51 protein-coding genes (1 of these 51 cut by a window edge) are annotated in these 57,671 nt (G+C 56.4%); 27 read left to right on the plus strand and 24 right to left on the minus strand.

Annotation, left to right across the window (positions count from 1 at the left end; all coding sequences use genetic code 11):
* The first annotated feature begins 78 nt into the window (after positions 1-78).
* Positions 79-891: a lytic murein transglycosylase gene (locus AAIH70_RS22680; RefSeq protein ID WP_245519311.1), complete on the plus strand. Its 813-nt coding sequence runs from the start codon at positions 79-81 to the stop codon at positions 889-891.
* 27 nt (positions 892-918) lie between these two features.
* On the opposite strand, the gene AAIH70_RS22685 is transcribed toward AAIH70_RS22680, so the two are convergent.
* Positions 919-1,557 carry a carbonic anhydrase gene (locus AAIH70_RS22685; RefSeq protein ID WP_132278623.1) on the minus strand — a complete coding sequence of 213 codons (639 nt, stop codon included), beginning with the start codon at positions 1,555-1,557 and terminating at the stop codon, positions 919-921.
* Positions 1,558-1,609: 52 nt separating this feature from the next.
* The gene (gene pdxY / locus AAIH70_RS22690; protein WP_132278621.1) at positions 1,610-2,482 is read right to left on the minus strand and encodes a pyridoxal kinase PdxY; all 873 of its coding nucleotides are present in this window, start codon (positions 2,480-2,482) and stop codon (positions 1,610-1,612) included.
* Between the two features lie 171 nt (positions 2,483-2,653).
* Here pdxY and AAIH70_RS22695 point away from each other — a divergent pair, with 171 nt between their 5' ends.
* Both AAIH70_RS22695 and AAIH70_RS22700 read left to right on the plus strand, forming a co-directional pair.
* A complete protein-coding gene (locus tag AAIH70_RS22695; RefSeq protein WP_430035749.1) occupies positions 2,654-7,390 on the plus strand; it encodes an NAD-glutamate dehydrogenase in 4,737 nt (1,578 codons plus the stop codon).
* Between the two features lie 10 nt (positions 7,391-7,400).
* Entirely contained in the window at positions 7,401-8,813 is a 1,413-nt protein-coding gene (locus tag AAIH70_RS22700) for an MFS transporter (protein ID WP_245519310.1), read from the plus strand.
* A gap of 9 nt (positions 8,814-8,822) precedes the next feature.
* Here AAIH70_RS22700 and purH read toward each other — a convergent pair whose 3' ends face one another.
* The 4 genes from purH to htpX all read right to left on the minus strand — a co-directional run bounded on the left by purH (position 8,823) and on the right by htpX (position 14,650).
* Positions 8,823-10,439 (minus strand): bifunctional phosphoribosylaminoimidazolecarboxamide formyltransferase/IMP cyclohydrolase, encoded by a 1,617-nt coding sequence (purH, locus tag AAIH70_RS22705; RefSeq protein ID WP_132278617.1) that lies wholly within the window; start codon positions 10,437-10,439, stop codon positions 8,823-8,825.
* A gap of 86 nt (positions 10,440-10,525) precedes the next feature.
* Positions 10,526-12,121: a heparinase II/III family protein gene (locus AAIH70_RS22710; RefSeq protein WP_132278882.1), complete on the minus strand. Its 1,596-nt coding sequence runs from the start codon at positions 12,119-12,121 to the stop codon at positions 10,526-10,528.
* A 190-nt stretch (positions 12,122-12,311) separates the two neighbouring features.
* Positions 12,312-13,697, minus strand: coding sequence for an RsmB/NOP family class I SAM-dependent RNA methyltransferase (locus AAIH70_RS22715; RefSeq protein WP_430035751.1), 1,386 nt, complete (start codon positions 13,695-13,697; stop codon positions 12,312-12,314).
* A complete protein-coding gene (gene htpX, locus AAIH70_RS22720; protein WP_132278613.1) occupies positions 13,694-14,650 on the minus strand; it encodes a zinc metalloprotease HtpX in 957 nt (318 codons plus the stop codon). The genes AAIH70_RS22715 and htpX overlap by 4 nt, the downstream gene beginning before the upstream one ends.
* Before the next feature lie 108 nt (positions 14,651-14,758).
* Here htpX and AAIH70_RS22725 point away from each other — a divergent pair, with 108 nt between their 5' ends.
* The gene (locus tag AAIH70_RS22725) at positions 14,759-14,977 is read left to right on the plus strand and encodes a DUF1674 domain-containing protein (RefSeq protein WP_132278611.1); all 219 of its coding nucleotides are present in this window, start codon (positions 14,759-14,761) and stop codon (positions 14,975-14,977) included.
* A gap of 249 nt (positions 14,978-15,226) precedes the next feature.
* Complete coding sequence (locus AAIH70_RS22730) at positions 15,227-15,469, plus strand: hypothetical protein (protein WP_430035786.1); 243 nt, start codon at positions 15,227-15,229, stop codon at positions 15,467-15,469.
* Between the two features lie 70 nt (positions 15,470-15,539).
* Here the strand turns inward: AAIH70_RS22730 and acs are convergent, their stop codons facing one another.
* Positions 15,540-17,495, minus strand: a complete 1,956-nt coding sequence (gene acs / locus AAIH70_RS22735) for an acetate--CoA ligase (protein WP_132278607.1) — start codon at positions 17,493-17,495, stop codon at positions 15,540-15,542.
* 251 nt (positions 17,496-17,746) lie between these two features.
* On the opposite strand from acs, the gene AAIH70_RS22740 reads away from it, so the two are divergent.
* Positions 17,747-18,454 (plus strand): DUF1013 domain-containing protein, encoded by a 708-nt coding sequence (locus tag AAIH70_RS22740; protein ID WP_112730583.1) that lies wholly within the window; start codon positions 17,747-17,749, stop codon positions 18,452-18,454.
* A 105-nt stretch (positions 18,455-18,559) separates the two neighbouring features.
* On the opposite strand, the gene minE is transcribed toward AAIH70_RS22740, so the two are convergent.
* The 5 genes from minE to AAIH70_RS22765 form a co-directional block, all read right to left on the minus strand.
* The gene (gene minE, locus AAIH70_RS22745; RefSeq protein ID WP_132278605.1) at positions 18,560-18,820 is read right to left on the minus strand and encodes a cell division topological specificity factor MinE; all 261 of its coding nucleotides are present in this window, start codon (positions 18,818-18,820) and stop codon (positions 18,560-18,562) included.
* Positions 18,817-19,632 carry a septum site-determining protein MinD gene (gene minD / locus AAIH70_RS22750; protein ID WP_132278603.1) on the minus strand — a complete coding sequence of 272 codons (816 nt, stop codon included), beginning with the start codon at positions 19,630-19,632 and terminating at the stop codon, positions 18,817-18,819. Before minD ends, minE begins: the two co-directional genes overlap by 4 nt.
* Before the next feature lie 31 nt (positions 19,633-19,663).
* Positions 19,664-20,410, minus strand: a complete 747-nt coding sequence (minC, locus tag AAIH70_RS22755) for a septum site-determining protein MinC (protein ID WP_132278601.1) — start codon at positions 20,408-20,410, stop codon at positions 19,664-19,666.
* A gap of 114 nt (positions 20,411-20,524) precedes the next feature.
* Positions 20,525-22,462 carry an AMP-binding protein gene (locus AAIH70_RS22760; protein ID WP_132278600.1) on the minus strand — a complete coding sequence of 646 codons (1,938 nt, stop codon included), beginning with the start codon at positions 22,460-22,462 and terminating at the stop codon, positions 20,525-20,527.
* An 88-nt stretch (positions 22,463-22,550) separates the two neighbouring features.
* Positions 22,551-23,210 carry a YggS family pyridoxal phosphate-dependent enzyme gene (locus AAIH70_RS22765; protein WP_132278599.1) on the minus strand — a complete coding sequence of 220 codons (660 nt, stop codon included), beginning with the start codon at positions 23,208-23,210 and terminating at the stop codon, positions 22,551-22,553.
* A gap of 163 nt (positions 23,211-23,373) precedes the next feature.
* Between AAIH70_RS22765 and leuS the strand changes: the two genes are divergently transcribed.
* From leuS to holA, 3 genes are read left to right on the plus strand one after another with little or no spacing between them, the layout of a single operon-like run.
* Positions 23,374-26,007, plus strand: a complete 2,634-nt coding sequence (gene leuS, locus AAIH70_RS22770; protein ID WP_132278598.1) for a leucine--tRNA ligase — start codon at positions 23,374-23,376, stop codon at positions 26,005-26,007.
* A complete protein-coding gene (gene lptE / locus AAIH70_RS22775; protein ID WP_245519308.1) occupies positions 26,000-26,533 on the plus strand; it encodes an LPS assembly lipoprotein LptE in 534 nt (177 codons plus the stop codon). Before leuS ends, lptE begins: the two co-directional genes overlap by 8 nt.
* A 12-nt stretch (positions 26,534-26,545) precedes the next feature.
* A complete protein-coding gene (gene holA, locus AAIH70_RS22780) occupies positions 26,546-27,601 on the plus strand; it encodes a DNA polymerase III subunit delta (RefSeq protein WP_430035757.1) in 1,056 nt (351 codons plus the stop codon).
* 18 nt (positions 27,602-27,619) lie between these two features.
* Here holA and AAIH70_RS22785 read toward each other — a convergent pair whose 3' ends face one another.
* The 8 genes from AAIH70_RS22785 to hemE all read right to left on the minus strand — a co-directional run bounded on the left by AAIH70_RS22785 (position 27,620) and on the right by hemE (position 36,237).
* Positions 27,620-28,501, minus strand: a complete 882-nt coding sequence (locus AAIH70_RS22785; protein WP_132278595.1) for a ParB/RepB/Spo0J family partition protein — start codon at positions 28,499-28,501, stop codon at positions 27,620-27,622.
* A 23-nt stretch (positions 28,502-28,524) separates the two neighbouring features.
* A complete protein-coding gene (locus tag AAIH70_RS22790; protein WP_132278594.1) occupies positions 28,525-29,316 on the minus strand; it encodes a ParA family protein in 792 nt (263 codons plus the stop codon).
* A gap of 16 nt (positions 29,317-29,332) precedes the next feature.
* Positions 29,333-29,953, minus strand: a complete 621-nt coding sequence (rsmG, locus tag AAIH70_RS22795) for a 16S rRNA (guanine(527)-N(7))-methyltransferase RsmG (protein WP_430035760.1) — start codon at positions 29,951-29,953, stop codon at positions 29,333-29,335.
* The gene (mnmG, locus tag AAIH70_RS22800; protein WP_207908308.1) at positions 29,953-31,824 is read right to left on the minus strand and encodes a tRNA uridine-5-carboxymethylaminomethyl(34) synthesis enzyme MnmG; all 1,872 of its coding nucleotides are present in this window, start codon (positions 31,822-31,824) and stop codon (positions 29,953-29,955) included. Before mnmG ends, rsmG begins: the two co-directional genes overlap by 1 nt.
* Before the next feature lie 47 nt (positions 31,825-31,871).
* Positions 31,872-33,176, minus strand: coding sequence for a tRNA uridine-5-carboxymethylaminomethyl(34) synthesis GTPase MnmE (gene mnmE / locus AAIH70_RS22805; protein WP_132278591.1), 1,305 nt, complete (start codon positions 33,174-33,176; stop codon positions 31,872-31,874).
* A 40-nt stretch (positions 33,177-33,216) separates the two neighbouring features.
* On the minus strand, positions 33,217-34,482 hold the full coding sequence (gene rho / locus AAIH70_RS22810) for a transcription termination factor Rho (protein ID WP_132278589.1): 1,266 nt from the start codon (positions 34,480-34,482) through the stop codon (positions 33,217-33,219).
* Positions 34,483-34,660: 178 nt separating this feature from the next.
* Positions 34,661-35,206, minus strand: a complete 546-nt coding sequence (hemJ, locus tag AAIH70_RS22815) for a protoporphyrinogen oxidase HemJ (protein WP_132278587.1) — start codon at positions 35,204-35,206, stop codon at positions 34,661-34,663.
* Positions 35,206-36,237, minus strand: coding sequence for a uroporphyrinogen decarboxylase (gene hemE / locus AAIH70_RS22820; protein WP_132278585.1), 1,032 nt, complete (start codon positions 36,235-36,237; stop codon positions 35,206-35,208). The genes hemJ and hemE overlap by 1 nt, the downstream gene beginning before the upstream one ends.
* 400 nt (positions 36,238-36,637) lie before the next feature.
* Between hemE and AAIH70_RS22825 the strand changes: the two genes are divergently transcribed.
* The 5 genes from AAIH70_RS22825 to dnaQ all read left to right on the plus strand — a co-directional run bounded on the left by AAIH70_RS22825 (position 36,638) and on the right by dnaQ (position 40,325).
* Positions 36,638-37,459 carry a pyruvate, water dikinase regulatory protein gene (locus tag AAIH70_RS22825; protein ID WP_132278583.1) on the plus strand — a complete coding sequence of 274 codons (822 nt, stop codon included), beginning with the start codon at positions 36,638-36,640 and terminating at the stop codon, positions 37,457-37,459.
* Between the two features lie 129 nt (positions 37,460-37,588).
* Positions 37,589-38,179: a Maf-like protein gene (locus AAIH70_RS22830; protein ID WP_281033633.1), complete on the plus strand. Its 591-nt coding sequence runs from the start codon at positions 37,589-37,591 to the stop codon at positions 38,177-38,179.
* Positions 38,172-39,023 carry a shikimate dehydrogenase gene (locus tag AAIH70_RS22835; RefSeq protein WP_132278579.1) on the plus strand — a complete coding sequence of 284 codons (852 nt, stop codon included), beginning with the start codon at positions 38,172-38,174 and terminating at the stop codon, positions 39,021-39,023. The genes AAIH70_RS22830 and AAIH70_RS22835 overlap by 8 nt, the downstream gene beginning before the upstream one ends.
* Complete coding sequence (gene coaE, locus AAIH70_RS22840; RefSeq protein ID WP_132278577.1) at positions 39,023-39,631, plus strand: dephospho-CoA kinase; 609 nt, start codon at positions 39,023-39,025, stop codon at positions 39,629-39,631. The genes AAIH70_RS22835 and coaE overlap by 1 nt, the downstream gene beginning before the upstream one ends.
* Positions 39,624-40,325, plus strand: a complete 702-nt coding sequence (dnaQ, locus tag AAIH70_RS22845; protein ID WP_132278575.1) for a DNA polymerase III subunit epsilon — start codon at positions 39,624-39,626, stop codon at positions 40,323-40,325. Before coaE ends, dnaQ begins: the two co-directional genes overlap by 8 nt.
* A gap of 50 nt (positions 40,326-40,375) precedes the next feature.
* On the opposite strand, the gene secB is transcribed toward dnaQ, so the two are convergent.
* Positions 40,376-40,855 (minus strand): protein-export chaperone SecB, encoded by a 480-nt coding sequence (gene secB / locus AAIH70_RS22850; protein WP_430035764.1) that lies wholly within the window; start codon positions 40,853-40,855, stop codon positions 40,376-40,378.
* Between the two features lie 86 nt (positions 40,856-40,941).
* Positions 40,942-41,463 carry an FxsA family protein gene (locus AAIH70_RS22855; protein ID WP_132278571.1) on the minus strand — a complete coding sequence of 174 codons (522 nt, stop codon included), beginning with the start codon at positions 41,461-41,463 and terminating at the stop codon, positions 40,942-40,944.
* A gap of 119 nt (positions 41,464-41,582) precedes the next feature.
* Between AAIH70_RS22855 and AAIH70_RS22860 the strand changes: the two genes are divergently transcribed.
* From AAIH70_RS22860 to AAIH70_RS22920, 13 genes are all read left to right on the plus strand, one after another.
* Positions 41,583-42,281, plus strand: a complete 699-nt coding sequence (locus tag AAIH70_RS22860; RefSeq protein WP_132278569.1) for a Tim44/TimA family putative adaptor protein — start codon at positions 41,583-41,585, stop codon at positions 42,279-42,281.
* Positions 42,278-43,393 carry a murein transglycosylase A gene (gene mltA, locus AAIH70_RS22865; RefSeq protein WP_132278567.1) on the plus strand — a complete coding sequence of 372 codons (1,116 nt, stop codon included), beginning with the start codon at positions 42,278-42,280 and terminating at the stop codon, positions 43,391-43,393. Before AAIH70_RS22860 ends, mltA begins: the two co-directional genes overlap by 4 nt.
* Positions 43,390-43,953, plus strand: a complete 564-nt coding sequence (locus AAIH70_RS22870) for a Smr/MutS family protein (protein ID WP_132278565.1) — start codon at positions 43,390-43,392, stop codon at positions 43,951-43,953. Before mltA ends, AAIH70_RS22870 begins: the two co-directional genes overlap by 4 nt.
* A gap of 2 nt (positions 43,954-43,955) precedes the next feature.
* Complete coding sequence (locus AAIH70_RS22875) at positions 43,956-44,321, plus strand: helix-turn-helix domain-containing protein (RefSeq protein WP_132278563.1); 366 nt, start codon at positions 43,956-43,958, stop codon at positions 44,319-44,321.
* Positions 44,322-44,457: 136 nt separating this feature from the next.
* Positions 44,458-46,893 carry a DNA topoisomerase (ATP-hydrolyzing) subunit B gene (gene gyrB, locus AAIH70_RS22880; RefSeq protein ID WP_132278561.1) on the plus strand — a complete coding sequence of 812 codons (2,436 nt, stop codon included), beginning with the start codon at positions 44,458-44,460 and terminating at the stop codon, positions 46,891-46,893.
* A 224-nt stretch (positions 46,894-47,117) separates the two neighbouring features.
* Positions 47,118-48,398: a polyhydroxyalkanoate depolymerase gene (locus AAIH70_RS22885; protein ID WP_132278559.1), complete on the plus strand. Its 1,281-nt coding sequence runs from the start codon at positions 47,118-47,120 to the stop codon at positions 48,396-48,398.
* A gap of 125 nt (positions 48,399-48,523) precedes the next feature.
* Positions 48,524-48,946 carry a DUF2852 domain-containing protein gene (locus AAIH70_RS22890; RefSeq protein ID WP_132278557.1) on the plus strand — a complete coding sequence of 141 codons (423 nt, stop codon included), beginning with the start codon at positions 48,524-48,526 and terminating at the stop codon, positions 48,944-48,946.
* 83 nt (positions 48,947-49,029) lie between these two features.
* Entirely contained in the window at positions 49,030-49,791 is a 762-nt protein-coding gene (locus AAIH70_RS22895) for a M48 family metallopeptidase (RefSeq protein WP_132278555.1), read from the plus strand.
* A 67-nt stretch (positions 49,792-49,858) separates the two neighbouring features.
* A complete protein-coding gene (locus AAIH70_RS22900; RefSeq protein ID WP_132278553.1) occupies positions 49,859-50,530 on the plus strand; it encodes a phosphoribosylanthranilate isomerase in 672 nt (223 codons plus the stop codon).
* A gap of 3 nt (positions 50,531-50,533) precedes the next feature.
* Positions 50,534-51,754 (plus strand): tryptophan synthase subunit beta, encoded by a 1,221-nt coding sequence (gene trpB / locus AAIH70_RS22905; protein WP_132278551.1) that lies wholly within the window; start codon positions 50,534-50,536, stop codon positions 51,752-51,754.
* A 1-nt stretch (position 51,755) separates the two neighbouring features.
* A complete protein-coding gene (gene trpA / locus AAIH70_RS22910) occupies positions 51,756-52,595 on the plus strand; it encodes a tryptophan synthase subunit alpha (RefSeq protein ID WP_132278549.1) in 840 nt (279 codons plus the stop codon).
* A 42-nt stretch (positions 52,596-52,637) separates the two neighbouring features.
* Positions 52,638-53,522 carry an acetyl-CoA carboxylase, carboxyltransferase subunit beta gene (gene accD / locus AAIH70_RS22915; RefSeq protein WP_132278547.1) on the plus strand — a complete coding sequence of 295 codons (885 nt, stop codon included), beginning with the start codon at positions 52,638-52,640 and terminating at the stop codon, positions 53,520-53,522.
* Between the two features lie 30 nt (positions 53,523-53,552).
* On the plus strand, positions 53,553-54,905 hold the full coding sequence (locus AAIH70_RS22920) for a bifunctional folylpolyglutamate synthase/dihydrofolate synthase (protein ID WP_245519307.1): 1,353 nt from the start codon (positions 53,553-53,555) through the stop codon (positions 54,903-54,905).
* Between the two features lie 53 nt (positions 54,906-54,958).
* Here the strand turns inward: AAIH70_RS22920 and trxA are convergent, their stop codons facing one another.
* Both trxA and addA read right to left on the minus strand, forming a co-directional pair.
* Entirely contained in the window at positions 54,959-55,279 is a 321-nt protein-coding gene (trxA, locus tag AAIH70_RS22925; protein ID WP_132278545.1) for a thioredoxin, read from the minus strand.
* 71 nt (positions 55,280-55,350) lie between these two features.
* A protein-coding gene (gene addA, locus AAIH70_RS22930) for a double-strand break repair helicase AddA (RefSeq protein WP_132278543.1) crosses the window boundary here: on the minus strand, positions 55,351-57,671 show its 3' portion. It continues 1,225 nt past the right edge of the window; 2,321 of the gene's 3,546 nt are visible here — the last part of the coding sequence; its start codon lies beyond the right edge, outside the window; it ends in the stop codon at positions 55,351-55,353.

Here is a 57,671-nt window from a genome sequence, read left to right on the forward strand (position 1 = left end):
TGCCATAAGCTGAATATCGATGGCCCTGCGGCGAATAGACTTATCCGCTGCTCTAACGGAACGATGGACCTGACACGCATGAAAAAGCTTTTCCTCTCCGGAATACTTGCAATCGGCTTCGGTTTTTCCGCGGCACCTGCCCTGGCAGCGGCATGCGGAAACGACAGCAGCGGCTTTGCCAACTGGGTTCAGGATTTCAAGCAGATCGCGCCCTCCAAGGGCATTTCGCCGGCCGTGCTGGATCGCTCATTCGCCAACGTCATCTATAATCGCGACACCATCCGCGCCGACCGCGGTCAGCGCAGCTTCAAGCTTTCTTTCGAAGAATTCATGAAGAAGCGTGGTGGCCAGACGATCATTTCACGTGGCCGCACCATGAAGAACAGCAACGCATCGCTGTTTGCCTCGATCGAGCGCCGTTACGGCGTTCCGGCCGGCCCGCTCCTCGCCATCTGGGGCATGGAAACCGGTTTCGGCAGCTACCTTGGCAATCAGCACACGCTGTCGGCAGTCGCCACGCTCGCCTATGACTGCCGCCGCTCTGAGTTTTTCACTGAACAGCTTTATGCTGCGCTGCAGCTCGTTGCCCGCGGTGACCTGAGCGTCACCGCCAAGGGTGCTGCCCACGGTGAAATCGGCCAGACACAGTTCCTGCCATTGAACGTCATTCGTTTTGGTGCAGATGGTGATGGCGACGGCCATATCGACATGGTTCGCTCACGTGCCGATGCACTGGCATCGACCGCGAACTTCCTGCGCGGCCACGGCTGGCGTGCCGGTGCAGGCTATCAGCCTGGCGAACCGAATTTTGTCGCTATTCAGGGATGGAATGCCGCCTCTGTGTATCAGAAGGCAATTGCCCATATCGGCGCGCAGATCGACGGCAAGTAAGCCGTCGATCCTTATTCGTCACTCATGTCATAGAGTCGGGCGGATGAAATCGCCCGTCTCGTTCATGATCCAGAGTTCGCCGGTCGATATGTCGAACCAGGCGCCATGGATCCTAAGCGCACCTTCATCGTGAAGCTTTTTCACGAACGGAAAACTCATCAGGTTGCTGATCGAATTGCGGATCGAGACGCGCTCCAGCGCTGTCTGCCGCTCAGCCTGCGTCATCAGATCGTTGTTCTGGATCTGCTCGGCAGCGGGTTTCACAAGCTGCATCCATCGGCCGATGAAGTCACCTGCGGATAATGGCTCCATGGCGGGATCAAGTGCCGCCTGTATGCCGCCGCAACGACCATGCCCCATGATGACGATATCGCCGATCTTCAGGACCTGTACCGCATATTCGACGGCTGCGGACGTTGCGTGATACTGGCTGTCAGGCTCGTATGGCGGCACCATGTTGGCGACGTTCCGCACGACGAACAGCTCGCCCGGACCGCAGTCAAAAATGACTTCCGGCGCCGCACGCGAATCGCAACAGGCGATGAGCAGTGTGTGAGGGGTCTGGCCGTGCTCGGCCAGCACGCGATAACGTTCGCTGGCATCTGCGTAACGACCGTTCATGAAGCTGCGGTAGCCCGCAAGCAAAGGTTCGGGAAAAGCGTCCATGACGAGACGCTTATCGTGCACGCTGACGAGAATCAACGGTCACGATATCGCCTTATCGGCGAACGTTCTGCAAAGGGTGGATCAATCGACGCAGCTGGACCATTGCCATAGGGGTGGAAAGGCTTGCGGAATCGGTTTCGAGCGCCAGTTCGTCGCCACCGCGCTTGGCTGTGCGGGCGAGCACTTCATAAACACTGGCGGTTGCCAGTTGCAGCGCTTTCTCTTCATCCATCCCCGAAAGAAGCCGTGCAAGAAAAACAGCCGCAAGCAGATCACCCAGGCCATTCGGCGGGTTTTCGATCAGGCGATGTTCGGCAAGAAGTGCAAGCTTGCCCGTCAGATAGAGATTTCCGGTTCCACCAGCCATCATCGGCACGGCCGAGGTTACCAGCATGCGAGCAGGCCCGAGGGCGACGGCCGCATCCATGATTTCTGCGTTGCTGCCAAGTTCCGCACCCGAAAGCCAGGCCAGCTCGTACCGGTTCGGCGTAGCAAGAGAAGCAAGCGGAATAAGGTCGTCGCGGATCGCCTCGGCAGTGGCCTGCGGAATGTAGAGGCCACCGAGATCCCCCATCACGGGATCGCAGACGTAAAAAACATCAGGATTTTTCTGACGTAAAGCCTGTATGAGACGGGCAACCGCCTTCGGTTGCCCCGGATGACCGAAATAACCGGTCAAAACGGCTTTAACTTCACCGATCCATGGCGCTGCGATCAAATCGTCGATAACCTTGTCGAATTCCTCTTCGGAAAACACGATGCGGGTCGAGCGACCATGTCCCGGATGCCAGGGAAGAACCACAGTCGGCAATGCCCACACAGGAAAACCAAGCGTTTCGAGTGCAAAGACCGCGGCACGGTTGCCCACCGAGCCACGTATGACGTGGCTGGAAATGACGATGACGGCGCTTGGGTTTTCAGACATGAAAAAAGACTTTCGATCGAATGGTTCGTTGATCAGTTTTTCAGCGGTTTATGTCAACAAGTCTTCGTTGATCGGTGGAATAACCGGATAGCAATCGGCTAACATAAGATAACCGTCTGCTTCGGTTTGTCTGCCGCAGACGCCATAAAATGATCTGGGAGAGGAATGCCCATGGAAACGAAGCGCAATCCGAAAAAAGACAAGCAGATCGACGCGGCACGCCGCATCGCAACCAAGAATGCGCTTGATCCGCATCTCCTCTTCAGCCGGGCAAGCAAGGACGACCTTGCGAATTATACGCCCGAAATGCTCGCGCTTTCTGCCGAGCAGGCTCGAAAGGCGCTGGCCGGCTGGGACCACAAGGACGCTCGCGTACAAATCGAGGCGGTGGCCGGAATCGAACCGGCGGGTACTGCAGTGTCCGTGCTGACGATCGTCGATCACAATCAGCCCTTCCTCTACGACTCGGTCATGGGCGAAGTGACCAGCAGCTATCGCGATCTGACTCTTGCCGTTCATCCCATCCTGCATGTCGAAGACGGCAAGGAACCTGTTTTCCACCCCGGCGAGGCGCCGGTCGATTCGGAGCATACCGTCAGCCTGATCCAGCTGCACATCCCGCTGTTGACGCCGGAGCAGGTAAGCGACCTCAAACAGCGCATAGACAAGGTTCTCGGCCAGGTTCACCTCGCGATCCATGATTGGCAGGCCATGCTTGCCCGGCTCGATACGACGATCACCGACCTGACGGCGGTGGCGCGCAAAAAAGCCGAGCGCGATGAGGCACTCGCCTTCCTCGAATGGCTGCGTGACGACAATTTCACCTTCCTCGGCATGCGCGAATACACCTATTCGGGCAGTGGCAAGAATGCCCAGTTCGAGCGCGCCAGCGAACGTGGCCTCGGCATTCTGTCCGATCCGGACGTGCTTGTGTTGCGCCAGGGCAAGAGCGCCGTGATGACCACGCCGGAAATTCTCGAATTCCTCGAGGGACCGGATTTCCTGATTGTCACCAAAGCCAATGTCAAATCCGTCGTCCATCGTCGCGCCTATATGGACTATGTCGGCATCAAGCGCTTCGATGAGGCTGGCAAGGTCATCGGTGAGCTGCGTGTCGTCGGCCTGTTCACGGCAACCGCCTATACCCATTCGGTCAGCGAGATCCCGCTTATTCGCGCTAAAGCCAAACGCATCAAGGAGCATTTCGGCTTCGATCGGCTGAGCCATTCCGGCCGTATGCTCAAGAACACGCTCGAATCCTATCCGCGTGACGATCTTTTCCAGATTCACGCGGATGTGCTGATCAGGTTCTGCGAACAGATCATGGAACTGGCGGAGCGGCCGAGAGTACGGGTTCTGCCACGCATTGACCAGTTCGATCGTTTCGTATCCGTGATCATTTATGTTCCACGTGAAAACTACAATTCTTACGTGCGCGAAAAGGTTGGGGAGTACCTTTCCGCTACATACGAAGGACATGTTTCCGCCTATTATCCGGCTTTCCCCGAAGGCGGCATAGCCCGCGTCCATTTCATCATCGGACGAACAGGCGGCAAGACGCCGCGCATTCCGCAGCCAAAGCTGGAAGCAACCATTCGCGATATCGCGACCCCATGGAGCGAGCGTTTTGCGACATTGGCAGGGCCGCATCAACCCGTGCTGCACACAACCCAGGCCTATCAGGAAGCCTTTACGCCTGAAGACGTGTTTGGCGATCTGGACGACATCAACGCCTGCGCCAATGGTGAGCCGATCCGCATCGAGTTTTATCGAAGCGGTGCCGACGATGAGACAACGCTTTCGCTGAAGCTATTCCACCAGGCCGGCCAGCTTTCGCTGTCACGCCGCGTGCCGCTTCTGGAAAACCTGGGCTTCCAGGTCTTGAGCGAACAGACGTTTGAGCTTGAAGTCGAACAACAGGGCGCAAAAACGCTCGTCGTCGTGCATGACATGGAACTGCGCGTCAATGCCGACAGCAAGATCGACTTCGTCCGTCAGGCGCCGCAGCTCGAGGAAGCATTTCTCGATGCCTATTTCGGCCTGATCGACAATGACAGCTTCAATCGCCTCGTCCTGCTTTGCGGTGTTTCAGCGCGCGAAGTGACGGTTCTGCGGGCCTATGCCCGCTATCTGCGCCAGACCGGCATCGTCTATTCACAGAACCATATCGCCGACACGATGGCGCGATATCCGAAAATCGCCACCGATCTGCTGAAGCTTTTCCACGATGGCTTTGATCCAGAACTGAGCGACAAGAAGCGCCACAAAAAACTGTCCGAGCGCCATGACAAGATCGAAGCAGCGCTTGCCGATGTTCCCAATCTCGACGACGACCGCACGTTTCGTCGTTTCGCCAATGCCATCGATTCGACTCTGAGAACGAACTATTTCCAGCGCGACGAAAACGGCAAGCCCAATGCCATGCTTGCCTTCAAACTTGACCCGAAACAGCTCGACAACCTGCCAGAGCCGCGTCCATTTCGTGAAATGTTCGTCTATGGCACTGAGGTCGAAGGCGTGCACCTTCGTTTCGGCAAGGTTGCCCGCGGCGGTCTGCGCTGGTCTGATCGCGGCGAAGATTATCGAACGGAGGTGTTGGGCCTCGTGAAGGCACAGCAGGTCAAGAATGCCGTCATCGTGCCGGTTGGCGCCAAGGGTGGCTTCTTCCCCAAGAAGCTTCCGGTCGGCGGTAACCGCGACGAAATCTTCAACGCCGGTCGCGCTGCTTATATGACCTATATCCGCACGCTGTTGTCGATCACCGACAATATCGTCGACGGCGAAGTCGTCGCCCCGGCAGATACGGTACGCGTCGATGACGATGATCCCTATTTCGTCGTTGCCGCCGACAAGGGCACAGCCACCTTCTCCGATACGGCCAACGGCCTTGCCCAGGAAGCCGGCTTCTGGCTGGACGACGCCTTTGCCTCGGGCGGCTCGGCCGGTTACGATCACAAGAAGATGGGCATCACCGCGCGCGGCGCCTGGGAAACCGTAAAACGGCATTTCCGCGAGCAGGATATCGACATTCAAACCACGCCTTTCACCGTCGCCGGTGTCGGTGACATGTCGGGTGACGTTTTCGGCAACGGTATGCTGCTGTCACGCGAAATCCGCCTGATCGCGGCCTTCGACCATCGCGACATCTTCATCGATCCCAATCCGGATACGGTAAAAAGCTTTGCCGAGCGCGAACGTATGTTCGCGCTGCCGCGTTCGAGCTGGCAGGACTATGACCGCTCCGTCATGTCCAAGGGTGCGATGATCATTTCGCGGTCGGAAAAGTCGGTGAAGTTGACGCCGGAAGCGGCGGCCGCAATCGACCTTGGCAAAACCACGGCCACACCCTTCGAAATTCTCACGGCAATCCTGAAAAGCCCGGTCGATCTCCTGTGGTTCGGTGGCATCGGCACCTACATCAAGGCAACCTCCGAAACCGATGCTGAAGTGGGAGACCGTGCCAACGACCCGATCCGTGTGACGGCAGGCGAAATCCGCGCCAAGGTGATCGGGGAGGGCGCAAATCTTGGCGTCACCCAGAAGGGACGCATCGCCTATGCCTTGGCTGGCGGTCGCTGCAATTCCGACGCAATAGATAACTCGGCAGGCGTCAATTCTTCCGACGTTGAGGTCAATATCAAGATTGCTCTCAGCCCCGCGATGAAGGAAGGCCGCCTGCCGCGTGAAAAGCGCAATCGCCTGCTCACATCGATGACGGAAGAAGTCGCAGCCCTCGTCCTACGCAACAACTATCTTCAGTCGCTGGCAATCTCGCTTTCCGAACGCAAGGGCTTGCGGGACCGTGAAGTGCTGTCGCGCCTGATGTCGGTTCTCGAATCGCGCGGCCAGTTGAACCGCAAGGTGGAGACCCTGCCCGACGACCCGACCATGGCGGATCGTTATATTGCCGGCAAACCTTTGACCCGGCCGGAAATTGGCGTGCTTCTTTCCTATGCCAAGATTGTCCTGTTCGATGATATTCTCGAAAGCGCGCTGCCGGACGATCCGTTTATGGCGGTCACATTGGCCGACTATTTCCCGGCCGGCATGAAGAAGGCCTACGCCGCCAATATAGCTGGCCATCGTCTACATCGCGAAATCGTGGCGACCTTGCTCGCCAACGAAACGATCAATCGCGGTGGTCCCGGTTTTGTGCAGCAGATGGTCGACATTACCGGCAGCACACCGGCAGATGTCGTCAAGGCAGCCTTCCTGGCACGCGAAAGCTTTGGCCTGCCGCAGCTTTGGCAGGAAATCGATGCTCTCGATAATCAGCTTCCGGGCACGATCCAGAACATGCTCTACGCACGCGTCGAGGATATTTTCGCCGATGCAACCCGCCTGATCCTGCAGACCAAGACTGCCGATGGCCTTCTGGAAACAGCAGGCCGTCGTCTGGCCACAGCGATCAAGGGAATGCGCGCATCCCTGAAGGATCTGCCGGCCGATGCCGAACTGGAAACAGCCGGCATCTCGGAGGAACTTTCGCACAAACTGCGCGCTCTGCCGACACTCGTGTTGGCCCCGGAGATCATGGTCGTTGCCGAACGCACCGGCGAATCCCTGGCGCGCGCAACGGAAGCCTATTTTGCCGTCAGCGAAATCTTCCGTATCGGACGTCTGCTGGACTCCGGCGAACGGGTGACGACCACGGATCATTACGAAAGCCTGGCCCTGACCCGCAGCCTGCAGCAGATCACGGTCGCCCGCCGCGATATCGTTATTGCAGCGCTTTCGACACACGCCCGCGACAAGAAGCCGGTGGAAGCTTGGTATGCAGGTGACCGCCAGCGCGTCAACCGCATCAGCGCCGAGTTGATCGCGCTGAGCGATGGTGCGGATGTGACGCTGGCCAAGGTGACCGTGGCTGCCGGCCTGTTGGGCGATCTCGCCCATCGCAGCGCCTAGTCGCCGGCTAATGGGAACGGCGCCCAACTCGACCAGCAATCCCGCTCCGGAGCCAAGGACATCGCGCCTTGGTATCTGGGGCTGGATGTTGTTCGACTGGGCGGCCCAGCCATTCTTCACGGTGGTAACGACCTTCATCTTCGGGCCATATCTTGTGGCCCGGATGACCGAAGATCCAGTGGCCGCTCAGGCCGCATGGAGCAACATGGCGACCATCTCGGCACTGTTGATCGCCATCCTTTCGCCCGTGCTGGGATCCATTGCCGATCAATCCGGCGCACGAAAGCCATGGATCGCCTTCTTTGCCGTCATAAAGATCGCCAGCCTGGGGATGCTGTGGTTTGCAGCGCCCGGATCGCCGATCATCTGGCCGCTACTTTTCATGGTACTGGCCTCGCTTGCCGCCGAATTTTCGGTGGTCTTCAACGATTCAATGATGCCGCGGCTGGTCAGCGAGAAGGAGGTCGGGCGTATATCCAATATCGCCTGGGGGCTGGGTTATCTCGGTGGCATGCTGGTGCTCATACTGGTCGTGGCGTTTCTGGCCGGCGATCCTCGCAGCGGCTTGACCATCATCGGCATGGAACCGCTGTTTGGTCTCGATCCGTCAACGGGTGACGATGCACGCGTGACAGGCCCACTCTCGGCCATCTGGTATTTTCTCTTCATCCTGCCGATGTTCTTTTTCACCCCGGATGCCGCCAAGGGCCTGCCGCTGCGTCAGGCAGTCGTGTCGGGCTTGAGCGAACTGCGCGGCACGATCGGCGAATTGCGACATCGCCCGAACCTCATGCGCTTTCTGATTGCCCGCATGCTTTATCAGGATGGGGTCAACGGCCTGCTGATCCTCGGTGGCGCCTTTGCTGCCGGGATGTTCGGCTGGGCGACAATCGAGATCGGCATTTATGGCATCATTCTGAACGTCGTCGCGGTTTTCAGCTGTATCGCCGCCGGATGGATCGACCGCTCACTGGGTTCCAGAAAAGTCGTGATCATCAGCCTTGCCCTTTTGCTGGTGGCAACGGCGGGCATCATATCGACCAATCCGGGCAGCGTTCTTTTCGGGCTGCTGCCTCTGTCGATGGAAGATGGTGGCGGCCTGTTCGGCACCGCGGCGGAAAAGGCTTACATCCTGTTCGGAATGCTGATCGGCATTGCCTTCGGGCCAGTTCAGGCGTCGTCGCGCTCCTACATGGCACGCAGCGTGAGCCTATCGGAATCGGGTCGCTATTTCGGCATCTATGCCCTGTCAGGCAGGGCGACGAGTTTTCTCGCCACCCTGTTTTTCTCCATCGCCACCTATGCCACGGGTTCGGCCCATATCGGCATGGCGACGCTCGTCATCTTTCTATCGGCCGGCCTTGCATTGCTGGTCACAACGCCCGATCAGGCCAGAACGCCGGAAGAACCTCCGGCGCAATAAATTCCGACTTTAGTGCCGGAAATGGCGCATGCCGGTGAAGACCATTGCAATACCGTGTTCATCGGCAGCGGCAATCACTTCCGCATCTCGCATCGAGCCACCCGGCTGGATAACCGATGTAGCGCCAGCTGAAATGGCCGAAAGCAGGCCATCCGCGAACGGGAAAAACGCTTCCGATGCAACGGCTGAACCCTTCGTCATCGGCTCAGCCCAACCCATGGTCTTGGCAGCTTCCTCAGCCTTGAGACCGGCAATCCGAGCGGAATCGATGCGGCTCATCTGGCCGGCACCGATGCCGGCTGTCTGGCCCTGCTTCGCGTAAACGATCGCGTTGGATTTGACGTGCTTGGCAACCTTGTAAGCGAATTTCAGATCTTCCAATTCCGTCGGTGTCGGAGCGCGCTTGGTGACAACGCGCAGGTCGATGTCCTCGATCATGCCATTGTCGCGGGTCTGGACAAGTACGCCGCCAGCGACAGTCTTGGCGGTAATCCCGCGCGAGCGGGGATCAGGCAGACCGCCGGTGACGAGCAGGCGAAGGTTCGGCTTTTTGGCAATGATGGCCTTGGCCTCTTCAGACACTTCCGGCGCGATGATGACCTCGGTGAACAGCTTGACGATCTCTTCCGCCGTCTCGCCATCCAGCAACTGGTTAAGCGCGATAATGCCGCCAAAGGCAGAAGTGCTGTCGCAGGCAAGTGCGCGCATATAGGCATCTTTCAGCGTCGGGCCGGTAGCTACACCACACGGGTTGGCGTGCTTGATGATGGCACAAGCCGGGCCGTTATCGGCCGAAAATTCGCCGATCAGCTCAAACGCACCATCGGTGTCGTTGATGTTGTTGTAGGAAAGCTGCTTGCCCTGCAGAAGCGTGGCGGTTGCGACGCCCGGACGGTTTTCGCCGGTGACATAAAAGCCAGCGCTCTGGTGCGGGTTTTCGCCGTAACGCATCTCTTCCTTCAACACGCCACCGATGGTGCGGTAGCGCGGGATTTCGATGTCGAGCGCTTCGGCAAACCAGTTGGAGATAGTCGTGTCATAGGCCGCGGTGCGGGCATAGGCTTTTGCCGCCAGCTTCTGACGGAAGACGTAGGCGGTCTGGCCATCATTGCTGCGCAACGCTTCGATCAATGCCGGATAATCGGACGGATCGGTAACAATGGTCACATAGGCATGGTTCTTGGCAGAAGCGCGGATCATCGCCGGGCCGCCGATATCGATGTTTTCAACCGTGGTCGGGTAATCACCGCCGGCAGCGCGAACTTCTTCGAACGGGTAAAGATTGATGACGGCAAGATCGATGCCATCGATGCCGTGCTCCTTCATCGCCGCCACATGGTCTTCGTCGTCACGGATGGCAAGCAGGCCGCCATGCACGCTTGGATGCAGCGTCTTGACGCGACCATCCATAATTTCCGGAAAGCCGGTCACTTCCGAAACATCGGTGACCGCAAGGCCTGCTGCGGCAATGGCCTTATGCGTTCCACCGGTCGACAGAAGGCGTACACCCTGTTCAACCAGCGCTTGGGCAAGCTCGATGATGCCGGTCTTGTCCGATACCGACAAAAGCGCGGTACGGATTTTCACCTTGTCGGGAGCAGGGATTTTTTTGGACACGACGGCCATCGGGCTTCTCCATCTGGTCGCGCCCGTAGACGATCGGGCGCCTTAAGGCGCCGCGTTAGCACAGGTTTGAGAGAGAAGAAACCGCGCTATTCCGATCGTTTCAGCATCCAGCGGATTTCGGTGATCATCGGAAGCGTAAAGGTAATCGTCAACTGCTCCGTTTCGCGCACACCGGAAACATCGGCAAAAAAGATGTCTTCCTCGATTTCGACCTCAAGCCCGGGCGCCGTGAAAAGCCATGCATCTCCGTCAGGCGCATCCATCAGCACCGTTTCGGCATCGATCCTCGACAGGGAAATCGACGGATGGATATGGAAACGGGCAACGGCAACGAGATCCTTGGTTCCAGTACGCGTTGCGCCATCCGGCATATAAAAGCGATCATGGCCCTTGATCTTGGACCCTTTGACATTCATGCCGATTTCGCGGGAATGCAGGTAACCGAATTGGGCCAGATATCCATCATGCGTGGCGCTCAGCCAGTCATTGCCCTGCGCATCGTCCGAACGATCGCAATGCGTCACCTGAAACGGCTCCATCACGGACAGGCCAAACGGTGTTTTGGACAGTTTTGAGGACGAGGTTTCATTCAAGGTGATAGTGGAATGCGTAGCCGTGGCGCGGGCAAGCATTCTGTAGCTGCGGCCGGCAAATTTCGGCATGCCGGCATTGATGATGTAGCGATGCCGACCCGCCGACATTTCAAAGGCAAGGCAGCCCGCATGCGCCGCATGAGCAGCCTGGGCGGTTTCAGGCGCTCCGGTATCGACGATGACAGTCGTGTCGTCCGCTGCCAGCCGATGGTAGTGGATATGCGGTAGGGCCTTGAACGGTTTACCCGATGTCTCGTCATATCTGAGCACAGACAGGAGTTCCGTCGCAGGCGTTGCACTTGCGCCGTTGAACAGCGCGAGATCACCATCCTGATGACGGAAGAAGCGCAATGCCGGGTACATCCGGTCTATCGTCGGTATGAGCTTCTGCGGCACATCATGGCCAAGATTGATATAGGTCTGGCGCAAAGGCAAAAGATCAAGCAGCAGGTCAAGAACCAGCCGCGGGTTGCGTGATGCGTGGCCACCATCAGCGAGAATCTGACGTTCCAGTTCACGGTCTAGTTTTAGTCCCTGGCGGCGCAGGGCAGAAGGCGAGGACGGCATGGCGATTGCAGCCATGGCAAGTGCTATCTGCAGGCGCAGACGCGTCTCCGTTTCGGGCAAGTAATCGGCTATCTTGCGGAGATATTTGGCCTGGTAGGCGAGGCTCTTCATAAAGCGACGATAAAAGACGCTGTCACTGCCCTGCAGCACGACCGTCGAGTGCGACAGCCAGGCAATCAGCCGCTCGGCCGTGACATGCGGTTCCCAGGCGATACCCGAAATTCTCTTGCCGTGCAGGGCAATCCAGTTGGCCGTGATCGAACGCGCGTTCGCGCAGGCAGTATCGGTTTTTGCTGTCCGGATATGACGCAGCCAGGAGAAGGAATGCAGCCTTTCGGCAAACCCGCGCGACGGCAATTGCAGCGTGAACGGCGATTCCCCATCGGTGACCAGAACACGTCCGGCAAGGGGAAAACGCCCTTCGAGAATTTCCTCGGCAATGTAGGGATCGGTCGCGCGCAAATCGGTAGGCGCGACGATCAATCTGTCCGGTACGCGCAGAGACGGCCGGGTCAGCGGCATGCGCAAGGCCAGCCACGCCAGGCAAAACCTGTAACGAGCCTGCTGCAGGCCGGCGGAAAACGATCCCCGGCGATCTGCCACGCGTGTCGACAATGCAAAACTCCCACGAGCATGATGCGCCAGCCGTTATCCGGCGACGGAATCATCCTCCAAACCTAAAAAAGTATTGTCTTTTATGATGAAGAAACGGTTAGCGCGGAGAAAGCACTGCCGCAAAGAAGCCATCCATGCCGCCGGCAAAGCCGTCCGTTGGCTGAAGAAGCGCCGGAGTGGTGCGGAACTCGCCGAGCGGCGTGATGGCTGCTTCCAATCCGGGCCAAGCGGCTGGATCGACCGGCACGCGGACAATGTTGGGATTATCCGCAAGAACCTTGGCGACCAAGGCTTCGCCCTCGAGAGGATCGAGCGAGCAGTTCGAAAAAACGACAAGCCCGCCCGGCTTCACCAATGTGATCGCATGACGAAGCATACGCTCCTGTAGCACCGCCAGCTTGCCGATATCGTCTGGGCCTTTCGTCCAGAGCACATCAGGATGGCGCCGGGTCGTACCGGTGGACGAGCAGGGCGCATCAAGCAGTACACCGTCAAGCAACTCATCCGGCTTGAAGTCGAAAAGATCGGCCTGCCGCACCTCGACGGACAGCTTCAGGCGATCAAGATTTTCCTGCAATCTGCGCACACGATTGGCGGATTGCTCGATCGCAATCACATCGGCACCAGCTGCAGCAAGCTGAGCCGTCTTGCCTCCGGGCGCGGCACACAGATCCGCGATCCGTTTGCCCTTCAGATCGCCAAAAAGCTTGGCCGGGATCGCAGCAGCAGCGTCCTGCACCCACCAAACACCGTCTGCATATCCTTCAATGCCACCGACCGAACCTTCGAAAGCCGGAAGCCGTATGCTTCCAGTCGGAAGTATCCAGCCATGCAGCTTATCAGCCCAGCCCTCGACATCGGACTTGACGGTGAGATCAATAGCCGGCGGCCACAGCTGGGCCTCGGCAATGCGCATGGCATCTTCAACGCCATAGGCTTTGACAAGCCGTGCGTGGAACCAGGACGGCACCGGCGAAATTTCCGCAGTTCTCGCGAGAATATCGTCCTTCTCCCGCACCATACGACGCAGCACGGCATTCACCAGTTTGGCAAAACGGCGGTTTCGCGGATCGCGATTGGCCTGCTCGACTGCAAGATCAACAACCGCATGAGCGGGCACATCCAGATGCAGGATCTGGGCAGCAGCAACGATAAATACGTGATGGAGCGCACGAGCGCCTTCGGGAAGTGGCGTCTCGAGAAGAGAGTTGATGGCCGCCTCCAGACGCAGAAGATGGCGCAGAGCGGTCGTCAGAATTGCGCGCGTCAATGCACGGTCGGCATCGCTCAGCGCTTTGTAGGCTGCATTGCCCTGATTGAGATCAAGCATCCCATCGAGAGAAATCTTGCGATCAATCACCGCCCCAAGAAACTTGGCGGCGGTCATGCGCACTTCCAGGCCCGGCTTATCGGAAAAGACCGGGCGAGGGGGCCGCTGACCATTTCCTGATGTCGAAGATTTCTTGTTTTTGTTCTCGTTCAAGACCAGGGACCTTTGCGCGGTTCATCAGAGCCGCGGCCCCAGCCGGTATTGGGTACGGAACGTGCGGCGCGCTGGGGTTTAGCAGCCTGAAAGCCGCCAGTCGAGGTGGCACCATCGAAAGAACCGGCCATCTGTTGCAGGGCAGCGATCCGGTTATCGGTATTTGGGTGGGTGGAAAACAGATTGTCCATGCGCTCGCCGGACAACGGATTGATGATGAACATATGCGCGGTCGCCGGATTACGCTCGGCATCGTAATTCGGAATGGAATGTGCCGCGCCGGAAATTTTCGCGAGTGCCGAGGCAAGCCACATCGGATTGCCGCAGATTTCAGCACCTCTGCGATCGGCGGAATATTCGCGGGTGCGGCTGACCGCCATCTGCACCAGCATGGCTGCAAAGGGAGCCACGATCATGGCAACGATAGTGCCGACAATGCCAAGAGGGTTATTGCGATTGCCACTGAAGAACATGCCAAAATTCGCAAGCATGGAAATGGCACCGGCAAACGTCGCGGTGATTGTCATGATGAGCGTGTCGCGGTTCTGGATATGGGCCAGTTCGTGCGCCATCACACCCGCCACTTCCTCCGGTGTGAGACTTTCCACAAGACCGGTAGAGGCAGCAACGGCCGCGTTCTCGGGATTGCGGCCGGTGGCAAAGGCGTTCGGCTGCGGGTTGTCGTAAACGTAGACGCGCGGCATCGGCAGCCCTGCATTGGCCGACAAGTCACGAATCATATGGAAAAATTCCGGGGCGTTACGCTCGTCCACTTCCTGTGCATGGTAGGTGGACAGTACCATCCTGTCCGAATTCCAGTAGGAAAACAGGTTCATGCCGGCTGCGATCACAAGCGCGATCATCATACCGCCCTTGCCGCCGATCAAAAGGCCTACCCCCATGAACAAGGCCGTCATGAAGGCCAGAAGCATGGCGGTGCGCATCATATTCATCGTCATCTCTCCCGTTGCCAGTTAACCGAAGGGTTTTCCAATTGGCTTGAACGGCTTATGATGTGGGAAATTCAGCCTGACATTTCAATGAACCATCCGGTGACGTGAATGCAAACTGCCGACAATGATAATGCCGAATCCATGATAGAGCCAAACGTTACACACAAGCCGCTATCGCCAGCCGCACAACGTGCCCTGCAGGAAGCCGAGGAACGCCGCCAGGCGATTGCTCAGGCGGAAATGCCCGAAGAGTTTGGCGGCCGCGGCGGGGCCGATCCCGCCCGTTTTGGAGATTGGGAAATCAACGGTCGAGCAATCGATTTCTAAGTAAATATTCCTATTGATTTTCGGCATGAATTGGAATTTATTCCTTTTATGTCGAAAATAGTTATCGTCATCTCCGCCTTCCTGTCGGTCTTCATGACCGAAGCGTTGGCACGAGACGAAATCGCGGGACCTGTCGAAGCCGAGATATTGCGGATCATCGATGGCGATACTTTGCTGGTCGAGGCAAGACCCTGGCCGCAGCAACGCATGGAAGTCTATGTTCGCATCCGCGGAATCGATGCACCGGAAATGAAATCGAAATGCCCGCGCATTCGTGAAGCAGGCAGCGAAGCCCGAAAGGCCCTGGAAGGGCTGATGGCGCCATCCGAAAGAGTTCAGCTCATCCACATCTCCGGCGACAAATATTTTGGCCGGATCGTTGCGGACGTCATGTTGCCAGACGGCCGAAGTGCCGCCGACAGCATGCAACGCATGGGCTTGGTTCGGGCATATGATGGCGGCCGCAAGCCAACAGAGGTTTGCAATAGCTGAAAAAATCCGGCGGCGGCCGATTTGAAATTTGCGCAATAAGTAAGGGGCTTTCACCCCTTCCTTTCGCAAGTCAGGCGTCAATCTTGTTCTGACGATTGGCGATCAGATCGTCGACAACCGCCGGATCTGCAAGTGTTGACGTATCGCCAAGAGCGCCAAAATCATCCTCGGCAATCTTGCGCAGGATGCGGCGCATGATCTTGCCGGATCGTGTTTTCGGCAGGCCGGGAGCGAACTGGATCTTGTCCGGGGTGGCGATGGGTCCGATCTCGTTACGGACGTGTTTTACCAGTTCCTGTCGCAGCGTGTCCGTACCCTCATTGCCGGCCATCAGCGTGACATAGCAGTAGATGCCCTGTCCCTTGAGGCCGTGCGGGTAACCAACAACAGCGGCCTCCGACACGAGATTGTGGGAGACCAGAGCTGACTCGACTTCGGCAGTACCAAGACGGTGACCGGAAACGTTGAGAACATCATCGACACGGCCGGTGATCCAGTAATATCCGTCCTCATCACGACGGCAGCCGTCGCCGGTAAAATATTTCCCCTTGTAGGTGGAGAAATAGGTTTGAATGAAGCGTTCGTGATCGCCGTAAACGCTGCGCATCTGACCTGGCCAGCTGTCAATGATGCAGAGATTTCCGTCGGCAGCGCCTTCAAGAACATTGCCTTCATTATCGACGAGCTGCGGCTGGACACCAAAGAATGGTTTTGTCGCAGAACCCGGCTTGAGGTCGGTAACACCGGGCAGAGGCGTTATCATGTGACCGCCTGTTTCGGTTTGCCACCAGGTATCGACCACCGGGCACCGTTTGTCGCCCACCACGTTGTAATACCATTCCCAGGCTTCCGGATTGATCGGCTCGCCGACCGTACCAAGCAGACGCAGGCTGGAGCGTGAGGAGCGGGTGACAAAATCGTCTCCGACACTCATCAGCGAGCGGATCGCTGTCGGTGCGGTATAAAAAATGTTGACCTTGTGCTTGTCGACAATTTCCCAGAAACGCCCGCTGTCAGGGAAATTCGGCACACCTTCGAACATCAGCGTCGTCGCACAGTTCGCCATGGGGCCATAAACCAGATAGGAATGTCCCGTCACCCAGCCGACATCCGCCGTGCACCAGTAGATATCGCCATCCTGGTAGTCGAACGTGTATTCGTGCGTCATCGCCGCGTAGACGAGATAACCACCAGTCGTGTGCAATACGCCTTTCGGCTTGCCGGTGGAGCCGGACGTGTAGAGGATGAAAAGCGGATCTTCCGCCTTCATCTTCACCGGTTCGCAATGCGGTTTAACCGTGGCGATTTCCTGATGATACCAGAGGTCGCGGCCCGGCGCCCAATTGGTCTTGCCGCCGGTCCGGCGCACGACCAGCACCTTATTGACCGTGACATACTGGCGGGCGGCAATGTGAATGGCCTTGTCGGTGTTTTCTTTCAGCGGCACCGGCTTTCCGCCGCGCACGCCCTCGTCACAGGTAATCACGAACGTCGATTCACAATCAATGATGCGGCCGGCCAAGGCTTCCGGCGAAAAACCACCGAAAACCACCGAATGCACAGCGCCGATGCGCGCGCAGGCCAACATCGCGTAAGCGGCTTCCGGGATCATCGGCATATAGATCGTGACCCGATCGCCCTTCTTCACGCCGTGCTTCTTCAGCACGTTCGCCATGCGGCAGACCTGATCATAAAGCTGGTTATAGGTGATCTTTTTGTCGATGTAGGGATTGTCGCCTTCCCAGATGATGGCGGTGCGCTCCCCATGCGTCTTCAGGTGTCTGTCGATGCAGTTATAGGAGACATTGGTCAGGCCATCCTCGAACCACTTGATGGAAACCTTGCCTTTGAAGGAGGTATTCTTGACCTTTGTATAGGGCTTGAACCAGTCGATGCGTCGGCCGTGCTTGCCCCAGAACTTATCCGGATCCTCGATGCTCTCCTCGTACCACTTTTCATATTTTTCCTTGTCGATCAGTGCTTTTGCCCTCGTCGACTTGAGAACCGGATAGATTTTTTCGGACATGAAACTCCTCCCTCATTTGCGAGTCGGCACCTTGCATCTATCAACGTGCGACATTTTGGCATTCATACAAATTGGGGCGGGAGCGGCAATTAGACAAATGGAGATGAGAAGAGAGAATCCGATCGCAACGATCCTGTTTCTGAGAATTGCAATTCTGTCCCAATTCGATTATACGGCGTCTAATTCCCGGAAATGGTGGTTGATACCCACGGCCCGCGACACCGGCGCGGACGGACAGAGGAACTATATCCATGGCTCAACAATTGCTCATGCCAAAGGCGACCGCAGTATGGCTGGTCGACAATACTGCACTTTCCTTTGATCAGATTGCCACCTTCTGCAAACTTCACCCGCTTGAGGTGAAGGCAATTGCTGACGGTGAAGCCGCTCAGGGTATCAAGGGTCTCGACCCCATCTCCACCGGCCAGCTGTCGCGCGATGAAATCGCCCGCGGCGAAGGCGACATCAATTACAAGCTGAAGCTTTCCGAGCCGAAGGTTCGTGTTCCGGAATCCAAGCGCCGTGGCCCGCGTTATACACCGGTTTCCAAGCGTCAGGACCGCCCGAACGCCATCCTTTGGCTGGTTCGCAATCATCCGGAACTCAAGGACACGCAGATTTCGCGTCTCGTCGGCACCACCAAGTCGACGATCGAGCAGATCCGTGATCGCACCCACTGGAACGCAACCAACCTGACGCCGATGGATCCGGTGACGCTTGGCCTCTGCAGCCAGATCGATCTGGACCTTGAAGTCGAACGCGCCGCAAAGAACCGCCCTCTGCCGACAGCTGCCGAACTCGGCGCTTCGCTGCGTCCTGCCAACGAAACCGAAAATCTCGATTTCGGTTATCGCAGCGAGCGCGAAGAAGAGAAGGAAATCGATGCGGATGCCGTATTCGCGAAGCTCAGCTCGCTGAAATCGACCCGCACCGAAGAAGAGGAAGACGACAACTTTTAAGTTGTCTGACCTTTTCAGAATTCTTCCAAAACAAAACCCCGCCGGTACGCCCGGCGGGGTTTTGTTTTTGGTCAGATGAAGCCGATATTATCGGCTTCTCAATAGTCAGGCAGCCTTGAGGGCCGAATTCGTCGGGATTTCGACGTCGATCTCAAGGATCGACATGTTTTCATCCCGGTCCATCTTGACGTGAACGCGGTCGGCATCGAGATCGACATGCTTGGCGATGACGGCCAGAATTTCCTCACGCAGGATCGCTACGAGATCGGAGCCTGAGGAGGCGCGTTCATGAGCCAACAAGACCTGCAAGCGTTCTCTCGCCATTGGCGCCGATTTTTGCTTGCGGAAAAGACCAAAGATACTCATGCGGCCTTCCTTCCAAAAATCTTGCCGAATATACCTCGCTTATCGCCAGGGATGGTGATCGGCAGCTGTTCGCCGCGAAGGCGACGGGCAGCTTCGAAATAAGCCATAGCGGGCGCGCAACGGGCGTCGGCCAAGGTCACTGGAGCACCCATATTGGATGCGCGCAGCACATCGCTGCTCTCGGGGATGATGCCGATCAGCGGGATCGACAGGATTTCAAGAACGTCATCAACCTTCAGCATGTCACCGCGCTCGGCACGAACGGAATCGTAGCGGGTCAGCAGAAGATGCTTTTCCATCCGCTCGCCGCGTTCGGCTTTCAGCGTCTTGGAATCAAGAAGACCGATGATCCGGTCCGAGTCACGGACGGACGAAACTTCCGGGTTGGTGACGACAACCGCCATATCGGCATGACGCATGGCAAGTGTAGCGCCACGTTCGATGCCGGCTGGGCTGTCGCAGATGACCCAGTCGAACACGCGCTTCAGTTCGGTGATGACGCGGTCCACACCCTCAGTGGTCAGATTGTCCTTGTCGCGGGTCTGCGAGGCCGGCAGCAAAAACAGGCTTTCGAGTCGCTTGTCGCGAATCAGTGCCTGCGTGAGCTTGGCTTCGCCCTGGATGACATTGACAAGATCATAAACGACCCGGCGCTCGGCACCCATGACGAGGTCGAGATTCCGCAAGCCGACATCGAAGTCCACCACGACAACCCGTTCGCCGTTCTGCGCCAAGGCTGCGCCGAGCGCGGCGGTAGACGTCGTTTTGCCGACACCTCCCTTGCCGGATGTCACCACGATGACTTTGCCCATCTTAATCTCCTGTTTCCTGCCGTTTTCCAGCTTAGATAATTGTCGCAGCCATGATCGAATCACCATCCAGCCAGAGCTGAACAGGCTGTCCCCGAAGCGCCGGCGACATGTCCTCGATCATTTTGTAAATGCCATCTATAGCCACCAACTCTGCCTCAAGCTTGCGGCAGAAGATTCTGGATGCAGAATTTCCGATGGATCCGGCCATTGCCCGGCCGCGAAGCGCCCCATAGACGTGAATCGAACCACCAGCGATGACCTCGGCACCGGATGCCACCGAGCCGACAATGGTCACATCGCCTTCCGGGAAAATCACAGACTGGCCGGACCGCACCGGTTCATTGATAACCAGCGACTGGGTGACAGGTCGAATCTGCTGCGATTCTGCGTGGTCCGCGTCTTCGGACAGCACGCCTTCAGCTTCCGCAGCCACAGGCTCCCGCTCTTTGACCTCGATATCCGCCGCAGGTTTTCCACCCTTCATGGCCGGTGGCATACCCGGCACCAGCATCGATGGCCGTGCGCCTTCAATGCCCATGATACGGACGTTTCGCTCGGCCAACTGCTCAAAAAGATCCTTCAGTTGGACCTTGTCTATGGCAAGGTCGGTGACATCGAGAACCACCGGACGATCAAGAAAGAAGCCAGCGGATCGAGAGGCAAGATCGTCCAGCCTGACAAGCCAGTCGTCGAGTGGCAGGTCGGGTGATAGAACGAGCGCCAGGAAGGAGCGGCCCTTGATACGGATCGAGCGAGCGTCTGTTAACACTTTGGTCATCTACATTAAAAATTCGTTGTCGATCATTAGCTCCGACATGGTTAACAAATGGTTAACGTCGTCTGTTTTCGCTGCTTTCCGCGGATGATGAAATCGCGGTAAAAATACCGTAAGTCATTGCTTATATGCAATTTTATTGCTTGGGTGAAATGAAAGGGACTTTTGCAGGACGACTGCGACCATATCCAGCGCGGACGGGTCATCAATCGTCGCCGGCATGGTCCAGGTTTCACCATCAGCAATCTTCTGGATCGTGCCACGCAGGATTTTTCCGGAGCGCGTTTTTGGCAATTTCGGCAGGATGAGGGCGGTGCGAAACGACGCAACGGGACCAACACGTTGTCGAACGAGATCGACGACTTCCTGCTGGATGATCGAAGCCGCGCGGTTGGCACCGTTCTTCAAGACGAGAAATCCGTAGGGTACCTGTCCCTTGATGGCATCCGAGACGCCGACAACCGCGCATTCCGCGACATCGGGATGGGTCGCACAAACCTCTTCCAATGCCCCGGTGGAAAGCCGATGCCCTGCACAATTGATGATGTCGTCCGTACGCGCCATGATGAACACATAGCCATCGTCATCGACAAACCCCGCGTCTGCCGTCTTGTAATAGCCGGGAAATTCCTGAAGGCAGGTTTCACGAAAACGGTCATCCGCTTCCCAGAAGGTTGTCAGGCAGCCGGGAGGCAGGGGCAGGCGGATTACCAGATTGCCAAGAATTCCTGGTTCAACGGCTTTGCCTGCATCATCGAGAACCTCCACGGAAAAACCCGGCATCGGAACGGTCGGGGATCCGGGTTTCACGGGAAGCGGCTCAAGCCCGATGGGGTTTGCGACGATTGCCCAACCGGTCTCGGTCTGCCACCAATGATCGATGACCGGGACATGAAGCAATTTTTCCGCCCAGCGTAATGTCTCCGGATCGGCTCGTTCGCCTGCCAGAAAAAGCGCCCGCAAGCTGGACAGGTCTCGGCTGAAAGCGAATGTCCCATCCGGATCATCTCGCCGGATTGCGCGGAATGCCGTTGGAGCCGTGAAGAGCACATTGACACGATAGTGCTCGACCACGCGCCAGAATGTTCCCGCATCCGGTGTACCGACTGGCTTGCCTTCGAAAAGGATAGTTGTGACACCCGCAAGCAGCGGGCCGTAAACGATATAGGAATGGCCAACAACCCAACCGATATCAGAGGCGGTCCAGGAGACATCTCCGGCCCTCAGCCCGTAGATATTACGTATGGACCACTGCAGGGCGACCATGTGGCCACCACTGTCGCGCACGACGCCTTTCGGCTTTCCGGTCGTACCCGATGTGTAGAGAATATAAAGCGGATCAACGGCGGCAACCGCAACGCAGGCTATTTCGGTCTTCTTGCTCTTCTCAACAGTCACAAGCTCGGCAAAATCGAGTTCGTGACGCTCCTCGCTCAGATCAGCGCGCAGCTGTTCGCGTTGCACGACAAGACAATAGGCCGGCTTTGCATCGGCAAGATCGATAGCAGCATCCAGCAACGGCTTATAGGCAACGATCCGCCCAGGCTCGAGACCACAGCTGGCCGCAATGACCACCTTCGCCCGCGCACTGTCCAGACGTGATGCAAGTTCCTGCGCTGCAAATCCCCCGAATACGACCGAATGGATCGCGCCCAGACGAGCACAGGCAAGCATCGAAAAGACTGCCTCAGGGATCATCGGCATGTAGATGACTACGCGATCTCCCTTTTCCACACCGAGATTTTTCAGCACGGCCGCAACGGCGGTGACCTCCAGCAGAAGGTCATCGAATGTATAGATCTGACTTGCGCCGGTCATGGCGCTGTCGAAGATGACGGCAGCCTCTCTCCCTCTTCCGGCAATTACATGCCGATCAATGCAATTGTGGCAGGTATTGGTAACGCCACCATCAAACCATCGTCCATAAACACCTTGATGTGGATCGAACACGCTGTGCGGTGGTTTGAACCAATCTATGTCCTCAGCAGCCTTGGCCCAGAAAACATCTGGCTCTCGCTTCCACTGCTCATAGACATCGGTATAGCGATTGGGCATGCAACTTTCCTCCCCTGCGAACCATGCTCGCAGAGGTATTTTAGAAGCAAGCCATCAAGGGGGAAATCCGACGAAGGGCGAAGATCGCTTAGCGTGCACCAAAGATCGCAGAACCGACACGCACACTGGTCGCGCCGAACTGAATAGCGGTTTCGAAATCACCGGACATGCCCATCGACAGCTTTGTGATACCGTTTTCTTCCGCAAGCTTCCGAAGCAGGGCGAAATATGGGCCGGGATGATCATCCGCCGGTGGGATGCACATCAAACCTTCAATTTCCAGAGACAGGTCTTCGCGGCAATATTTCAGGAAAGCTTCTGTATCCTTCGGCGCAATGCCTGCTTTTTGTGGCTCCACACCAATATTGACCTGAACATAGAGGCGTAGCTTGCGCCCCTGCCTGCTCATCTCTTGCGCAAGAGCTGCGGCAATCTTTTCCCGATCCACTGTTTCGATCACGTCGAACAGCGCAACCGCTTCAGCCGCCTTGTTCGACTGCAGTGGGCCGATAAGATGCAATTCGATATCCGGCGTTTCCTGCTTGAGAACAGGCCACTTGGCCTGGCTTTCCTGAACGCGGTTTTCACCGAATATCCTCTGCCCGACGGCGATTACCGGGCGGATATCCTCAATCTCGAATGTTTTGGAGACTGCCACGAGTTGAACCGTGCCCCCAGTTCGGCCGGCGGTCTTCTCCGCGGTCTTGATACGGCCTTGAACCTCAGCAAGTCTCTGTTCAACAGTCATAGGAATCTCCAGCATGTTTGCCCATCAGCGATTAAACGCCAGAGGACAGGATGCCAAGCCTTACCGGGCTTCCGGCTCGATCAAGGCCCCGGCAAAACTTGACGCTCGGGTAGTTTCGTGGTGAAGGTCAGCCTAAACGCATCATATTCCGGAAATCGATAAAATGGCCACCGAACGTTACAATCCGCGCGACGCCGAGCCTCGCTGGCAGGCACGGTGGAATGAAGCCAAAACCTTTCAGACGGACAATAGCGATCCGCGCGAGAAATATTACGTCCTAGAAATGTTCCCCTATCCGTCGGGACGCATTCACATGGGCCATGTGCGCAACTATGCCATGGGCGACGTGGTAGCACGCTACAAGCGCGCGCGCGGTTATAACGTTCTGCACCCGATGGGTTGGGATGCATTCGGCATGCCGGCGGAAAATGCAGCCCGCGACAACAAGGTTCATCCCAAGGAATGGACCTACCAGAACATCGCCTCGATGAAAAAACAGCTGAAGGCCATGGGCCTTTCGCTCGACTGGTCGCGCGAGTTCGCAACCTGCGATGTCGATTATTATCACCGCCAGCAGATGCTTTTCCTCGACATGATGGAAAAGGGCCTCGTTTACCGCAAGCAGTCCAAGGTCAACTGGGACCCGGTCGACAACACCGTGCTTGCCAACGAACAGGTAATCGACGGTCGCGGTTGGCGGTCAGGCGCGCTGGTCGAACAGCGTGATCTGGTTCAGTGGTTCTTCAAGATCACTGAATTCAGCCAGGACCTGCTGGACGCCCTCGATACGCTGGACCAGTGGCCGGAAAAAGTCCGGCTGATGCAGAAGAACTGGATCGGCCGATCCGAGGGTTTGGCTCTGCGCTGGGAGCTGACGGCTGACAGCAAGGACGCAAGCGGCGCTGCCGACATTGAAGTTTACACTACGCGCCCAGACACCTTGTTCGGCGCTTCCTTCCTGGCGATTGCTGCCGATCATCCGGTCGCCCGCGCAATTGCCGAAAAGAATGCCGACGCACATCACTTCTGTGAAGAATGCCGTCAGGCAGGTACTTCGCTGGCAGCACTGGAAACAGCCGAGAAGAAGGGCTTCGATACCGGCCTCAAGGTCAGGCATCCACTCGACCCGAACTGGGAAGTACCGGTCTATATCGCCAATTTCGTGCTGATGGATTACGGCACAGGCGCCATTTTCGGTTGCCCGTCCGGCGACCAGCGCGACCTGGATTTCGCGCGCAAATACGGCCTGCCGGTCATTCCGGTGGTCATGCCGGCTGGCGGAGACGCCGCAACCTTCGCAGTGGGTAACGAAGCCTATGACGGCGATGGCGTGATGATCAATTCACGCTTCCTAGATGGCATGACGACCGAGGCTGCGTTCGAAGCGGTGGCGACACAATTGTCCGAGCAGCACCTTGGCGGTGCGGCGCAGGCAAGCCGCAAGGTCAATTTCCGTCTGCGCGACTGGGGTATTTCTCGCCAGCGTTACTGGGGCTGCCCGATTCCGGTCATCCATTGCGAGGTCTGCGGCGTTGTGCCGGTACCGAAGAAGAACCTGCCGGTACAGCTGCCCGACGACGTTACCTTCGACCTGCCAGGAAACCCGCTCGACCGTCACCCCACATGGCGTCACGTATCGTGCCCGCAATGCGGACACGATGCGCGCCGTGAAACGGATACGATGGATACATTCGTCGATTCCAGCTGGTATTACACGCGCTTTACCGCGCCTTGGGAAAACGACCCAACCGATCCGAAGATTGCCGATCACTGGCTGCCGGTTGATCAGTATATCGGCGGTATCGAACATGCGATCCTGCATCTTCTCTATTCGCGCTTCTTCACGCGCGCCATGCAGGAGACAGGGCATGTTGGTGTCAGCGAACCGTTCAAGGGGCTTTTCACGCAGGGCATGGTGGTTCACGAAACCTATCGCAAAGGTTCGGGGCCTAACGGCGAATGGGTAGCTCCCGCTGACCTTCGGATCGAGGAGGTTGATGGCACGCGTCGCGCCTATCTCCTCTCCAGCAATGAAGAGATCGCGATCGGCTCGATCGAGAAGATGTCCAAGTCCAAGAAGAATGTCGTGGACCCGGATGACATCATCGCCTCCTATGGCGCAGATACCGCACGCTTTTTCGTGCTTTCGGATTCCCCGCCCGAGCGTGACGTCATCTGGTCGGAAGCCGGTGTAGAAGGCGCTCATCGTTTCTTGCAACGTGTTTGGCGCCTGGTGTCGGAAGCAGCAGAGGTGCTGACCTCTGTCGAGGCGAATCCGGCTAAGGATGGTGAAGCGCTGGCGATTTCGCAGGCAGCCCACAAGACCTTACAGGCTGTGCAGGGAGACTTCGACAAGCTGGCCTTCAACAAGGCCGTCGCGCGTATCTATGAGCTCGTGAATACACTCGCAGGCCCACTCACTGCCGTTGCCGCCGGCGGCAAGGATGCTGCCTATATCGCCGCCATCCGCAACGCCACCGAGATCCTTGTGCAGATCGTCGCCCCCATGACACCCCATCTTTCGGAAGAATGCTGGAAGGTTCTGGGTGGCAAAGATATGGTCGCCGAGGCTGCATGGCCCTCGTTTGATGCCGACCTGGTAGCAGATAACGAGATTCTCCTGCCGGTTCAAATCAATGGCAAGAAGCGTGCGGAATTGACAATCTCGCGCGACGCGGATCAAAGTGCCGTGGAGCAGGCCGTGCTTCAGCTGGAAGCCGTTCAGGCCACGCTCGAAGGGCGGTCCCCGAAGAAGATCATCGTTGTCCCACAGAGGATCGTGAACATTGTTGTCTAACGTCACCAAAGATTTGCTTCGTATCGGCCGCGTCGCCTCAATAGCTGCGGTTCTGGTGGCATTGGCCGGCTGCCAGGTTAAGCCGCTTTACGCCGTCTCTTCTCCCGGCGGCGCTTCGGCGGGACAGAAGCTCGCTTCGATCGGGTTCTCGCAGGCCGACGACCGGATCGAGCAGACTGTTCGCAACGAACTTATTTTCCTCACCTCCGGCGGTGCAGGGGAAAGCAGACAGCCAGAGTACAATCTGACCATGAACGTAACCTCGTTCCGTCAGAATGTTCTGGATGAACAGGTGACCAATAACCTCATTCCGGGTCGCGTGACTTTGACGGCGGATTACACATTGACCCGTGCCAGTGATGGCAAGGTTCTGCGTACAGCGCAACGCAAGTCGACTTCACTGCTCGATATCTCTGCCCAGGAGTTTGCGGAAATGCGTGCCTATCGCGACGCGGAAGATCGCGCAGCGAAACAGCTGGCAGAATTCATCCGGGGCGATATCGCGACCACTCTCGGCCGCCAGTAACGGCGGCCGGCTATGGTCGAAATCAAATCTCACGACTTCGATCGTTTTTCGAAATCCAGCGTCGAGAGCTACAGGATTTTTCTGGTTTATGGGCCGGACCGTGGCTTGGTGTCCGAAAGGGCAGCCATCATAGCCGCGAGGAGTGGGGTTGCGGCCGACGATCCCTTTGCCATGGTCAAGCTCGATTCGAGCGATCTAAGCGGCGATCCGGGCCGTATTGCCGATGAAGTCCACGCCTTCGGTCTGTTTGGCGGCAAGAAGCTGATCTGGGTCAGGGCTGGCGGAACTGAAAAGCCTCTTGTCGATGCGTTGCAGGCCCTGGCAGGCGGAACACCCTCCGATAACATTCTTCTGATCGAAGCCGGCGACGTGAAAAAGGGTAGCGGCGTGCGGAAAGTGGCCGAAAGCGCCAATACCGTAGCATCCATACCGTGTTATGCCGACGACACCCGCGCAATGAATGCCCTCATAGATGATGAACTGAAGGCCGAAGGCCTTGGTATCACGCCCGATGCCCGCGAGAGATTGCTGGAAGCGCTGGGTGGCGACCGCATTGCTTCACGAGGAGAGATCCGAAAACTTGCTCTCTACAGAAAAGGGCAGGGGACGATCGAGGAACAACATGTCATCGACATCATTGGTGATGCCAGCGCCGTATCCACTGACGATGCGGTCGATGCTGTCCTGGAAGGTGACGTGGAACGTCTCAACCTTGCCTTCGCAAAAGTCGTGGCATCCAAGACACCGGTCTTTCTGATTTTGCAATCCTGCCTGCGGCAGTTCCAGATGCTGGATATAATGCGATCGGAAATGGACGAAAAAAACACCCAGCCGGCGCAGGTTATGCAGACGCTGGGTCGGCATATCCATTTTCGCCGTAAACCGATCGTGGAGCGTGCTCTGAGGCGCTGGGCACCGCAAGCGATTGCGCGTGAGTCAGCCCGTATCCAATCGACTATCCTGCAGACCCGCCAACGTCAGGGTCTTGAGGACAGTATTGCATTTCATCTTTTGATGTCGATTACATTGCAATCCGCGCGGCAGGCTTCTGCAGCCGCGCGTCGATAGCTGTACGGGCAAGAGTCCTTACAGGCGCTTTTCCAAAAGCCGGCAGATTTCCTCGAGTTGATCTAGGGTTTTATAGGAAATCCGAACTTGCCCGCCGCTGCCGCGATGGTTGATGGTCACATCAAGCCCCAAGGCATCGGACAATGTTCTCTCCAGCGCCAAGGTATCGGAATCTTTCTGATCCATCTTCGGCATCGAAGCTGGCTGTGTCTGCGCCTTTATATCGTTCTGCGCCAAACGTTCCGCATCACGGACAGACATGCCCTTCGACACGATTGTCCGTGCCAGGCCTGCAGGATCCGACGTCGACACGAGAGCGCGCGCGTGACCGGCGGAGAGGTCTCCTGCGGCAAGCATCTCACGAACTGGATTAGGAAGTTTCAACAATCTCAAGCTGTTAGCAACATGGCTTCGGCTTTTACCGATAATATCGCCCAGATCGTTCTGCGTATAGCCGTGCTCAGCCACCAGCAATTCATAACCCAATGCTTCTTCAAGCGGATTAAGATCTGCGCGTTGCACATTTTCGACGATTGCGATCTCCAACGCAGTACGATCATCCACGTCGCGGACGATGACCGGGATTTCGACCAGGCCAGCCAATTGAGCCGCACGCCAACGTCTTTCGCCGGCTATGATTTCGTAATTTTCACCAATGGTCCGAACAACAACCGGCTGAACAATACCGTGTTGACGAATTGAGCTTGAGAGGTCCTGAAGATCGCTCTCATCAAAATAGCGACGAGGGTTACGCGGGTTGCGGCTGATATGCTCAATGGGAACCAGGCGGTCAGCACTCACGGCTTTTGGAGCCTCGCCCACCGGCGTGGCCTGATCCATCTCCCCAATGAGAGCTGCCAAACCGCGTCCGAGGCGGCGTTTCGAAATATCTTCACTCATATCAAATGCCCTACTACGGCAGATCAGGCCGCTTTGCGGCGGCGTTCACGCTGAATTACCTCGGAAGCCAACTGCAAATAAGCCTGACTACCTGCGCACTTCAAGTCGTAAAGAATGGCCGGCTTACCATAAGAAGGCGCCTCTGAAACCCTGACATTTCGCGGAATCAGAGTGTGATAAACCTTGTCACCAAGATATGTTCGCACATCATTGACAACCTGCTGTGCCAAGTTGTTGCGGATATCAAACATTGTAAGCACGATACCCTGGATATCAAGTGCCGGATTGACCGTCTGCTTGACCTGATTAACGGTCTCAAGCAACTGACTAAGGCCTTCAAGCGCGAAAAACTCGCATTGCAGCGGAACAAGCACCGAATGCGCAGCTGCCATGGCATTGATGGTCAGGAGATTGAACGAAGGCGGGCAATCCAGCAGGATATAGGAGAAGGATTGGGCTCCATCCGTCTGCAGCGCTCTTTTCAAGCGAAAGGCGCGATCGGAGGCTTGACCTATCTCCATTTCCAACCCCAGAAGATCCATCGTCGATGGAACAATAAAGAGGTTGGGAACGGCCGTCGCCACGACGGTTTCGTTTACTGTATGACTGCCCATCATCAGATCAAAAGAAGAAAGCTTTCGATCACGGCGATCTATGCCCAAACCCGTACTGGCATTGCCTTGCGGATCAAGATCAACAATCAGAACCCGTTCACCGATGGCCGCTAGGGCTGTCGCCAGATTGATTGCTGTCGTTGTTTTGCCGACGCCACCTTTTTGGTTAGCGATCGTGATAATTCGATTGAGCTCGCTCATTCTGCTATCCGGATGATCAGTCGACCTTGCGCCGGAGGCCTGCGATTTCTAGAATGATGGAATCTTTTTCAACGGCACTGGGATGTTCTATCAGATCAAAGTTCCAGCGACCATTCGCTTTCACCGTTTCCTGACGGTAATCCCGGCCTTTATGGAAAAAAGCGCGACATTCGGGATTTCTAGTCATCCAGGCCTCAGAAAAAGTCAGCAGAAGATCCAGGTCCGCCAAGGCTCTCGCCGAGATCACATCGACTTCGTCCAAGATTTGCGGCGCATCTTCGATACGCAGGACATGGACACTTCCCGATCCGCCCGTCTCAAGAAGGGCTTGACGCAAAAAAGCTGCCTTCTTTTGATTGCTTTCGACGAGATGTACCCAGCCGCCGCCCAATTCCTTTAGAAAAATCGCGGTGATGATACCGGGGAAGCCGCCACCGGAGCCGAGATCGGCCCATACTTGTGGCTTTGGCGATAGCTGGAAAATCTGCGCACTGTCCGCAACATGACGGCTCCAGAGATCCGGTAGAGTAGAGGGGGCGACGAGATTTATTGATTTCGCCCACTTTCGGAAAAGCTCGCAAAAATGCTCGAGCCTTTGCCATGTTTCACGTGAAACATCTTTGCCGTTAATCTGCATCAAGAGACTCGCTGGACGCGTTGGGTGTCAGTTTTACGTAGCACTGCGAGAAGCAATGCCAAAGCTGCAGGGGTCATGCCATCCACAGCAGCTGCCTGCGCCATATTCTGGGGTCGTTTTCCGGATAGCTTCAGCTTGAGCTCGTTGGATAATCCGCTGAGTGCATTGAAGTCGAAACTTTCGGGAATGACCCGTTGTTCTTCTCGGCGCGTTGCAGTGATACCGGATTCTTGCCGATCCATATACACTGAATATCCCGCCTCGATCTCGAGCGCGTCACAAACCGGAGCTGCTATCTTTTCCAGATCCGGCCAAACTCTTCGCAAATCCGCAATATCAATATCAGGATAGGCTAGAAGTTCATAAGCAGTGCGGCGTTGGCCGTCCTGATTGAGCTTGATATTGTGACGAGCAGCTTCCTGCGGCGTCAGGCTCATGGCCTTCAGTCCGGTCCGAGCCTCATCCAGTTCGCTTTTGAATTTGTCAAAACGATCTCGACGTTGGATTGATGTAATGCCCAGGCTGTTTGCCAACGGCGTCAGGCGCAGATCGGCGTTATCGGCACGCAGCGATAGTCTATATTCAGCCCGTGACGTGAACATTCGATAGGGCTCGGAAATACCCCGCGATGTCAGGTCATCAATCATCACGCCGATATACGCTTCAGTTCTGCTGAAAACTGCAGATGAGCGGCCACCTGCCAGCAAAGCTGCATTGAGGCCTGCTACCAATCCCTGTGCGGCGGCCTCTTCATAACCTGTTGTTCCGTTGATCTGGCCGGCCAGAAACAACCCAGGAAGCTTTTTAACTTCAAGGCTTTGTGTCAATTCGCGCGGATCTACGTGGTCGTATTCGATCGCATATCCCGGCTGCAAGATAGCGACCTTTTCCAAGCCCGGTATCGTGCGGATAAAGGCGTCCTGTACTGACGCAGGCAGGGACGTGGAAATGCCGTTCGGGTAGACGGTGGGATCGTCCAAACCCTCTGGCTCCAGGAAAATCTGATGGCCGTCGCGCTCGCCAAACCTGGTTATCTTGTCCTCGATCGATGGACAATAACGCGGGCCGACACCCTTAATTTCCCCCGAATACATGGCTGAAAGGCCGATGTTCTCGGCGATGATTGCATGGGTTGCTGCGGTCGTCCGAGTGACACCACAAGCTATTTGCGGGTTTTTGATCGAATCCGTCATGAAGGAGAAAGGACTTGGGATTTCGTCAGCCTCCTGCTTGTCGAGGCTTTCCCAATCGATCGTTCTTCCATCCAGTCTCGCAGGCGTGCCCGTCTTGAGACGCCCCAGTGCAAGTCCGAACCTGTTCAGTGTATCTGACAGGCCCAAGGACGGTGCTTCACCCATGCGACCGGCAGGCGTTTTATCCGCACCGATGTGGATCAATCCGCGCAAAAAAGTGCCAGTCGTTAGGACAACGGACTTGGTGGCAAACGTCCTACCGTCCTTGAGTATCACGCCCGAGACAACGTTCTCGATCACCGCCAGGTCGAAAACATCACCTTCAATGACATCAAGATTGGCGTGACTTAAGATTTCGGCCTGCATCGCAGCTCGATAAAGCTTGCGGTCAGCCTGCGTCCTCGGACCGCGAACTGCAGGTCCTTTTTTTCGGTTCAGAAGTCGAAATTGGATGCCGGCAGCGTCGGCCACTCGCCCCATCAATCCGTCCAAAGCATCCACTTCGCGAACAAGATGACCTTTTCCAAGACCGCCAATCGCCGGATTGCATGACATTGCGCCAATCGTCGCGATCTGATGGGTAACAAGAGCCGTCCGAGCACCAGCACGCGCAGCAGCGCTGGCTGCTTCACACCCGGCATGGCCGCCACCGATAACGATGACATCATAGGTCGTCACGCTGCGCTCCATTTATTTCGAAACCGAATCGAATTGTTTCACGTGAATCACTTGCCAATGCAAAATTCCGAGAAAATGATATCCAGCAGATGTTCAACATCTACCTTTCCGGTAATCCGGCCTAGCTCTTCGGCGGCAAGGCGCAGGCACTCCGCCTGCATATCCAGTTGCGAACCCTCTAATGCTTCCGCGATGAAATTGGAAGTATTTTCTAATAGGAGCGCGTGTCGTGTGCGTCCCGGTTTTAAAGAGGCGATAGCCTCCCAACGAGACGTCACACTATTGACGATCGCCGATTTAAGTTCGTCGAGCCCGTCGCCTGTTTTGGTGGAAATCCGTATGACGTCGGCGTCCACCTCAGGCCGCAGGTCGGATTTTGTCCTGATCGTCCAGACCGGAATTGTGTCAGGCAGATCTATTTCCGGCAGTGGCTGATCAGCCTCGCAAAGCAGCAGTATCAGGTCAGCACGTTCAAGAACCAGATGCGCGCGGCGTATCCCTTCTCTTTCAACGACATCCTCGGTTTCACGAATTCCTGCAGTGTCGAAGAAACGAACCAGAAAACCATCCAGGTCCAGGTCAACGTGAAGAACATCGCGCGTTGTGCCCGCAATTTCGGTGACAATGGCAATGTCACGCTTAGCCAAGGCATTTAAAAGACTGGATTTTCCAACATTGGGCGCGCCGACGATAGCGACCTGAAAACCATCCCGTATGATTTCCCCAGACCTTGTGGCTTCGCGTTGGGCGTCGATCTCACCCTTCAGCCGCCTCACATTCATCCACACCGTATCGGAAATCGACCCAGGCACATCATCTTCATCGGCGAAGTCGAGCTCGGCTTCGATAAGAGCGCGTGCCCTTGTCAACTCAAGAGCCCAGCCCTCATAGATCGCTGAGAGACCGCCATCGCTCTGCTCCAAAGCCAGACGGCGCTGCATTTCAGTTTCCGCCCGAAGCAGATCGGACAATCCTTCAGCCTCGACCAAATCGAGCTTTCCATTCTCCAAAGCACGTTTGGAAAACTCACCAGCCTCCGCAAGTCGCAGATTTTCGGACAGCAATTCGGCGTAAAGCGCCGAGACCACAGCGCGACTTCCATGCAGATGCAATTCGACGCAATCCTCGCCTGTGAAGGAATGCGGCCCCGGAAAGGTGATTGCCAAGCCACGGTCGATGACACTGCCGTCTGCTCGCCTGATTGTTCGCAAATACGCGTGCCGAGCCTGGGGGAGGGGTCCCGCCAGCTTTTGCAGTACGGAGATCGATCTCGATCCGCTCAACCGAATAACAGCAAGCCCTGCCGGCAGCGAACCGCTCGACAGGGCAAAAATCGTATCATCGGCCCGCATTATTCAGAACCTCGGACGCGTGATTGAATCCGGCTAAGGATCAGGTGTTCATGGAATCGAAGAAATCGCCGTTGTTCTTCGTCTGCTTGAGCTTGTCGATAAGGAACTCGATCGCATCGGTCGTACCCATCGGAGCCAGAATACGACGTAGAACAAAGATCTTCTGCAGATCCTGACGTGGTACCAACAGGTCTTCCTTACGCGTGCCGGACTTGAGGATATCCATGGCAGGGAAGATACGCTTGTCGGCGACCTTGCGATCAAGAACGATTTCCGAGTTACCGGTGCCCTTGAATTCTTCGAAGATGACTTCGTCCATACGGCTGCCAGTGTCGATCAGCGCCGTCGCGATGATCGTCAGCGAACCGCCTTCTTCGATATTACGGGCAGCACCGAAGAAACGCTTCGGACGCTGCAGTGCGTTGGCATCTACACCACCGGTCAGAACCTTGCCGGAGGAGGGCACCACGGTGTTGTAAGCGCGACCAAGACGAGTGATCGAATCGAGAAGAATGACGACATCTCGGCCATGTTCCACGAGGCGCTTGGCCTTTTCGATGACCATCTCCGCAACCTGAACGTGACGAACGGCCGGCTCGTCGAAGGTCGAGGACACAACCTCGCCCTTCACCGAACGCTGCATGTCCGTCACTTCTTCAGGCCGTTCATCGATAAGAAGAACGATCAGATAGCATTCCGGATGATTGGCCGTGATCGAATGAGCGATGTTCTGGAGAAGAACCGTTTTACCGGTGCGCGGCGGTGCCACGATCAAACCACGCTGGCCTTTGCCGAGCGGTGCGACCAGATCGATAACACGTGCCGAATTATCCTTCGACGTCGGGATGTCGAGTTCCATTTTGAAGCGCTCATTCGGGTAGAGCGGCGTCAGATTGTCGAAATGGACCTTGTGACGGATCTTTTCCGGATCGTCGAAATTGATCGTATTGACCTTGAGAAGCGCAAAATAACGCTCTCCTTCCTTCGGTCCACGGATCGGACCCTCAACGGTATCGCCGGTCTTCAGAGAAAAGCGACGGATCTGAGAAGGCGAAATGTAAATGTCGTCCGGACCCGGCAAATAGTTGGCATTGGCGGACCGCAGAAAACCGAAGCCGTCTTGAAGAACTTCGACCACGCCTTCACCGATGATCTCAACGTCCTGGCTGGCAAGAACCTTCAATATCGCGAACATCAGTTCCTGCTTGCGCATGGTGCTGGCGTTCTCAACCTCCATCGTTTCCGCGAAGGCAAGCAAATCGGTCGGAGATTTGCTCTTGAGTTCTTGAAGCTTCATTTCAGCCATGAAGGAAGGACCATTTCAATTTCGAGGGGAAGCCGTGTCGGTGGAATTCGTTCCTGCGGAGAAAATCCGCAGACTGTGAACCTGCACACATGCACGAGAGAAGAGATGGCCGGGAAAATAGCGATTCCCGCCCCTTACCGCAAGGGGGGGACAAGCGCAAATATTTCTATCCCGGATATCAAAACGGTTTCACGATCACCAGAATCACGATCACAATCATCAAAACCGTCGGGATTTCATTGATCAGACGCCAGTAACGCGCGGTCCTGCGTGGCCCGTCCTGGGCAAACCGCCGCATGCTGCGTCCAAACATCACATGCACGATCGTCAATAAAAATACCATTGCGATTTTGGCATGCAGCCAGCCGCCCTGAAACTCATAAACGGTCCAGGCAAGATACAAACCCAAAATCCAGGACAGCATCATCGCCGGGTTCATGATCACCCGGTAAAGCCGCTGCTCCATCATCTTGAAGGTTTCCGACTGGACGGACCCAACCGGCGCATCGGTATGGTAGATGAAAAGACGCGGCAGATAGAGTAAGCCTGCCATCCAGGAGATGACGGCAATCACATGCAGTGCCTTGATCCACAGAAACAGGTCATCCGGCCGCCAGGAGACGACTGCCAGAAGCAAAAGCACGAAGATGGCGAGCGCTACCGCGGCACGCCGCCTGGCACGTCGACCGGGCTTCTCGTCCGTCTGTAACTCCTGTTCGTTCATCAGCCAAAGCTCCGGACACGCTTCACCAAGGCAGTAACATGATCCGGGTTGGCTTCAGGGGTGATCCCATGGCCGAGATTGAAAATTAGCGGGCCATTGCCGAGGGTCTGAAGGATCCTGTCAATTCCGTCATCCAAAGACTGACCGCCGGCCACCACGCGCATCGGATCGAGATTGCCCTGCACCGGCCCGTCCTTTTGCAGTTCAGCTGCAAAGTTCAGCGGCACGGACCAATCAAGGCCAATGGCGTCGGCGCCGGTTTTCTGGCGATAGGTCTTGAGGTTGAACCCAGCACCCTTGGCGAAAGCGATTATCTTTGCGCCAGGTCGGCGAGCACGGACACCCTCGATGATCCGGGCAACGGGTGCGATGGCGAAAGCGGCAAACTCTTCCTCGCCCAGCACACCGGCCCAGGAGTCGAAAATCTGCACTGCGTCTGCACCGGCGTCCAACTGACCGACAAGGTAATCGACAGAGATATCCGCAAGCTGCATCAGAAGTGAAGCAAAGGCCTTTGGATATCTGTAGGCGAACAGACGGGCAGGCGCCTGATCGGGCGTACCTTTTCCAGCGATCATGTAGGTGGCAACGGTCCAGGGCGCACCGCAGAAGCCGAGAAGCGTTGTCTCGGCTGGAAGATCGCGACGCAGGCGACGGACCGTTTCGAACACCGGTGCAAGATGCGTCATCACATTGGATGCATCCAGCTGGTCGATCCCGTCGGCATCGATCGGATCCATCTGTGGTCCAACACCCTCAAGGAAACGCACATTCCTTTTCAAGGCATCTGGAATGACGAGGATATCGGAAAACAGAATGGAAGCATCGAAGCCATAACGCCGGATTGGCTGCAGGGTCACCTCTGCTGCCAATTCCGGATTATAACAGAGGTCGAGAAAGCTACCGGCTTGCGCGCGTGTCGCTCTGTACTCCGGCAGATAGCGACCTGCCTGCCTCATCAGCCAGATTGGCGGAGGTGAGACGGTTTCCCCGTTTAGGACTTCCAAAATCGTTCGGCGTACGTCCGTCACACAAGTCTCCTAAAACTAAATATCTTATATAAAAGATTCTTCTATTTCTTAGAGTCTGTGAGTAGCAAGGACTAAAGCCTGTACCTTGGTTTTCCACGACATGAGGTTCAGCGTCTGCACGTTTTCATAATTCTGATCGCTTTTCCTACCGAATGTCGAATATCAAAAATATCCTTTTTAATTCAGATATTTAAGTTTATGGATTTTTTCACAACCCTGTGTATAAGCTGTGAATTGCCGATGAACAGCGACGAATTGTCCACTGAATCCCAAACAGGTTCGAAAAGCTTTCCGCTCGACGGTGATTTGTGGATAAATCCGAACTTATCCGGCCGGTCGACGCCAGCTCAGACTGAGGCACAGATCTCTCCCAGACTATCAACAGGGGACCAAGTTTAACGTGGAGAACAGGAAAAACTTCTTCCATCTGCACCTCATTTCTGACTCGACGGGCGACACTCTCGTTTCCGCCGGCCGTGCAGCAGCAGTCCAGTTCACCAACGCGGTGCCGGTTGAACATGTCTATCCATTGATCCGAAACCGGCGACAGCTTCTACCCGTGCTGGAAGAGATCGATGAGACACCCGGGATCGTGATTTACACCGTCATGGATGCGGAACTGGCAACGCTGATAGAGACCCGTTGCCGCGAAATGTCGGTGCCGACAGTCAATCTTCTCGAGCCCGTTATGGCCGTGTTTCAGAATTTTCTCGGCGCGCCCTCCCATCGCCGTGTGGGTGCTCAGCATGTTCTCAATGCTGAATATTTTGCGCGGATCGAGGCTCTGAATTTTGCCATGGATCACGACGACGGGCAGTTGCCCGAAGATTATAATGAAGCGGATGTGGTGATCATCGGCATCAGCAGAACATCGAAGACACCCACGAGCATCTATCTGGCAAATCGTGGTATAAAGGCCGCCAATATTCCTATTGTCCCGGGCGTTGAACTGCCTCCAGCCCTTTTGAGTGCCAGCCGTCCTGTCATCGTCGGGCTGGTTGCGACAACGGATAGGATTTCGCAGGTTCGCGAAAATCGCGAACTCGGAAATTCGATGTCATATGATCACGGTCATTATGTTGATCGCGCCGCAATCAACGAAGAGCTGAAATATGCTCGCGCGCTTTGCACCCGCCACAATTGGCCGATAATCGATGTGACCAGGCGCTCGATAGAGGAGACTGCTGCGGCGATCGTTGCGCTGCGACCGAGGCTGCGCTAAGGCGAATCCGGCGCATGTGCCCGAAAACTGAAGTCAGCTTTCAGTGGCGATATGCACAGTTCCAGAATGCCGATTGTTCCTCCATGCTTCGATGTAGGGCTTCGGACATTGTTTTCAGGATAGCCCGTGATCACGCCCCTTGTTCTTGCATCTTCCAGTCCGTTTCGACGCATGCTTATGAGCAATGCCGGACTAACGTTTGACCACCAGGCCGCGGATATCGACGAGCGAGCAATAGAAGCAGAGCTAATGGATGCCGAACCGGCGAAGGTGGCAACAGTTCTCGCCGAAGCCAAAGCAAGAAATGTCGCACAGTCCCGTCCGGGTAGTCTGGTCATCGGATCGGATCAGACGATGTCGCTTGGTTCCCGCATTTATCATAAGGCGGCCTCTCTTGAAGAGGCCAAAGACAATCTGCAGTCCTTGTCGGGAAAGACCCATCGTCTGAATAGCGCCGTCGTCATCGTCAGAGATGACCGTATTCTATGGGAATATGTGGGTCATGCCGATCTGACAATGCGGCCGCTGTCTTCAGAGTTTGTCGATCATTATCTCGGCCGTGTAGGGCCTGATGTTCTCAAGAGCGTTGGCTCCTATCAGCTGGAGGGAGTTGGAATTCAGTTGTTCTCGAAAATAGACGGCGACTATTTTACCATCGTCGGATTGCCCATGTTGGCCCTGCTCGAAAAGCTGCGTGAACTGGTGGCTATCGATGGTTGATTCACGTGAAACGCAATTGCGCGCCTTCGTTACGGGTTTTCCTATCAGTCATTCCCGTTCGCCCATGATCCACAATCACTGGCTCGGTCGGTTTGGCATCAACGGACATTATGAGGCGCTGGAAATCAGCCCAGGTGATTTTGCTGCATTCATCGGCCATTTGAGAGACGGAAAGATCTACCGTGGTGGCAACGTCACCATTCCTCACAAGGAGGCAGCCTACCAGCTGGCTGACAGGCCTGATGAGCTTGCCGAAGAGCTGGGTGCGGCCAATACGCTCTGGCTGGAGGATGGACTAATCCACGCCACCAACACCGATGGTCATGGGTTCACAGCCAATCTCGACCATCATCGACGGGGCTGGGACAAGGTTGCGACTGCGGTGATACTTGGTGCCGGCGGTGCAAGCCGCTCGGTTATCCAATCGCTTCGCAACCGGGGCATCAAGGAAATCCACGTCGTTAATCGGACCATCGATCGCGCCCGGCAACTTGCCGACCATTTTGGGCCAAGCATCCATGCTCAGCCGATCGATGCGCTAGCCGAGGTTCTCAAAGGCGCGGGCCTTTTCATCAATACGACATCATTGGGCATGGAAGGGTCTGAAGCGATGGCTATCGATTTCAGCTCGCTGGCCGAAGGCGCCCTGGTGACAGACATTGTCTATGTGCCATTAAAAACCAGCTTTCTGGCCCAGGCAGAAGAGCAGGGTTTTTCGACGGTGGATGGATTGGGAATGCTCCTTCACCAAGCCGTCCCCGGTTTTGAAAAATGGTTCGGTGTTCGCCCCGTCGTCGATCAGCAGCTTCGTCAGTTGGTCATAAAAGACATGGAAGGCCATTGATGATCATTGTTGGCCTCACCGGCTCCATTGGAATGGGGAAATCGACAACCGCGAAATTCTTCGCGGAAGAGGGAATACCGGTTAATGATGCGGATGCAGTGGTCCATGATCTTTATCAGTCCGAAGCTGTGAAGCCGGTCGGTCAGGCCTTTCCGGGTACGATCAAGAATGGCATCATCGATAGACAGGAACTCTCGCGGCAATTGGCGGAAAATTCCGATGGTTTCAAGACGCTTGAAGCTATCGTGCATCCACTGGTTCGGCAGCGAGAAGGCCACTTTCTGGATCGTCAGAGACATGCCGGTGCCGGTATCGTGCTTCTCGACATTCCTCTATTGTTCGAAAGCGGTCGGGAAAACGCGGTTGACGTCATCGTCGTGGTGAGCTGTGATCCAAAAATACAGCGCCAGCGCGTACTTGCGCGACCGAACATGACAGAAGAAAAATTCGAGTTGATTTTGTCACGCCAGATACCGGATCTGGAAAAACGCCAAAAAGCTGATTTTGTAATTGATACCGGTGATGGGCTGGATGCTGCCCGCAAGCGGGTAAGCGGTATTATAAAAAGCCTGCGGGCAGGAAAGATGAGCGAGAAAAGCGATGCGTGAGATCATCTTTGATACGGAAACAACGGGTCTGGAATCGAAGACCGATCGCGTTATCGAAATCGGCGGCATCGAACTTGTCGATCATTTTCCGACAGGCCGTACCTTTCACAAGTACATTTCGCCCGGAGATCGCAAAGTCCATCCGGATGCGCTTGCCGTTCATGGACTGACCGATGAATTCCTGAAAGACAAACCGAGCTTCGCCGAAATCGTCGAAGAGCTTCAGGAATTTTTCCACGATGCGAAGTGGATTGCCCATAACGCGAACTTCGATATCGGCTTCATCAATGCCGAGTTCGATCGGCTTGGTCTGGCACCAGTAGTAAGTGAACAGGTTATCGACACCTTGTCCATGGCTCGCCGGAAACATCCGATGGGTCCAAATTCACTCGATGCGCTCTGCCGTCGTTATGGCATCGACAACTCGCACCGTACCAAGCACGGCGCTCTGCTCGACTCCGAGCTTCTGGCCGAAGTTTATATCGAGATGATTGGTGGCCGGCAGACGGCGCTTGGTCTGGTCGATGTCAAACAGAAGGTGGAAGTGGTTCAGGAAGAGGACGACGATGCCGTTCTCGAAATCCCGCCGCGACCGGGCACTCTGCCAGTTCGGCTTTCGCCGGCGGACATGGAAGGCCACCAGAAACTTATTGCGACGATGGGCGATAAGGCGATTTGGAAACAATACCAGTAAGAAAAAAGCCCGGAAAAACCGGGCTTTTTTCATATTCAGATGTGGTTGGCTTAGCTGTCGAGGGCCTGAACCTTCGAGCGGGTCTGCTCTTCGGCAATACGCTGCGAGAACATCTGCGCGAAATCGATAGGGTCGATCATCAGCGGCGGGAAACCGCCATTGCGGGTCACATCAGCGATGATCTGGCGGGCAAACGGGAAGAGCAGGCGCGGGCACTCGATAAAGAGAACCGGTAGCATGTGCTCCTGCGGGAAGCCGGTGATGCGGAAGACGCCGCCATAAACCAACTCGGCTGCGAACACGACCTTGTCGCCTTCCATTGCCTGAGCATTCAGCGTCAAAACGACGTCGAAGTCAGAATCCGACAGCGGGTTGGCGTTGACATTCACGTTGATATTGATCGCCGGCGCCGTATCACGAGCCTGCAGCGACCGCGGTGCGCCCGGGTTTTCAAAGGACAAATCCTTCGTGTACTGCGCAAGGATGCTGAGCGACGGGTTGGAAGCCTGGGTCTCTGTTTCGTTTGCCATTGGAATTCCTCGCGGCTTTGGACTGTGAGGCCGTCTAACATTTCAGTTTCGCGCTTACAACCCTGCGGAACAGAGCGACAGCGCTATCAGTCCTTGCGGTTATCCGGATCGGACCAGGGTGAAGAGGGGTTCGGACCTCGACTGAAATCATTTTCGTCAAGGTCAAGAACGTTCGGTTGGGCTGGACGCTTGGCATTCTCGGCATTTCCCGAGGTGTATGAAGCCGAAGTACCATTTCGCGAAGTGCGCATCACCACCACGCGCTTGCCGATCAGGGACCAGATGAAATGGCGAACGGGTGGAATGAAAAGCAACAACCCGATGATGTCGGTAAAGAAGCCGGGCAATATCAGCAGCACACCGGCAACAACAACCATGGCGCCACTGACCAGCGATCTGCCGGGCAGTTTGCCTTCCTGGCTTTCACGATTGGCTTCCTGAAGCACGCTGATACCCTGGCGCCGCAAAAGAACGGCGCCGATGAGCGAGGTCAGGATGACAAGAGCGAGGGTCGGCCAAAGACCGATTGCATTGCCGACCAACACAAAACCGGCAATTTCGATAAGCGGCAGGCCGAGAAAGATGATCGGCAGAAGAATAAGGGGCATTGCGCCTGGAATCCTGTCTTGTAGGCGGCCCTTATCTCAGGCGCCGCATTTGAATGATCGGCAGTTGCAGACTATATGTGAAAGCTAGACAACAATTTAAATGATCACTGCGGGTGAAGATGGGCGCGAACGATTTCATTACACTGTTTTTTCTGGTGGCCGCCGTGCTGATTTTTTTGCAGCTGCGCAGCGTACTCGGCCGTCGTACAGGCCATGAAAAGCCACCGGTCGATCCGTTTTCGGCGCGCGATGCCGCCAAGCCGGTCTCTGCCGATGATGGCAAGGTCGTAACACTGCCGCGCCGTGATCAGGTTGATGAAGAGCAACGATGGGCAGATGTGGATGCTTTGGCAAAGCCAGGCACGGAACTCAATTCGGCGATTCGTGATCTTATCCAGGCCGATCCGAGCTTCAATCCCAAGGAATTCGTCAAGGGCGCGGGCATGGCCTATGAAATGATCGTGATGGCATTTGCCGATGGCGATCGCAAAACCTTGAAGGGCTTGCTGTCGAAGGAGGTCTTTGAAGGCTTTGATGGGGCGATTTCCCAGCGTGAAGCCCGCGGCGAGGTGGTGAAGTCGAGTTTTGTTGGCATAGACAAGGCTGACATCGTCAACGCGGTGGTAAAGGATTCTGAAGCGCAGATCACCATCCGCATTGTCAGCCATCTGATTTCCGCGACCTATGACACGGCTGGAAGTGTTGTCGATGGTGAAGCCGATACCGTTGCCGAGGTTACCGATATCTGGACCTTTGCACGCGATATTCGCTCACGGGATCCGAACTGGAAGTTGATCGCTACCGAATCCGAACAATGAACACGATAGAATACGCCCTCACGCCCACGACCTATAAAGATATCGTCGGTTGGAACGAGGACGATCCGTCCGCACTGTTTTCCGTAATGCGGGACTGTCTCGACTATCTCGAGAAAGCCAAACCTTATCGAACCGGGTCTTTAGGGCTCTCAACCGACGACCTGCTACCGCTTTTGAAAGCGGCGGCAGGTTTTCAAATTTCTGGGCCGGATGCTACCCGGCTTTTTTTTGAAGAACATTGTCTACCGTTCATGATCCGGCGCTCAGATGAAAAGTCCGGTTTCGTGACCGGATTTTTCGAGCCGGAAATCGATGTCTCGGATCAGCCTGACGAAACATACCGCTATCCATTTTATCGTCGTCCCGCAGATCTGATCGATATCGACGATGGCAACCGCACGCTTTCACTCGATCCTTCCTATGCTTTCGCCAGGTTGCGCGATGGCGTAATCGACCCCTATCCGGATCGGGGAGAGATAGACCGTGGATATCTTCAAGGGCAGGGTTTGGAGATCGCCTGGGCGAAGTCGAAGATCGATGTCTTCTTCACGCATGTACAGGGTGCCGCACGACTGCGTTATCCCGATGGCTGTATCGGGCGCATTACTTATGCCGCCAAGGCGGGCCACCCATTTTCCGCAATCGGACGCCTGCTGATTGATCGTGGAGAGATCGATCCGACAACCGTATCCATGCAGACCATCCGTGATTGGTTGAGCGAGAATCCGGCTAAGGTCGATGAGGTGCTCTGGCATAACCGGTCCTACATATTCTTTCGTGAGGCGGCTGTGGCGGGTCTTGATCAGGGGCCAATCGCTGCCGCCAAGGTTCCTCTGGTGGCAGGTCGCTCGTTGGCGGTTGATCGCCTTATTCACACGTTCGGCTTTCCCTTCTTCATCCGCTCGACGAGCTTGACGCATCTCGATGGTGGAAAGCCTTTTGCGCGCACAATGCTGGCACTCGATACCGGCTCGGCGATTGTGGGGCCTGCCCGCGGCGATATTTTCACGGGTTCCGGTTATGATGCCGGTGAGCAGGCCGGCATCATCAAGCATCCGGCAGATTTCTACATTCTTCTCCCCAAAGCTGCAGCCGCAAGGTTTGCGCCATGAAGGGCGATCGCAAGCTGACGACCGAAGACAGGATCCTGTGGGGCAAGGTTGCACGCTCTGCAAAACCCATGGCCGGCCGTCTTGAAGATCTGCTGAAATTTGAAGCTCTTTTCGAACAACCCGATGAGGCGATGTCCGGAAAAAAATCGACTGCCGAACCGAATGGCAGGAATGCCGTACAGATTGACCCAGTGCCAAAGACCCTGCAGCCAGATCGAAAGATTCACCATCCGCTCGAAAAACCGGTCAAGCGCAAGCTTGCAAGAGGTCATCTGGCGCTGGAGGCACGCATCGATCTGCATGGTCTTATCCAGAGTGATGCACATGGCATCCTTCTGGATTTCCTGTTGCGGGCGCATGACCGCGGTTTGAGGCATGTGCTGGTAATCACAGGCAAGGGCAGTTCCTTCGGCAGTGAAGGCGCGTTGAAGCGGGCCGTACCCTTTTGGTTTTCGAAGCCAGAGTTTCGATTTCTCATCTCGTCTTACGAACCGGCAGCCCGGCAGCATGGCGGCGAGGGCGCCCTTTATGTTCGGTTGAGCCGTCGAGCAGGTAGTTGAACATGACACCATTCGGTCATGCATTGCGGGAATTGCGCTTACGCAAAGGCGTCCGACAGTCCGATATGGCGGCAGCGATCGGCGTGTCGGCTGCCTATTTGTCCGCATTGGAGCACGGCCACAGAGGAAAGCCGAGTTTCGATTTTCTCCAGCGCGTCGCCGGCTATTTCAACATCATCTGGGATGAAGCCGAAGAGCTGTTCATGCTGGCGCAAGCATCTGATCCGCGGGTCGTTGTCGATACCCGTGATCTGCCGCCGGAATATACCGCGTTTGCCAATCGTCTGGCCAAGGAGATTCGCTCTTTGTCACCAGACATGCTAGAGCAACTGACGAAGGTTCTTGAAAGTGGTAGCCCTTCTGGCTGAGCGCCACATAATCCCGGGTTAAATGCGCGAAAAATGCCTCAGCGCTTTGGAAATCTGCCCGGATTTCTTATATTCAGTGGCACGAAATACGGTGATTCGCCAGATCGCCGAACCACGTTAATTGGAAAGATCATTGATGAGCGAAACACCCGTCAACGACAGCGGCGCGAGTTCTGAATACGGCGCGGATTCGATCAAGGTCCTGAAGGGACTGGATGCGGTTCGCAAGCGCCCAGGCATGTATATCGGCGATACGGATGACGGGTCCGGCCTGCATCACATGGTCTATGAGGTCGTTGACAACGCCATCGATGAAGCACTTGCCGGTCATGCCGATATCGTAACCGTCACGCTGAATGCTGATGGCTCGGTTACCGTCACCGACAACGGACGCGGTATTCCCACCGACATCCATACTGGTGAGGGCGTTTCGGCGGCTGAAGTCATCATGACCCAGCTTCACGCAGGTGGAAAGTTCGACCAGAATTCCTACAAGGTTTCTGGCGGTCTGCACGGCGTTGGCGTCTCGGTTGTCAATGCGCTTTCGGTTTGGCTGAAACTGCGCATCCGCCGTAATGGCAAGCTGCACGAAATCGGCTTTACCCACGGGGTGGCCGACGCACCGCTGAAGGTCATCGGCGAGTACGAGGGCAGGTCGGGTACTGAGGTGACGTTCCTTGCCAGTACCGAAACCTTCACGATGACGGAATTCGATTACGGCACGCTCGAACATCGCCTTCGCGAATTGGCGTTTCTGAATTCGGGCGTACGAATCCGGCTAACCGACAAGCGGAAGTCTGACATCCGCGAAGAAGAGATGGTCTATGACGGTGGTCTTGAGGCCTTTGTCCGTTATCTCGACCGCTCCAAAAAGCCTCTCGTTGACAAGCCGGTCGCAATCCGTGGCGAGAAGGACGGCATTACCGTCGAAGTCGCCATGTGGTGGAACGACAGCTACCATGAAAACGTGCTCTGCTTCACCAACAACATCCCGCAGCGCGATGGCGGCACTCATATGGCTGGTTTCCGTGGCGCGCTGACGCGTCAGGTCACCTCCTATGCGGATACATCCGGTATCACCAAGAAGGAAAAGGTTACCCTTCAGGGTGAAGATTGCCGCGAAGGTCTGACTGCTGTTCTTTCGGTAAAAGTGCCGGACCCGAAATTCTCGTCGCAGACAAAGGACAAGCTTGTCTCGTCCGAAGTGCGTCCGGTGGTCGAGAGCCTCGTCAATGAAGCGCTCAGCACCTGGTTCGAAGAGCATCCGGCAGATGCGAGGATCCTGGTCGGTAAGGTCGTTGAAGCGGCTGTTGCACGCGAAGCTGCCCGCAAGGCACGCGAATTGACCCGTCGTAAAGGCGCTCTCGATATCGCATCATTGCCGGGTAAGCTGGCAGATTGTTCGGAACGTGATCCGGCCAAGTCCGAAGTTTTTCTCGTCGAGGGCGACTCTGCTGGTGGTTCGGCCAAGCAGGGGCGTTCGCGTGAAAATCAGGCGATCCTTCCGCTGCGCGGCAAGATCCTCAATGTCGAGCGCGCGCGCTTCGACAAGATGTTGTCCAGCCAGGAAATCGGTACGCTGATCACGGCGCTCGGCACGTCCATCGGCAAAGACGAGTTCAACGCCGATAAGCTGCGTTACCACAAAATCATCATCATGACGGACGCTGACGTCGACGGCGCCCATATTCGTACTCTGCTGCTGACCTTCTTCTTCCGGCAGATGCCGGAACTGATCGAGCGCGGCCATATCTATATCGCTCAGCCGCCACTTTATAAGGTCAGCCGTGGCAAGTCCGTTCAGTATCTGAAGGACGAGAAGGCGCTGGAAGAATATCTGATCAGCATGGGCCTTGAAGAGGCACGGTTGACGCTGGAATCCGGCGAAGTACGCGCCGGTGCCGATTTGCGCGAGGTCATTCAGGATGCTCTGCGGCTGCGGTCGCTCGTTGATGGCCTTCATTCGCGTTACAGCCGCTCGATCATCGAGCAGGCGGCTATTGCCGGCGCTCTCAACCCGGAACTCACCGATAATCGCGAACGTGCTCAGAAAACGGCTGACGAAGTCGCAAGGCGTCTCGATGTTATTGCCGAGGAAACGGAACGCGGCTGGACCGGTCATGTGACCAGCGAGGGCGGTCTTCGTTTCGAGCGCATGGTTCGCGGCGTCAAGGAAGTCGCTTTCCTCGATAATGCTCTGATCGGGTCGGCCGATGCCCGTCACATTGACCAGATGACACAGCGACTTCACGACATCTACGCAGCGCCACCGGTTCTCGCCCGAAAAGACGGGACCCTTGATGTGTCCGGCCCACGCGCTCTGCTTGATGCGATTTTCGCATCCGGCCGCAAGGGTCTTTCCATGCAGCGCTACAAGGGCCTTGGCGAAATGAACGCCGAGCAGCTTTGGGAAACAACACTCGACCCCAACGTCCGCTCGCTGCTTCAGGTAAAGGTGCCTGATGCAACCGACGCCGACGGTTTGTTCTCGCGCCTGATGGGTGATGAAGTCGAGCCGCGCCGCGAGTTTATCCAGGAAAACGCGCTCAGCGTCGCAAACCTCGATATCTAAAAGTTAAAAAAGTGTGTTTCACGTGAATCTTTCCTGTGGGTGATTCACGTGAAACACTTTGTTAACCGACAAAATTTCTCGTCTCAGTCCCAGTCGGACGGGATATCTGTCCACCGCCATGACGATAGGCACATTCGTGAAAACCTGCTAAAGCAGGCACAAATGCATCGTCCATGTTCGCGAGACAGACAGCTTCTCTGCGACTTGCCAGAGGCGGCGTCAGAATGTTTTACCAACTTTACGAAATGAACCACGCGGCGCTTGCGCCACTGCGAGCAACGACCGAGGCGATGCGGCTGCTTTATAGCGATCCGCTCAATCCGATGTCGCAGACCGCGATGGGGCGGACCATGGCGGCCGGCTTGGAAGTGTTCGAGCGTATAACGCGCCGATACTCAAGGCCGATATTTGATTTGCCACAGACGATCGTGGACGGCGCCGCAGTCGACGTCATCGAAGAAAACGTATGGTCCAGGCCGTTCTGCAATCTTGTGCATTTCCGTCGCGATGTGAAACCCGGCAGGCCAGATGATCCCAAGATCCTGCTCGTCGCACCGATGTCTGGCCACTATGCCACTTTGCTGCGTGGAACGGTCGAGGCATTGCTGCCGCATGCCGACGTCTACATCACCGATTGGATCGATGCCCGTATGGTGCCTGTGACGGAAGGCACCTTTGATCTGGATGATTATATCGATTACGTGATCGAGATGCTGCATACCCTTGGTCCGAAGACCAATGTGGTGGCTGTGTGCCAGCCTTCCGTTCCAGTCCTCGCCGCCGTCGCCGTGATGGAAGCCGCAAATGATCCTTTTGCGCCGGCCTCGATGACACTCATGGGCGGGCCGATTGATACCCGCATCAATCCGACGGCGGTCAATGCCATGGCTCAGGATCGGCCGCTCAGCTGGTTCAAGGACAATGTGGTGATGAATGTGCCGTGGCCGCAACCCGGTTGCATGCGCCCGGTCTATCCCGGCTTCCTGCAACTGTCCGGGTTCATGTCCATGAACCTCGACCGCCATCTCACGGCGCACAAGGAATTCTTCGAGCATCTGGTAAAGAATGACGGTGAGTCTGCAGAAAAGCACCGAGAGTTTTATGACGAATATCTGGCGGTGATGGATCTGACCGCAGAGTTCTATCTGCAGACAGTCGATACCGTCTTCATCCGCCACGCTCTCCCGAAGGGTGAGATGATGCATCGTGACACGCCTGTCGACACCAAAGCGATCCGCAATGTCGCGTTGCTCACCGTTGAAGGCGAGAATGATGATATTTCGGGACTGGGTCAGACGGAAGCCAGCCACACGATTTGCCCAGGTATTCCGGACGCAAAGCGCATGCACTACGTGCAGCCTGATGTTGGTCACTATGGTGTCTTCAACGGATCGCGTTTTCGCAAGGAAATCGCACCACGGATCATCGCCTTCGCGCGCGAGCATTCCCTGGCTGGAGAAGCCAAAACCAGCGGAAAGCGTGCAGCCCGCCGCAAGCCGGTGTGAATTGCGCGGGTCTTTTCAAACGCTTCAACGATTGGCCAGACATTCGTCTTGAACGGACTTACGGCATTTCCCAAATCGAATCCAAGCCGGCATCGTGCCGGCGGGATTAGGAGGAATACCGAAACATGACGCAGTCAGCACTGATCCGCCCGGACTGGACGCCGGCAACCATCGCGTTGATGGTTCTCGGTTTCATCGTATTCTGGCCTTTGGGCCTCGCCATGCTCGCCTATATTCTGTTTGGCGACAAACTCGGCATCTACAAACGCTCTGCCAGCGAAAAGGTAGATGGCATGTGCGCCGGTTTCCGCCGCGCGCAAGGTCGTTATGAGCAACATTTTTCGACCGGTAATGTCGCTTTCGACGACTGGCGCCGCGCCGAACTTGAACGGATCGAGGAACAGCGCCGCAAGCTGGACGAGACGCGCAGCGAGTTCGACGCATATATGCGAGAACTTCGCCGCGCCAAGGACCAGGAAGAGTTCGATCGCTTCATGCGCGAACGCGGTCCCGGAAGTTCCGCTGGCGGTTTTTCGACCACCGGCTGAAATCCAAAGACAATGGGCCGGCGCTTTTCCAGCGCCGGTTTTTTCTTGAGGCGATACCGCCTCGAATCTGCTAAAAGAGCCGAATGTTTCCCGCCCTCAAAAAGCTGATGTCCAAACCTCCGGAAGCGTTGCGTTCGACGGAACAAACCGTTCTTGTCGGCGATCGCACGCTGCCGATAACGATCCGGGAAAACAGTCGGGCAACTCGCATTACGCTGCGGATCGAGCCCGGCGGGCGTTCACTGAAACTGACAGTGCCAACGGGTTTGAAGCGATCGGAGGTTGATGACTTTCTTGATCGTCATCAGGGCTGGCTTTTCACCAAACTGGCAAAGTTTCCCGTCTCTGGTGATCTGCGATCTGGTGGAATGATTTCCTTGCGTGGCATTCCGCACAGGATCGTTCATACCGGCACACTCCGCGGCGTTACCGAAGCCACGGTGGTTGATGGCGAACCACTTCTCAGGGTCGGAGGATTGGAAGATCATGTCGGTCGTCGCATTGCCGCTTTCCTCAAGAAGGAAGCTCGGCGCGATCTGGAACCTCTGGTCGCACGCCATGCGGCGCAGATCGGTAAACCGGTTCGCTCGATCACGATGAAAGATACGCGCAGTCGTTGGGGATCATGTTCCTGGGAGGGGAATTTGAGTTTTTCCTGGCGCATCGTCATGGCTCCGCCGAGTGTCATCGATTACTTGGCCGCCCATGAAGTGGCGCATCTGAAGGAGATGAACCACGGTCCAAAATTCTGGGCGCTTTGCCAAAAGCTTTGCCCAGGCACGGAAGCTGCCCAGAAATGGCTTAAACAGCATGGCTCGCAACTTCACGCCATCGACTTCACCTGAAATCTCGGCATCAGCGAAAAAGTCGATTTGGCTCGACTCAAACGCCTTTTCATGGCAATCCGCCGCAATGGTTCCCGATATCAAAATTTGCGGACTGAAGACGCTGGAAGCGGTTGATCGCGCCATTGAGCGCGGGGCCACCCATATCGGCTTCATCTTCTTCGAAAAAAGCCCTCGCCACATCGAGCCGGTAGAAGCCGGTGCTCTGGCCGATCGCGCCCGTGGCAAGGTCAAGATCGTCGCCGTGACAGTCGATGCCGACAACGAGACACTCGAAGACATTATCGCCTTCGTGCAGCCGGATATTCTCCAGCTGCATGGTCATGAGAGTCCGGAACGCGTCCTGAATATCAAGGCAGTGTTCGGGCTGCCGGTCATGAAGGCACTGTCCATCCGCACAGCGGAGGATCTGAGAACGCTGGAGGCCTATGATGGTCTTGCAGATCGCTTTTTGCTCGATGCAAAAGCGCCGCCCGGATCCGAACTGCCGGGGGGCAATGGCGTTTCCTTCGACTGGAATCTTCTGGCCGTGCTTGACGCTGGCGTCGATTACATGCTTTCCGGTGGACTGAACAAGGATAATGTCGGCCTTGCCCTGTCGAGCACGACAGCGAGCGGAGTAGACATTTCCTCCGGCGTGGAAAGCGCACCGGGGGTTAAGGACCTGCAAATGATGGATACGTTTTTCGACGCGATCGCTGAAGCGCGATCGGTCGATACGGCGGATCGCAAGGAGTAGATTGTGAACCAGGCGGCGACACCAAATTCATTCCGGTCCGGACCGGACGAAGACGGACGTTTTGGCATATACGGCGGGCGCTTTGTCGCCGAAACGTTGATGCCTCTTATCCTCGATCTGCAGGACGAGTGGGAGAAGGCCAAAACCGATCCCGAGTTTCAGGCCGAGCTTGCATCGCTGGGTACGCATTATATCGGCCGACCGAGCCCGCTTTATTTTGCTGAACGCCTGACCGAAGAACTGGGCGGCGCAAAAATCTATTTCAAGCGTGAAGAGCTGAACCATACCGGCTCGCACAAGATCAATAACTGCATCGGCCAGATCCTGCTTGCCAAGCGCATGGGCAAGACCCGCATCATCGCCGAAACCGGTGCTGGCCAGCACGGCGTGGCGTCTGCCACCGTCGCCGCGCGCTTTGGTCTGCCTTGTATCGTCTATATGGGCGCAACCGATGTCGAGCGTCAGGCGCCGAACGTTTTCCGCATGCGCCTACTCGGTGCCGAAGTCGTGCCGGTCACTGCCGGTAGCGGTACGCTCAAGGATGCGATGAACGAGGCATTGCGCGACTGGGTCACCAATGTCGATGATACCTATTACCTGATCGGCACAGCCGCGGGTCCGCATCCATATCCAGAAATGGTTCGCGATTTTCAGGCCGTCATCGGCACGGAAGCTCGCCAGCAGATCTTGGAAGCGGAAGGCCGTCTGCCTGACGTCGTTATCGCAGCGGTTGGCGGCGGGTCGAACGCAATCGGCATTTTCCACCCTTTCCTCGATGATCCGAGCGTCAAGATCGTTGGCGTCGAAGCAGGCGGCAAGGGCCTGCAGGGCGAGGAGCACTGTGCCTCCATCACCGCCGGTTCGCCGGGCGTTCTGCACGGCAACCGCACCTATCTGCTGCAGGATGGTGATGGTCAGATCAAGGAAGGCCACTCGATTTCAGCCGGCCTCGATTACCCTGGCATCGGCCCCGAGCACAGCTGGCTGGCCGATACCGGTCGCGCCGAATATGTCCCGATCATGGACCATGAAGCGCTCGAAGCTTTCCAGACGCTGACCCGCCTCGAGGGTATCATCCCCGCGCTTGAGCCCAGCCATGCACTGGCCGAAGTCATCAAGCGAGCACCGAAAATGGGCAAGGACGAGATCATCCTGATGAACCTGTCCGGACGTGGCGACAAGGATATCTTCACTGTCGCGAAAATCCTCGGGATGGAGATGTAAGATGACCACTCGTATGGACAATCGTTTTGCGGCTTTGAAGGCAGAAGGCCGCCCGGCACTGATCACCTATTTCATGGGCGGTGACCCGGATTTCGACACGTCGCTTGCCATCATGAAGGCGCTGCCGGGTGCCGGTGCCGATGTCATCGAACTCGGCATGCCGTTTTCCGATCCGATGGCCGATGGCCCGGCAATCCAGCTCGCCGGCCAGCGCGCGCTGAAAGCCGGCCAGACTCTTGCCAAGACGCTGGAACTTGCAAAACTGTTCCGCCAGACGGACAATGAAACGCCGATCGTGCTGATGGGATACTATAATCCCATCTATATCTACGGCGTCGAGAAGTTTCTGGATGATGCACTTGCCTGCGGCATCGATGGCCTGATCGTTGTCGATCTGCCGGCTGAGATGGATGATGAACTCTGCATCCCGGCGCTGGAAAAGGGCATCAACTTTATTCGCCTCGCGACGCCGACGACCGACGATAAGCGCCTGCCGAAGGTTCTCAAAAATTCCTCTGGTTTCGTGTATTACGTATCGATGAACGGTATTACCGGCTCGGCCCTGCCGGATCCGTCGCTGGTTTCCGGTGCCGTAAACCGCATCAAGAGCCATACCGATCTTCCGGTCTGCGTCGGTTTCGGCGTCAAGACGGCGGATCATGCCAAGGCGATCGGTGCCGCAGCTGACGGCGTTGTCGTCGGCACGGCAATCGTCGCTCAGGTGGCTGGCAGCCTTACCAAGGATGGCGCAGCCACTGGCGATACCGTTTCAGCGGTCGCAACTTTCGTGCGTGGCCTTGCCACTGGCGTTCACGCCGCGCGCCTTGTTGCCGCCGAATAATAATCCCACATTGTACGTGGTTTCCAATCGGGAGAATGCCCAGTGAACTGGATCACCAACTATGTCCGGCCGCGGATCAACTCCATGCTCGGCCGACGCGAAGTTCCGGAAAACCTCTGGATCAAGTGCCCTGAGACCGGCGAAATGGTCTTTCATAAGGATCTTGAGGATAACAAGTGGGTCATTCCCGCGTCCGGCTTCCATATGAAGATGCCCGCTAGGGCACGCCTGGCAGACCTTTTCGACGGCGGTGTCTTCGAATCCCTGCCGCAGCCGAAGGTCGCTCAGGATCCGCTGAAGTTTCGCGATTCCAAGAAATATGCGGATCGTCTGAAGGACAGCCGTCTGAAGACGGAGCAGGAGGATACGATCCTTGCGGGCCTCGGCCTTGTTCAAGGTCTGAAGCTCGTTGCTGTCGTGCATGAATTCAATTTCATCGGCGGCTCGCTCGGCATGGCTGCCGGTGAAGCAATCGTCAAGGCTTGCGAGCGTGCTCTTGCCGAACATTGCCCGCTGGTGATTTTCCCAGCGTCCGGTGGTGCACGCATGCAGGAAGGCATCCTGTCGCTGATGCAGTTGCCGCGCACGACCGTCGCAGTCGATATGCTCAAGGAAGCCGGCCTTCCATATATCGTCGTCCTCACCAATCCGACGACCGGTGGTGTCACGGCGTCCTACGCCATGTTGGGCGACGTCCATATTGCTGAGCCGGGCGCGGAAATCGGCTTTGCCGGCAAGCGCGTCATCGAACAGACTTTGCGCGAAAAGCTGCCGGAGGGCTTTCAAACGGCTGAATACCTTCTGGAACACGGCATGGTCGACATGGTCGTCAAGCGCCATGATATACCCACGACGCTCGCACAGGTCCTTCGCATTCTGCTGAAGCAGCCGATGACGGAAGTGGCGCCTCTTGCTCAAACGGCTTGAGGCAATCAAGCTGGAAATGGGACGGTTGGAATGACGGCGATGACGGAACCGGCACCGAGCGAGGCAGCCAAGGAAATAGAGCGGCTGATGACGCTTCATCCCAAGGGCTTCGATATGTCCCTGGACCGGGTTCTTCGCGTACTTGAGGTTCTCGGCAATCCGCATCTGAAGCTGCCAAAAGTCATTCACGTTGCAGGAACCAACGGCAAAGGGTCGGTGACGGCCTTTTGTCGGGCGTTGCTGGAGGCCGGTGGCCATGCCGTGCATGTTCATACGTCGCCGCATCTCGTCAACTGGCACGAGCGATATCGCATCGGTGTAAAAGGTGGCCGGGGTGAATTGGTCGATGACGCGGTTTTCGCGGATGCGCTGCGCCGTGTCGGTGAAGCCAATGGCGGCCAGCACATCACCGTTTTCGAGATCCTGACCGCCGTAAGCTTTCTGATCTTTTCGGAAATCCCTGCCGATGCCGTCATTCTGGAAGTCGGCATGGGTGGGCGTTTTGATTCCACCAATGTCGTGCCCAATCCGGCTGTCTCGATCATCATGCCTATATCGCTTGATCATCAGGCATATCTGGGTGACCGCGTTGAACTGATCGCGGCCGAAAAGGCCGGCATCATGAAGAAGGGATGCCCGGTCGTTATCGGCCAGCAGGAACACGAGGCCGCGCTTGATGTTCTGGTTTCGACGGCCGAACGTCTTTCCTGCCCGGTCACGGTCTATGGTCAGGATTATTCCGCCCACGAAGAATTTGGCCGTCTGATCTATCAGGATGAGTTCGGACTGGCCGATTTGCCGGTGCCACGCCTTCTTGGGCGTCATCAATATGCCAATGCCGCGGCGGCGATCCGTGCGGTCAAGCAGGCTGGTTTCACCGTCACCGAAGCCATGATGGAAAAGGCGATGAGCACGGTGGAGTGGGCCGGTCGCCTGCAGCGGTTGATTGAAGGTGAACTTCTTCAATATGCACCACGCGGTTCGGAAATCTGGGTGGACGGCGGCCACAATCCCGGCGCAGGAGAAGTGATTGCGGAAGCGATGGCTGGTTTCGAAGAGCGTCAGGCCCGTCCGCTTTATCTGATCACCGGCATGATCAACACCAAGGAACCGGTTGGCTATTTTCGCGCTTTTTCCGATATCGCCGAATATGTCTTCACCGTGCCGATCCGCGGTTCGGATTCGATGATTGATCCGGTCATCCTCGCGCATTCGGCCTTCGACGCCGGACTGGTGGCGGAACCGTCGTTGAGCGTTGTGGATGCTCTAAAAGAAATCAGCCAGCGCCAGATGCCGGAGGAAGTCCCGCCGCGTATTCTGATCGGCGGTTCGCTTTATCTGGCGGGCACCGTTCTCGCTGAGAACGGCACAGCACCCAAATGAAAAAAGCCCGGTCTCGCAACCGGGCTTTTCCAATTCAGTTTATGGTTGAAAAATCAGGCGGCGCCGGTAATCCAGCTGGAAAGAGCGGTCTTCGGAGCAGCGCCAACCTTGATGTCGGCCACTTCGCCGCCCTTGAAGATAGCAAGGGTCGGGATCGAGCGAACGCCGAACTGGGCAGCGAGTTCCGGGTTTTCGTCGATGTTCAGCTTGGTGATCTTGACCTTGCCGGCAAGCTCAGTCGAAATTTCTTCGAGGCTCGGGCCGATCATTTTGCACGGGCCGCACCATTCAGCCCAGAAATCCACGACGACAGGCTGCGTGGAATCGAGAACTTCGGCCTGGAAGTTGGACATGTCTACTTTGACGGTAGCCATAGGGCTCTCCTTTAGAATTCGTGTTGGACCAAATGTGCGCGCGAGCATGGCGAATTTCAATGGTTCCGACATCACTTTGTTCTGAGTTCAGAAAGCGAACGGGACAGCAAATCGTCCGACAGCCGAATGACGTGGCCTGATTCGGTATAGACCAGCACGCAATCGATTGCACGACCCGGATAGAGTGGCGCAAGAATCTCCCGGTAGATTGCAAGCTGTGCCCGATGGGAGAATGGTGTTTGCTCCTGTGAACCCGGTGGATTGCGATTTGTCTTGTAATCCATGATCATGACGCGGCTGTCATTGACGACCAGCCGGTCGATGCGGCCCGAAACCGCATAATCTCGGTCATCGATCTTCAGCGTGCCCATGATCGACACTTCCGCCTGGGCGTGATCGGAAAATGCATCACGAAGATCGGTTGCGGAGAGGACCCCTATGACCGTTTCGATCAACTGCCGGCGCTCCGACTCCGGCCAGAATGGCACCGCGCGAGACGCATAACGTTGCGCGGCCGCGAGACGTTCGGTTTCGGGAAAATCCGGCAACATTTGCAGCATCCGGTGCGTCATGCGTCCGCGTTGCAATGCGCGGTCAGGGCTGGCGGCGTCACCAAACAGCGGCGAGGTGATCACCGCGTCAATCGCCTCGTCATCGATCATGGTTCCAGCGCCGGAGGGGCTCAAAGGGCGCGGCAGCAATTTTTGCGGTGGCAGCGGCCGACCCAATGCTTCGGGAAGCAGCGACGTGGTTTCCGCGTGCTCCTTCGGATCTTCCTTGGGAATTTGCCGGTTCGGCTCGCCGGAAAGCCGCCACGTCAAACCCGTCCAATTGCCGTCCGGACCGGTAAATTCCGCGGTTTGGCAATGCGTGTCGTCGGCGCTGAGACCTCGAGCAACCATCGCCTGCCAGCTATCGAGATTCTCGCGCTTGCCGCGATAACCGCAAACTATCAGCCGATCGGCTGCGCGCGTCATGCCGACATAGAGAAGTCGACGATATTCCTCTTCCGTCGAAATCCTCAGGCGCTCTTCATCTGCCTCGCTAAAGGCATTTGACAGTACTTTGGACGGCAGCCAGGCGGGAACATTCGTCTCGCCGACGCGCAGCATCCGCAGTTTTGAAACATGGCTATGCACAAAAGCTTTTGAACCACTATCAACGAGAAATACGACCGGCGCTTCCAGCCCCTTGGAGGCATGCACCGTCATGATCCGCACTTCGTTGCGGCCGCTATCCTGTTCGCGTTTGATCTCTGGCGATTCCAGTTCAAGCGTGGAGATGAAGGATTGCAGACCCGGCAGCCCGCTTGTCTCGTGGTCTAGTGCGAATGTCAGGAATTCATCGAGAATATCGCCCGCTTCGCTCCCCAGCCGTGCTAAAAACTGTCGGCGGCCGCCATCGGCGCCAAGCAGATGGGCAAACAGATCATGCACGCTCATCGTCCGCGACAAGGCGATGTAGCGTTGCAGTCTGCTAACGCTCGTTTGCAGATTCGGGTTATCGACTGCCTGCATCTGCAGATGCGCCCACACACCGATTTTTTCCGGTCGGCGGCCGGCAATCTCGAAAACGTCATCTTCCGAAAGATCGAAAAGCGGGCTCTTGAGGATCGCGGCAAGCGAGAGATCATCGCCGGGCAGAAGCAGAAAGCGGCCGAGCGCCAGAAGGTCCTGGATAGCGATATGGCTGGTCAGGCGCAGACGGTCTGCACCGGCAACGGGAATATCGCCCCGACGCTTCAGCGCGCGTGTGAGGCCGTTGACGAAGGCATCGCGCTTGCGCACCAGAACGAGAATGTCGCCGGCGCGGATCGGCCGCATGACTCCATGTTCGATAACAGTGCCCTTGCCGACCATCGATCCGATGACATGGGCCATGCGTGTCGCCAGAATTGCCGACGGTGCCTTGTCCGGCGTTGCATCGAAAGGCGCAGTCCAGTCATCCTCCGCTTCTATGACGTCGGGCACGACCGTTTCCCATAGATCGACCACACCCGGGTGTCCGAGGCGATTGGAGCGATGGATGACGGCATCGCCGCGCGCACTCAGACCGCGTGCATTGTCTTCCAGAGAAAAGACCTGGTCGACGGCGCTCAGCACTTCGGCAGTGGAACGGAACGAAAGCGGCAGGCGCACCGAATGAAACGACTGCCCGCTATCAGTCACCTGTCGCTGCGTGTCGTCGCGCTCCTGTGCAAACCGCTCCGGGCGCGCACCCTGGAAGGAATAGATAGACTGCTTTTCATCGCCGACGGCAAACAATGTCCGGATGGAATCGCGGGCGCTACGGCCACTGTAGAAATCTTCGGCCAGCGATTTGATCACTGTCCATTGGACAGGGCTGGTGTCTTGCGCCTCATCGACGAGAATGTGGTCGATGCCCTGATCGA

The sequence above is a fragment of the Neorhizobium sp. BT27B genome, from assembly GCF_050455485.1.
GTDB lineage: Bacteria > Pseudomonadota > Alphaproteobacteria > Rhizobiales > Rhizobiaceae > Neorhizobium.

Excerpts from the sequence above, each read along its gene's own strand:
- AAIH70_RS22680 (WP_245519311.1), top strand. The coding sequence starts at position 79 with ATGAAAAAGCTTTTCCTCTCCGGAATACTTGCAATCGGCTTCGGTTTT.
- AAIH70_RS22685 (WP_132278623.1), bottom strand. The coding sequence starts at position 1,557 with ATGGACGCTTTTCCCGAACCTTTGCTTGCGGGCTACCGCAGCTTCATG.
- pdxY (WP_132278621.1), bottom strand. The coding sequence starts at position 2,482 with ATGTCTGAAAACCCAAGCGCCGTCATCGTCATTTCCAGCCACGTCATA.
- AAIH70_RS22695 (WP_430035749.1), top strand. The coding sequence starts at position 2,654 with ATGGAAACGAAGCGCAATCCGAAAAAAGACAAGCAGATCGACGCGGCA.
- AAIH70_RS22700 (WP_245519310.1), top strand. The coding sequence starts at position 7,401 with ATGGGAACGGCGCCCAACTCGACCAGCAATCCCGCTCCGGAGCCAAGG.
- purH (WP_132278617.1), bottom strand. The coding sequence starts at position 10,439 with ATGGCCGTCGTGTCCAAAAAAATCCCTGCTCCCGACAAGGTGAAAATC.
- AAIH70_RS22710 (WP_132278882.1), bottom strand. The coding sequence starts at position 12,121 with ATGCCGCTGACCCGGCCGTCTCTGCGCGTACCGGACAGATTGATCGTC.
- htpX (WP_132278613.1), bottom strand. The coding sequence starts at position 14,650 with ATGAATATGATGCGCACCGCCATGCTTCTGGCCTTCATGACGGCCTTG.
- AAIH70_RS22725 (WP_132278611.1), top strand. The coding sequence starts at position 14,759 with ATGCAAACTGCCGACAATGATAATGCCGAATCCATGATAGAGCCAAAC.
- AAIH70_RS22730 (WP_430035786.1), top strand. The coding sequence starts at position 15,227 with ATGAAATCGAAATGCCCGCGCATTCGTGAAGCAGGCAGCGAAGCCCGA.
- acs (WP_132278607.1), bottom strand. The coding sequence starts at position 17,495 with ATGTCCGAAAAAATCTATCCGGTTCTCAAGTCGACGAGGGCAAAAGCA.
- AAIH70_RS22740 (WP_112730583.1), top strand. The coding sequence starts at position 17,747 with ATGGCTCAACAATTGCTCATGCCAAAGGCGACCGCAGTATGGCTGGTC.
- minE (WP_132278605.1), bottom strand. The coding sequence starts at position 18,820 with ATGAGTATCTTTGGTCTTTTCCGCAAGCAAAAATCGGCGCCAATGGCG.
- minD (WP_132278603.1), bottom strand. The coding sequence starts at position 19,632 with ATGGGCAAAGTCATCGTGGTGACATCCGGCAAGGGAGGTGTCGGCAAA.
- minC (WP_132278601.1), bottom strand. The coding sequence starts at position 20,410 with ATGACCAAAGTGTTAACAGACGCTCGCTCGATCCGTATCAAGGGCCGC.
- AAIH70_RS22760 (WP_132278600.1), bottom strand. The coding sequence starts at position 22,462 with ATGCCCAATCGCTATACCGATGTCTATGAGCAGTGGAAGCGAGAGCCA.
- AAIH70_RS22765 (WP_132278599.1), bottom strand. The coding sequence starts at position 23,210 with ATGACTGTTGAACAGAGACTTGCTGAGGTTCAAGGCCGTATCAAGACC.
- leuS (WP_132278598.1), top strand. The coding sequence starts at position 23,374 with ATGGCCACCGAACGTTACAATCCGCGCGACGCCGAGCCTCGCTGGCAG.
- holA (WP_430035757.1), top strand. The coding sequence starts at position 26,546 with ATGGTCGAAATCAAATCTCACGACTTCGATCGTTTTTCGAAATCCAGC.
- AAIH70_RS22785 (WP_132278595.1), bottom strand. The coding sequence starts at position 28,501 with ATGAGTGAAGATATTTCGAAACGCCGCCTCGGACGCGGTTTGGCAGCT.
- AAIH70_RS22790 (WP_132278594.1), bottom strand. The coding sequence starts at position 29,316 with ATGAGCGAGCTCAATCGAATTATCACGATCGCTAACCAAAAAGGTGGC.
- rsmG (WP_430035760.1), bottom strand. The coding sequence starts at position 29,953 with ATGCAGATTAACGGCAAAGATGTTTCACGTGAAACATGGCAAAGGCTC.
- mnmE (WP_132278591.1), bottom strand. The coding sequence starts at position 33,176 with ATGCGGGCCGATGATACGATTTTTGCCCTGTCGAGCGGTTCGCTGCCG.
- rho (WP_132278589.1), bottom strand. The coding sequence starts at position 34,482 with ATGGCTGAAATGAAGCTTCAAGAACTCAAGAGCAAATCTCCGACCGAT.
- hemJ (WP_132278587.1), bottom strand. The coding sequence starts at position 35,206 with ATGAACGAACAGGAGTTACAGACGGACGAGAAGCCCGGTCGACGTGCC.
- AAIH70_RS22835 (WP_132278579.1), top strand. The coding sequence starts at position 38,172 with ATGGTTGATTCACGTGAAACGCAATTGCGCGCCTTCGTTACGGGTTTT.
- coaE (WP_132278577.1), top strand. The coding sequence starts at position 39,023 with ATGATCATTGTTGGCCTCACCGGCTCCATTGGAATGGGGAAATCGACA.
- dnaQ (WP_132278575.1), top strand. The coding sequence starts at position 39,624 with ATGCGTGAGATCATCTTTGATACGGAAACAACGGGTCTGGAATCGAAG.
- secB (WP_430035764.1), bottom strand. The coding sequence starts at position 40,855 with ATGGCAAACGAAACAGAGACCCAGGCTTCCAACCCGTCGCTCAGCATC.
- AAIH70_RS22855 (WP_132278571.1), bottom strand. The coding sequence starts at position 41,463 with ATGCCCCTTATTCTTCTGCCGATCATCTTTCTCGGCCTGCCGCTTATC.
- AAIH70_RS22860 (WP_132278569.1), top strand. The coding sequence starts at position 41,583 with ATGGGCGCGAACGATTTCATTACACTGTTTTTTCTGGTGGCCGCCGTG.
- mltA (WP_132278567.1), top strand. The coding sequence starts at position 42,278 with ATGAACACGATAGAATACGCCCTCACGCCCACGACCTATAAAGATATC.
- AAIH70_RS22870 (WP_132278565.1), top strand. The coding sequence starts at position 43,390 with ATGAAGGGCGATCGCAAGCTGACGACCGAAGACAGGATCCTGTGGGGC.
- AAIH70_RS22875 (WP_132278563.1), top strand. The coding sequence starts at position 43,956 with ATGACACCATTCGGTCATGCATTGCGGGAATTGCGCTTACGCAAAGGC.
- gyrB (WP_132278561.1), top strand. The coding sequence starts at position 44,458 with ATGAGCGAAACACCCGTCAACGACAGCGGCGCGAGTTCTGAATACGGC.
- AAIH70_RS22885 (WP_132278559.1), top strand. The coding sequence starts at position 47,118 with ATGTTTTACCAACTTTACGAAATGAACCACGCGGCGCTTGCGCCACTG.
- AAIH70_RS22890 (WP_132278557.1), top strand. The coding sequence starts at position 48,524 with ATGACGCAGTCAGCACTGATCCGCCCGGACTGGACGCCGGCAACCATC.
- AAIH70_RS22895 (WP_132278555.1), top strand. The coding sequence starts at position 49,030 with ATGTTTCCCGCCCTCAAAAAGCTGATGTCCAAACCTCCGGAAGCGTTG.
- AAIH70_RS22900 (WP_132278553.1), top strand. The coding sequence starts at position 49,859 with ATGGTTCCCGATATCAAAATTTGCGGACTGAAGACGCTGGAAGCGGTT.
- trpA (WP_132278549.1), top strand. The coding sequence starts at position 51,756 with ATGACCACTCGTATGGACAATCGTTTTGCGGCTTTGAAGGCAGAAGGC.
- AAIH70_RS22920 (WP_245519307.1), top strand. The coding sequence starts at position 53,553 with ATGACGGCGATGACGGAACCGGCACCGAGCGAGGCAGCCAAGGAAATA.
- trxA (WP_132278545.1), bottom strand. The coding sequence starts at position 55,279 with ATGGCTACCGTCAAAGTAGACATGTCCAACTTCCAGGCCGAAGTTCTC.